Origin of the sequence: Agrobacterium salinitolerans, assembly GCF_027498475.1 — a bacterium.
Lineage (GTDB): Bacteria > Pseudomonadota > Alphaproteobacteria > Rhizobiales > Rhizobiaceae > Agrobacterium > Agrobacterium salinitolerans.
In genome coordinates, this window is record NZ_JAPZLN010000001.1 from 1 (window position 1) to 57,671 (window position 57,671).

General features: G+C 58.9%; 48 protein-coding genes and 2 tRNA genes (1 of these 50 running past the window's edge). 20 read left to right on the forward strand and 30 right to left on the reverse strand.

Annotation, left to right across the window (positions count from 1 at the left end; genetic code table 11):
• Window positions 1–291 precede the first annotated feature (291 nt).
• The 4 genes from O9X91_RS00005 to O9X91_RS00020 form a co-directional block, all read right to left on the reverse strand.
• Window positions 292–1,503 carry a site-specific integrase gene (locus tag O9X91_RS00005; RefSeq protein ID WP_269834231.1) on the reverse strand — a complete coding sequence of 404 codons (1,212 nt, stop codon included), beginning with the start codon at window positions 1,501–1,503 and terminating at the stop codon, window positions 292–294.
• A gap of 410 nt (window positions 1,504–1,913) precedes the next feature.
• Window positions 1,914–2,150: a hypothetical protein gene (locus O9X91_RS00010; RefSeq protein ID WP_269834232.1), complete on the reverse strand. Its 237-nt coding sequence runs from the start codon at window positions 2,148–2,150 to the stop codon at window positions 1,914–1,916.
• 424 nt (window positions 2,151–2,574) lie between these two features.
• On the reverse strand, window positions 2,575–3,141 hold the full coding sequence (locus O9X91_RS00015) for a T4SS efffector SepA family protein (protein ID WP_269834233.1): 567 nt from the start codon (window positions 3,139–3,141) through the stop codon (window positions 2,575–2,577).
• Between the two features lie 143 nt (window positions 3,142–3,284).
• Window positions 3,285–3,833: a recombinase family protein gene (locus O9X91_RS00020; protein WP_269834234.1), complete on the reverse strand. Its 549-nt coding sequence runs from the start codon at window positions 3,831–3,833 to the stop codon at window positions 3,285–3,287.
• Window positions 3,834–4,103: 270 nt separating this feature from the next.
• Here O9X91_RS00020 and O9X91_RS00025 point away from each other — a divergent pair, with 270 nt between their 5' ends.
• Both O9X91_RS00025 and O9X91_RS00030 read left to right on the forward strand, forming a co-directional pair.
• A complete protein-coding gene (locus O9X91_RS00025; RefSeq protein ID WP_269834260.1) occupies window positions 4,104–5,966 on the forward strand; it encodes a hypothetical protein in 1,863 nt (620 codons plus the stop codon).
• A 213-nt stretch (window positions 5,967–6,179) separates the two neighbouring features.
• Window positions 6,180–7,421 (forward strand): plasmid recombination protein, encoded by a 1,242-nt coding sequence (locus O9X91_RS00030; protein WP_269834236.1) that lies wholly within the window; start codon window positions 6,180–6,182, stop codon window positions 7,419–7,421.
• Window positions 7,422–7,485: 64 nt separating this feature from the next.
• Here O9X91_RS00030 and O9X91_RS00035 read toward each other — a convergent pair whose 3' ends face one another.
• From O9X91_RS00035 to O9X91_RS00055, 5 genes are all read right to left on the reverse strand, one after another.
• Window positions 7,486–8,250, reverse strand: a complete 765-nt coding sequence (locus O9X91_RS00035; protein ID WP_269834237.1) for a hypothetical protein — start codon at window positions 8,248–8,250, stop codon at window positions 7,486–7,488.
• A 62-nt stretch (window positions 8,251–8,312) separates the two neighbouring features.
• Window positions 8,313–9,137, reverse strand: a complete 825-nt coding sequence (locus tag O9X91_RS00040; protein WP_269834238.1) for a hypothetical protein — start codon at window positions 9,135–9,137, stop codon at window positions 8,313–8,315.
• Window positions 9,137–10,057, reverse strand: coding sequence for a restriction endonuclease subunit S domain-containing protein (locus O9X91_RS00045; RefSeq protein WP_269834239.1), 921 nt, complete (start codon window positions 10,055–10,057; stop codon window positions 9,137–9,139). Before O9X91_RS00045 ends, O9X91_RS00040 begins: the two co-directional genes overlap by 1 nt.
• A 530-nt stretch (window positions 10,058–10,587) precedes the next feature.
• Window positions 10,588–12,600 (reverse strand): type I restriction-modification system subunit M, encoded by a 2,013-nt coding sequence (locus tag O9X91_RS00050; RefSeq protein ID WP_269834261.1) that lies wholly within the window; start codon window positions 12,598–12,600, stop codon window positions 10,588–10,590.
• Between the two features lie 273 nt (window positions 12,601–12,873).
• Window positions 12,874–12,950 (reverse strand) — tRNA-Pro (locus tag O9X91_RS00055).
• 264 nt (window positions 12,951–13,214) lie between these two features.
• Between O9X91_RS00055 and O9X91_RS00060 the strand changes: the two genes are divergently transcribed.
• The gene (locus tag O9X91_RS00060; protein WP_077982775.1) at window positions 13,215–13,637 is read left to right on the forward strand and encodes a hypothetical protein; all 423 of its coding nucleotides are present in this window, start codon (window positions 13,215–13,217) and stop codon (window positions 13,635–13,637) included.
• A gap of 385 nt (window positions 13,638–14,022) precedes the next feature.
• A complete protein-coding gene (gene mqo, locus O9X91_RS00065) occupies window positions 14,023–15,738 on the forward strand; it encodes a malate dehydrogenase (quinone) (RefSeq protein WP_269834262.1) in 1,716 nt (571 codons plus the stop codon).
• A 350-nt stretch (window positions 15,739–16,088) separates the two neighbouring features.
• On the opposite strand, the gene O9X91_RS00070 is transcribed toward mqo, so the two are convergent.
• On the reverse strand, window positions 16,089–16,466 hold the full coding sequence (locus O9X91_RS00070) for a putative periplasmic lipoprotein (protein WP_269834241.1): 378 nt from the start codon (window positions 16,464–16,466) through the stop codon (window positions 16,089–16,091).
• Between the two features lie 411 nt (window positions 16,467–16,877).
• Here O9X91_RS00070 and O9X91_RS00075 point away from each other — a divergent pair, with 411 nt between their 5' ends.
• Window positions 16,878–18,068 carry an IS481 family transposase gene (locus O9X91_RS00075; RefSeq protein ID WP_269834263.1) on the forward strand — a complete coding sequence of 397 codons (1,191 nt, stop codon included), beginning with the start codon at window positions 16,878–16,880 and terminating at the stop codon, window positions 18,066–18,068.
• A 44-nt stretch (window positions 18,069–18,112) separates the two neighbouring features.
• On the opposite strand, the gene O9X91_RS00080 is transcribed toward O9X91_RS00075, so the two are convergent.
• Window positions 18,113–18,187, reverse strand: a tRNA-Gln gene (locus O9X91_RS00080).
• 203 nt (window positions 18,188–18,390) lie between these two features.
• Here O9X91_RS00080 and O9X91_RS00085 point away from each other — a divergent pair.
• Window positions 18,391–19,299, forward strand: a complete 909-nt coding sequence (locus tag O9X91_RS00085) for an MBL fold metallo-hydrolase (protein WP_142914160.1) — start codon at window positions 18,391–18,393, stop codon at window positions 19,297–19,299.
• A 249-nt stretch (window positions 19,300–19,548) separates the two neighbouring features.
• Here O9X91_RS00085 and O9X91_RS00090 read toward each other — a convergent pair whose 3' ends face one another.
• Window positions 19,549–20,472, reverse strand: coding sequence for a DUF1499 domain-containing protein (locus O9X91_RS00090; protein WP_142914159.1), 924 nt, complete (start codon window positions 20,470–20,472; stop codon window positions 19,549–19,551).
• A 321-nt stretch (window positions 20,473–20,793) separates the two neighbouring features.
• On the opposite strand from O9X91_RS00090, the gene O9X91_RS00095 reads away from it, so the two are divergent.
• Window positions 20,794–22,158, forward strand: coding sequence for a dicarboxylate/amino acid:cation symporter (locus O9X91_RS00095; RefSeq protein WP_077982780.1), 1,365 nt, complete (start codon window positions 20,794–20,796; stop codon window positions 22,156–22,158).
• Between the two features lie 150 nt (window positions 22,159–22,308).
• A complete protein-coding gene (locus O9X91_RS00100) occupies window positions 22,309–22,581 on the forward strand; it encodes a hypothetical protein (protein ID WP_077982781.1) in 273 nt (90 codons plus the stop codon).
• On the opposite strand, the gene ppdK is transcribed toward O9X91_RS00100, so the two are convergent.
• On the reverse strand, window positions 22,559–25,285 hold the full coding sequence (gene ppdK / locus O9X91_RS00105; protein ID WP_142914158.1) for a pyruvate, phosphate dikinase: 2,727 nt from the start codon (window positions 25,283–25,285) through the stop codon (window positions 22,559–22,561). The two genes, O9X91_RS00100 and ppdK, sit on opposite strands and share 23 nt — an antisense overlap.
• Window positions 25,286–25,511: 226 nt before the next feature.
• Here ppdK and O9X91_RS00110 point away from each other — a divergent pair, with 226 nt between their 5' ends.
• Window positions 25,512–26,483 carry a VOC family protein gene (locus tag O9X91_RS00110; protein WP_269834137.1) on the forward strand — a complete coding sequence of 324 codons (972 nt, stop codon included), beginning with the start codon at window positions 25,512–25,514 and terminating at the stop codon, window positions 26,481–26,483.
• 435 nt (window positions 26,484–26,918) lie between these two features.
• On the opposite strand, the gene O9X91_RS00115 is transcribed toward O9X91_RS00110, so the two are convergent.
• From O9X91_RS00115 to O9X91_RS00125, 3 genes are all read right to left on the reverse strand, one after another.
• Window positions 26,919–30,386: a chromosome segregation SMC family protein gene (locus O9X91_RS00115; RefSeq protein WP_269834136.1), complete on the reverse strand. Its 3,468-nt coding sequence runs from the start codon at window positions 30,384–30,386 to the stop codon at window positions 26,919–26,921.
• 84 nt (window positions 30,387–30,470) lie between these two features.
• Entirely contained in the window at window positions 30,471–31,151 is a 681-nt protein-coding gene (locus tag O9X91_RS00120; RefSeq protein ID WP_269834135.1) for a DsbA family protein, read from the reverse strand.
• Window positions 31,152–31,279: 128 nt separating this feature from the next.
• Complete coding sequence (locus O9X91_RS00125) at window positions 31,280–31,807, reverse strand: DUF721 domain-containing protein (protein WP_137409897.1); 528 nt, start codon at window positions 31,805–31,807, stop codon at window positions 31,280–31,282.
• A gap of 98 nt (window positions 31,808–31,905) precedes the next feature.
• On the opposite strand from O9X91_RS00125, the gene mutY reads away from it, so the two are divergent.
• Together mutY and O9X91_RS00135 are read left to right on the forward strand one after the other, a co-directional pair.
• Window positions 31,906–33,042 carry an A/G-specific adenine glycosylase gene (mutY, locus tag O9X91_RS00130; RefSeq protein WP_269834134.1) on the forward strand — a complete coding sequence of 379 codons (1,137 nt, stop codon included), beginning with the start codon at window positions 31,906–31,908 and terminating at the stop codon, window positions 33,040–33,042.
• Window positions 33,043–33,088: 46 nt separating this feature from the next.
• Entirely contained in the window at window positions 33,089–33,700 is a 612-nt protein-coding gene (locus O9X91_RS00135; protein ID WP_269834133.1) for an HAD family hydrolase, read from the forward strand.
• Between the two features lie 333 nt (window positions 33,701–34,033).
• On the opposite strand, the gene O9X91_RS00140 is transcribed toward O9X91_RS00135, so the two are convergent.
• Window positions 34,034–35,179, reverse strand: a complete 1,146-nt coding sequence (locus tag O9X91_RS00140) for a site-specific DNA-methyltransferase (protein ID WP_077982790.1) — start codon at window positions 35,177–35,179, stop codon at window positions 34,034–34,036.
• A gap of 236 nt (window positions 35,180–35,415) precedes the next feature.
• Here O9X91_RS00140 and O9X91_RS00145 point away from each other — a divergent pair, with 236 nt between their 5' ends.
• Window positions 35,416–36,516 carry a hypothetical protein gene (locus O9X91_RS00145; protein ID WP_142914150.1) on the forward strand — a complete coding sequence of 367 codons (1,101 nt, stop codon included), beginning with the start codon at window positions 35,416–35,418 and terminating at the stop codon, window positions 36,514–36,516.
• A gap of 84 nt (window positions 36,517–36,600) precedes the next feature.
• Here O9X91_RS00145 and O9X91_RS00150 read toward each other — a convergent pair whose 3' ends face one another.
• Together O9X91_RS00150 and O9X91_RS00155 are read right to left on the reverse strand one after the other, a co-directional pair.
• Window positions 36,601–37,074, reverse strand: a complete 474-nt coding sequence (locus O9X91_RS00150) for a DUF1284 domain-containing protein (RefSeq protein WP_269834139.1) — start codon at window positions 37,072–37,074, stop codon at window positions 36,601–36,603.
• A 45-nt stretch (window positions 37,075–37,119) separates the two neighbouring features.
• Window positions 37,120–37,800 carry a GntR family transcriptional regulator gene (locus O9X91_RS00155; RefSeq protein WP_269834132.1) on the reverse strand — a complete coding sequence of 227 codons (681 nt, stop codon included), beginning with the start codon at window positions 37,798–37,800 and terminating at the stop codon, window positions 37,120–37,122.
• A 214-nt stretch (window positions 37,801–38,014) separates the two neighbouring features.
• Here O9X91_RS00155 and O9X91_RS00160 point away from each other — a divergent pair, with 214 nt between their 5' ends.
• The gene (locus O9X91_RS00160) at window positions 38,015–38,704 is read left to right on the forward strand and encodes an HAD family hydrolase (protein ID WP_269834131.1); all 690 of its coding nucleotides are present in this window, start codon (window positions 38,015–38,017) and stop codon (window positions 38,702–38,704) included.
• Between the two features lie 194 nt (window positions 38,705–38,898).
• On the opposite strand, the gene O9X91_RS00165 is transcribed toward O9X91_RS00160, so the two are convergent.
• Window positions 38,899–39,438: a PilZ domain-containing protein gene (locus O9X91_RS00165; RefSeq protein ID WP_162520618.1), complete on the reverse strand. Its 540-nt coding sequence runs from the start codon at window positions 39,436–39,438 to the stop codon at window positions 38,899–38,901.
• Window positions 39,439–39,713: 275 nt separating this feature from the next.
• Between O9X91_RS00165 and thrC the strand changes: the two genes are divergently transcribed.
• The 4 genes from thrC (at window position 39,714) to O9X91_RS00185 (ending at window position 46,036) form a co-directional block, all read left to right on the forward strand.
• The gene (gene thrC / locus O9X91_RS00170) at window positions 39,714–41,111 is read left to right on the forward strand and encodes a threonine synthase (RefSeq protein WP_269834130.1); all 1,398 of its coding nucleotides are present in this window, start codon (window positions 39,714–39,716) and stop codon (window positions 41,109–41,111) included.
• A gap of 21 nt (window positions 41,112–41,132) precedes the next feature.
• Window positions 41,133–42,431: a M16 family metallopeptidase gene (locus O9X91_RS00175; protein WP_142914162.1), complete on the forward strand. Its 1,299-nt coding sequence runs from the start codon at window positions 41,133–41,135 to the stop codon at window positions 42,429–42,431.
• A gap of 93 nt (window positions 42,432–42,524) precedes the next feature.
• On the forward strand, window positions 42,525–43,124 hold the full coding sequence (locus O9X91_RS00180) for a GNAT family N-acetyltransferase (RefSeq protein ID WP_142914148.1): 600 nt from the start codon (window positions 42,525–42,527) through the stop codon (window positions 43,122–43,124).
• Window positions 43,121–46,036, forward strand: coding sequence for a sensor domain-containing phosphodiesterase (locus O9X91_RS00185; protein WP_137409890.1), 2,916 nt, complete (start codon window positions 43,121–43,123; stop codon window positions 46,034–46,036). The genes O9X91_RS00180 and O9X91_RS00185 overlap by 4 nt, the downstream gene beginning before the upstream one ends.
• A 143-nt stretch (window positions 46,037–46,179) precedes the next feature.
• Here the strand turns inward: O9X91_RS00185 and O9X91_RS00190 are convergent, their stop codons facing one another.
• From O9X91_RS00190 to O9X91_RS00200, 3 genes are all read right to left on the reverse strand, one after another.
• On the reverse strand, window positions 46,180–47,274 hold the full coding sequence (locus O9X91_RS00190; RefSeq protein ID WP_142914147.1) for a zinc-binding metallopeptidase family protein: 1,095 nt from the start codon (window positions 47,272–47,274) through the stop codon (window positions 46,180–46,182).
• Between the two features lie 157 nt (window positions 47,275–47,431).
• Entirely contained in the window at window positions 47,432–47,623 is a 192-nt protein-coding gene (locus tag O9X91_RS00195) for a CsbD family protein (RefSeq protein ID WP_269834129.1), read from the reverse strand.
• 106 nt (window positions 47,624–47,729) lie between these two features.
• Window positions 47,730–48,335: a YqgE/AlgH family protein gene (locus O9X91_RS00200; RefSeq protein WP_077983033.1), complete on the reverse strand. Its 606-nt coding sequence runs from the start codon at window positions 48,333–48,335 to the stop codon at window positions 47,730–47,732.
• Between the two features lie 161 nt (window positions 48,336–48,496).
• Here O9X91_RS00200 and O9X91_RS00205 point away from each other — a divergent pair, with 161 nt between their 5' ends.
• The 3 genes from O9X91_RS00205 to O9X91_RS00215 all read left to right on the forward strand — a co-directional run bounded on the left by O9X91_RS00205 (window position 48,497) and on the right by O9X91_RS00215 (window position 52,950).
• The gene (locus tag O9X91_RS00205; protein WP_142914145.1) at window positions 48,497–49,348 is read left to right on the forward strand and encodes a protein-disulfide reductase DsbD domain-containing protein; all 852 of its coding nucleotides are present in this window, start codon (window positions 48,497–48,499) and stop codon (window positions 49,346–49,348) included.
• 100 nt (window positions 49,349–49,448) lie between these two features.
• On the forward strand, window positions 49,449–49,934 hold the full coding sequence (locus O9X91_RS00210) for a peroxiredoxin (RefSeq protein WP_077982802.1): 486 nt from the start codon (window positions 49,449–49,451) through the stop codon (window positions 49,932–49,934).
• A gap of 493 nt (window positions 49,935–50,427) precedes the next feature.
• Window positions 50,428–52,950: an autotransporter domain-containing protein gene (locus O9X91_RS00215; RefSeq protein ID WP_269834128.1), complete on the forward strand. Its 2,523-nt coding sequence runs from the start codon at window positions 50,428–50,430 to the stop codon at window positions 52,948–52,950.
• A 14-nt stretch (window positions 52,951–52,964) separates the two neighbouring features.
• Here O9X91_RS00215 and O9X91_RS00220 read toward each other — a convergent pair whose 3' ends face one another.
• From O9X91_RS00220 to O9X91_RS00250, 7 genes are all read right to left on the reverse strand, one after another.
• Window positions 52,965–53,273, reverse strand: a complete 309-nt coding sequence (locus O9X91_RS00220) for a Dabb family protein (RefSeq protein WP_077982804.1) — start codon at window positions 53,271–53,273, stop codon at window positions 52,965–52,967.
• A 135-nt stretch (window positions 53,274–53,408) separates the two neighbouring features.
• The gene (rnhA, locus tag O9X91_RS00225) at window positions 53,409–53,849 is read right to left on the reverse strand and encodes a ribonuclease HI (RefSeq protein WP_060723001.1); all 441 of its coding nucleotides are present in this window, start codon (window positions 53,847–53,849) and stop codon (window positions 53,409–53,411) included.
• Window positions 53,846–54,814 (reverse strand): homoserine kinase, encoded by a 969-nt coding sequence (locus O9X91_RS00230; RefSeq protein ID WP_077982805.1) that lies wholly within the window; start codon window positions 54,812–54,814, stop codon window positions 53,846–53,848. The genes rnhA and O9X91_RS00230 overlap by 4 nt, the downstream gene beginning before the upstream one ends.
• Before the next feature lie 92 nt (window positions 54,815–54,906).
• Window positions 54,907–55,953, reverse strand: coding sequence for a 4-hydroxy-3-methylbut-2-enyl diphosphate reductase (gene ispH, locus O9X91_RS00235; RefSeq protein WP_269823258.1), 1,047 nt, complete (start codon window positions 55,951–55,953; stop codon window positions 54,907–54,909).
• Window positions 55,954–56,030: 77 nt separating this feature from the next.
• A complete protein-coding gene (locus O9X91_RS00240) occupies window positions 56,031–56,765 on the reverse strand; it encodes an SURF1 family protein (protein WP_142914161.1) in 735 nt (244 codons plus the stop codon).
• A gap of 10 nt (window positions 56,766–56,775) precedes the next feature.
• Complete coding sequence (locus O9X91_RS00245; protein WP_077982807.1) at window positions 56,776–57,162, reverse strand: DUF983 domain-containing protein; 387 nt, start codon at window positions 57,160–57,162, stop codon at window positions 56,776–56,778.
• Between the two features lie 292 nt (window positions 57,163–57,454).
• Window positions 57,455–57,671 carry the final stretch of a cytochrome c oxidase subunit 3 gene (locus O9X91_RS00250; protein ID WP_077982808.1) on the reverse strand. The gene runs 659 nt beyond the window's last position, so only the last 217 of its 876 coding nucleotides appear in the window; its start codon lies beyond the right edge, outside the window; it ends in the stop codon at window positions 57,455–57,457.

Here is a 57,671-nt window from a genome sequence, read left to right on the forward strand (position 1 = left end):
CCGTTCGGCACGAGATTGTCACCTATGTCTTAGGTACAAACTGTTACCTATGTCTCCGGTCTGGACAGGCTTCAAGCTGGTCGGAGTGAGAGGATTCGAACCTCCGACCCCCACGTCCCGAACTACGGGGACTTGACCGAATTCCCCGGTTTCTCAGGCTTTGTCAACATTGTTGATGCCCGTTCGTTCCCCCTATTTTCCGTTGTTCCGTTAGATATCGTTAGGGGCACTGCTATGACCGGGCGTAAAAAAACCCGCTCACACAAAGTGGTGTCAAGCGGGTTTTCACAGTCATGCAGCCTTTTCAATTTCCTCTTTGGCGTGCTGTTGGGGTTTCGCCTGCTTCGGCTTGATCTTCCACGCCTCATTAACTTCCATATGGAAATCCGGTGCGAAGTGCCCGTAGTGTTTCTTCACGATCTCCGGCGACGTGGAGATGTAATGGGCTACGATATCGACGTGAACACCACGGGCCATAAGCCATGACGCACAGGTGTGTTTGAAGGTATGGCGATTTACCAGTTTAGCTCGGTCCTTAGAGAAAACACGGTTCTTAAGGCTGTAGAAGCCTCGCCGAAGCTTTCCGACTTCGCCGTTAAATTCGATGACGTTGTCAGACTCCAATGCCCACCGGCGCATCATTGACAGGAGTTTGTCCGGGATACGCACAGGGTCTGCCTTCTTGTTGTTTGGTACGCGCCGCCCTTTCCACGCTCGATAAAAGATTCCATTCTCAAGGTCGATCCATGGCCTATCCGGCAGTTGCACATAGCTCGCCCGCTCAACAACCTCAGCCCGAGACCCCGTGTAAAGAGCGATGAGAATGAAGCGTGCGATGTGAACTGAAGTTTTGTGTCCTTTAGGGCCGCCGATGTGACGATTCCGGGCACGATAAGCTGCACGCACAAGCGCAGCTGCTTCCTGTACCGAATAGAACTCAATTCTGGCAGGGGGTGGCGGTGGAAGCTCCCAGTCGATTATGTGCCCCTTGAGTTCGCACTGGCCTTTTTTTACACCAAACAGGACCATCGCTTTAAGGTCCTGAAGCTCACGGCGAGCCGTATTGTCAGCCAGGGGTTTGCCGGGTCGCGCCTTCTGCTGATATGCAGCGCAATTTTTTTCGTGAATGTCGTAGACTGTCTTGCCTGTCCAAAAGGTAATCAGGCGCTCAACAGAATTCAGGTAATCACGCTTACGCTCTTTCGATTTTTTGGCGATCTTTTTCTGGTGACGCTCGATGTAGAAGCGGATGAGGTCGACAACGAGGACTTCGCGAACATCCTTGCCGTGATCGGCCATCGGTGTTTGCGCGTATAGCGCTGCCTCATATTCGTGGCGCTTTATTTCAGCGTCCGCACGAAATTCAAAGCCGAATCCCGTGCTAACAAGCTTCGGTCCATGCTTGATTGCCCAGTATCCCCGCGATTTGAGCTTCTTCTCGGGGCCGGGTTGATACTTAGGTTTGATCCAGACGAGATGCGGCGGTTTTGCTGGTCTTGGCATGATGCGATCCACTCCTGTACTTGTCGTCGCGTGATATGAATATTTTTTGTGTTAAGGCGGGTCGTCGCCAACTCGCGACGTTCAATTGCGAGGCGCAACGTCTTCACCGTGATCGTTGTTGAAGGTTCGGATTCTGTCCACCGGTACAGCACGCCTCCAAGTTCTGGCAGACAGACTGCTTCAGCAAGGGTGAGTGGTGCGTCGGGGGCCGGGTCGAAAATCTGAAGAGAGGTCATCGCGGAAGCTAGGTCGGCGATTATCGCGTCCATACTTGCTTCAAATGCGATGCGATCCGCATTGATCATTTCGATGACATCATCGAAATCACTGGGCTCCGCCCGCTCGTGGTGTTCATTCATCCGTCGCCCTCTAGTTGCGACGGCCCATATAGAGAACGGCCTTCGGTGGCTTCAAGTGGCCAAATTGCGAAAAGTTTGCAGGCCGTCCTTTTGGATCGCGTTCCGCAGTTCTGCCGCAGCACCGGGCAACCGAGACTTGCGAACCAGCTGCTTTTCCGCGCTTCCATGGGCCTGTACGTAGATCGCCGCGACGTAGCAAAGGATGACGCCGGTTTTGTCCCTCTGAGACATTTCCACGATCTCGACGTTAACCGTCAATCCCCGGATTTTCGTGATGGTTTGCTGCATTGAATGCTCCACTTCATAATTGAATTTATTGAGAAATTTATATCATGAAGAGAGATTCCTGAGAATCCATCGGGCGGGAAAGATGGCGTGGATAGGATAGCGTTTGTTAATTAGAAGGATCGGATTTTAGTGATCTTTGAAAGTCCCCGTTTACGTCCCTTGCGGGTGCCGAACGGAGCGGTAGGGCTGTCAAGCGGAAGCTGACGGGGTGGTGCGGCCCGCAGACGAAGGCGAGGACACGGCCCGGCTGGTTGGGCTTGACAGATCGGAGCGACCAAATGCTACCGCAACCGGTGCAGGAACATAAGGGAAAGGCCAAGGGCCGCCCCTTCTGCCCCTGCCCGGACTAGGCCCGCGCCAATGAGCGTAGGGGCAGGCAAGCGGAGCGCGCCAGGGGGGCTGAAGCCCCCGCGAGTGCACGATTTCAGTTGTTTCCAGACCGCACTTGGCCCGTCTTACCGGGATGCTGTGCCTTCGGGTTTTGCCGCCACGAGAATTCGACTGAAACTGGTATGCGCCACTTCCTGGCCAGTCGATCCACTTCTTTCCAGCAGTCCGATGCCGATTGTCCCTGAACCGAAATGCCAAGTTCAGGATGATACTTAAATCCTTCTTCAGTATATTCAGCAGTCTTAGCCGGGATCGCCAATTCGCGGACGAGTTTCTCACCCTCGAAACCCTTTGCCTTCACCTGCCCAATCATTGCGAGTAGAATTCCCGACCAGCGAGGGCTCTGTATTGCCTTGCCATTGATCGATGCCGAGAGCGGCTTTGTGAAAGCGAGCCCCGGCGCGGCGTCAAACTGCATCGCGCCGTCTTGCGTCGTAATCGAGGCCTCTTCAGGATCATCGTCCCGCTCGATCCCGAGCTGCTCCATCGCCTCGCGTACGAGGCGGTCAATCGTCTCGCTCGGCGTTTTGGTGCTGAACCAGGTCTTGAGGGTACTTAAGTCGGCAAAGGTGGCGTCATTGATTCTCACTACGGGCATCATGGTTATCTCCATCAATGTTGATAGAGGATATGTAACATAAATCCCGTCTCGCCACAACAGAATATGTTACATATTTCGTACGCGAGGACGATGCGTCCCTTCGGTGGAAGGCAGCGCGTCACCGATATCAAAGTTCAGTCTGCTCAGGTTCCGATGACGCGATAGACGCTTGCCCTACCGATCCCGAGCGTCCTCGCGATCTCGGATGCGCCCCTTCCTTCAGCCCTCAGTTCACGGATGCGGTTCATATCGATGGAAGGCTTGCGCCCCTTGTACACCCCTTCTGCCTTGGCCTTCGCAATGCCTTCAAGCTGGCGTTCCTTTCGGATGGCGGTTTCAAACTCCGCGAAAACACCCAGCATCTGCAAAAATGCTCTCCCTGATGCGGAGGATGTATCAATCGGTTGCTCGATGGCCCTCAGGCTGACGCCGCGAGACTCTAGCTCCTTGACTAACAAGGCAAGGTCCGCCAGGGAGCGCGCCAGCCTGTCGATGCGCGTCACCATGATGGTATCGCCTTTTCGCGTGAAATCGATCAACGTTCGCAACTCGTCACGTCCATCTGTCGTCGTGGCGGATTTCTTCTCGGCCCGAATGATCGTGCATCCTGCCGCCTTGAGAGCCGCCTCCTGAATCGCAAGGTCTTGGTCGTTTGTCGAAACGCGGGCGTATCCGTAAAGCTGTCCTGTCATGTTTATGTCTCAATAGGCTGTAGATGCATAAATTGTGTCGTCTTATAATTCGGAAGTAAACCCTATTGAGACGCGAAAGGTGTCTCACGCAATTGCATCGTTGCGGTATACCCAAATGATACGCACAGATTGCCTTGACGACAGACCCTATTGCGCGGACCATAAAAAAAGCCGTGGTCGTAGGGCTGGAACCCTGCACGGCTTCTTTTGGGATTGTTCAATGATTGTGAACGACGACGTCGATATTGTAAAGCTCCGCTTCATACCTGAGTGAGCGGCAGGTTGGGACATAACCCAACCGAAAAGACCTCCCCGCCTCGTTTTTCAAATTCAAATGTTGACATTAAAGCTGCGTCGCCCGGTGGCGGTCGTGGACTTATGCAAAATTCGAAGCTGGCGACGCAGATCGCGGCCTCATCAGGCACCGCGTATATTGATGCGTTTGCAGACGATGAGGTGCTGGTTCGTACAGGAGGGACTACGGTTCCGACGCCCCTGTTACCAAGACAAGAAAATATCAAATTCAAGGGCTCTCGTTTCGCCGAAAGCTGGTCACTTCTTGAAAAAATCCAGCGCTTATGTCGTCCTGACAATAAGGACGAAAGAGGTCCTGCCGTATGTGGCTGTGGTCGACCGCCGAAAAACGCAAAGCATGTGAATATCCACCTTCGACGAGACCCTGGTGAGGGTGGGGTTCAAGCCAGTGTTTCCGGAGTCCTGCGGTGCGATAGCCCATGGCTTTGCCCGCCCTGTTCGATGCGTTTGGCGCGGGAACGAATCGAAAAAGTCCTGGAGGTTACACGAGCCGCTTATGATCAAGGTGGGGCGGTCGCCATGGTCGCGCTCACGGCACGCCACACAAAAGCGACGGCGCTGATAGACATCATGGCTTTGATAAAGGAGGCGTCGAGTGCGGCGAGAAATGGACGCGCATGGATTGATGCAAGCGAAGGTTACGGCATCCTTGGCGTGATCGTAGGCCAGGAGGTCGAGTTAAGCGAAAAACACGGATGGCATTATCACCAACATCTCGCCGTTGTCGTGGGCGGCCCAACTGACGATGAGTTGGAGGCCTCCGGGTATGACGATGACCGGTTGGCCGAGATTGTCCACGAACGCGCGCTGGCAGCAGGCAGATGGGTGGAAGACGCATATAGGAAAGAAATCCTCGCATCCGGCTACAGAGTGCATAAGCGCAAAGGTTGTCGAACGCATGTTGCAGACGATGCGCAAAAAGCAGCCAGATATACGGCAAAGGGAAGTGCCGCATGGAGTGTTGACGGCCAAGAAGGAGCTACAAAGCCAGGCGTTCTAACGCCTTGGGACCTTGCTTTGGAAGCTGCGGACGGTGAACCGGGGACGAAACGCAAAGCATGGGCATTTGCGAAATGGAAGGAATATGAGGCGGCGATATCGGGCGCAAGATCGTGCGTTGTGTCTGCTAAACTTAGGAAGAATCTTGGTCTAGGGGCACCTAAAAAAGTTGACGACGCAGATGGAGACGGCAATGCAGATGCACCCGAACCACAGGAACAACAGCATCATGAGCGCTCCGGCGTGGTCGGCACGGTAGAAGCTCCGATATGGTCGCGCTGGATGAACTACGGCCTTGCTTCAACTTTCCTTCGGCGTGTCGAATACGGTGGAACGGCTGGGTTCGCGGAAGCGCGTCGCGAGACCGAACAAGACAGTGACATCATCGCTGCAAGTAGAGGTGACGAATCCATCGCTGAATTGAGAGAACGCATCAGGACCGAAGAAGCTGAGAGATGGCAGCAACTGGTCGAGCAAAACGAGCGGGAAAAGCTTGAGCGACAGCAGGAGATCGCTCGATACGAGAGGGCCGTTGCGGACACTCACCATAGGTGGGATATCAAAAAAGACGACCTATCGAGTGCCCTGTTGATCGCCGGGGAACGGTTGCGCCATTTCGAGGAAGCATTTGGTCAACGCAAATGCATTCGACCGATTGTAGAAGACATAGCGGCGTCGTACGGGGTGCAATTGACAGAAGCTGACGTGCTGAAAGCGGCAAATGCGGCCACCGACTTTGAGCGGGAATTTGAACAGCTCTGCGAAGGGCGGTGGCTATCGGCCGCTGAGGTAGCAGCGATCCGACCCGCCGCTCCGTAGCCTGCGCCCAAGGGCCCAATGCTGCACCGTTGGTTCATGGAATAATCGCCTCCCTGGCGAAAGAAGGGGTCGCCGAAAGGCTCTCCATGAAATGGTCCCACGGAAATGGCTCCCGGTAGGGCAGAATGATTTGACGGCAGGGAAAAGCTGTATTCTGTCCATACAGCTTACTTTCTGTTTCCATCTTGCTCCGCCGTTAGCGATCATTCCGGCATGGGTTACCAGTTTGTGCGTCTCGAACTCTTCAGCAGAAAAGGAAAGGCCGGTCGGGGCACCGATTTCGTCTTTGATGAGGTTTCTCGCAGACCACAGGCCTCCTTGCATGTCCGTGAACCGAAAACGCCGGATGTCGTGTTCGGTATGGAAATCGACGACCTACGGGCATTGCATGATGAACGGGCATCGCTCGCAAAGGTGACCGTCAAGGACAAAGCCAAAGCCATTCGAAAAGACCAGAACACTTTGGGTACTGTGATCATCAGCCATCCGGCTACCATGGAAGAATTTCATTCCAATCCGGCAATCCAGCGCGATGTGGTTGATTGGGAGCGTCGATCTATTCAATGGCTTAAATCTCTATACGGCGATGAACTGGTCACGGTCGTTCGTCACCTCGATGAAAGTCACCCACATCTCCATGCGTATCTCGTGCCGAAAGACAGCGAGATGCGCGCCGTAAAATTCCATCCCGGCTTCCTGGCTAAAAACGGGGTCAAGGCAGCAGGACCGGCCCACGGCGAGGATGACAAAACTCTCGGTAAACGGGCAGACCGGGCCTATATCGAGGCGATGCGTGACCTCCAAAATGACTTCCATGAGAAAGTCGCCATACCGTCAGGGTTGACCCGCATAGGCCCGCAGAAGCGCCGACTGACACGCGCTGAATGGCAGCGCGAACAACTACAAGCGCAATCTCTCAAAAAGACCATCGAAAAGGCAATGACTGTTAAAGCCTCTGGCGAGAGGTTCATTTCGAAGACCAAAGCGGAGGCGGAGAAGATTACCGCAGATGCTGGGCACCAACAGGAAGTGGCACAGAAGGCGATTGCCGCCGCGCGACAGGAGCAGGAGAAGGCGCGTGCGGCGATGGAGAATGCCATCAGATATGGCGGCTGGGCCGGTCGCCTGCGTGCTGTGTGGGACAACCTCGGTCGATCACGAATCGCGGAAAGAATTCGCCGCGAGTTGAAAGGCGAGATCGACCGTTGGCGTCAAAGGGCAACTGATGCTGAGCGCAGGCAATTGGAGGCCGAGCGCTTGCGTCACCAGGCAGAAAAGCAGGCTCGCGAGGCGAAGGATGAGGCTTTCAAGTCTAGCGTTGAGCGGGAACGTCTGCGCTCCATTCTTTCGTCTATTACAGGTCAGTCCCCGCCGGAACTGACACCAACGCCGAAACTGATATTGAAGCCAAATTTCGGCGACCTCAAATCATCGCCCGCCCGGCGTCAAAGCTGACGGCGCTCGATCCGGCGGGTTGCGCAGCAATTGCGTGCGTACCGATACGGCCCATCCGCGACAATCACGCTCCCGGAGCTAGCCCGTTGCTGTCGTCTTCCGGTTTGTTGACGTTTTTTGCCTTCCGCGCCTGTTCGGCCTCCTGCTGCTTGCGCTGCTCCCACAGGACTGCACGGTTCTGGAACGCTCTGATAATATCAGCATCACGATCCCCGAAGCATTGGCGAAGCTCGCCGAGGTCAACGGCATAGGCTTCGTCTAGATACACGTGGACTTCACGGGGTGTCAGTAGCTTGAGCGCAGCTAGGGCGTCTTGTTGCCAATATGGCGCTGTCAATTCATGCATAATCTGACCGATGTATGGTCGATGCCCCCACTCCCGATATCGAAGAGGGAACAGATGATAATCCGGTTCAGATTGCCAGGCCTTTTGACGTTCCGCTTTCCTGCTGCGGGAAACTCCGCGCTCCTTCAAGATTCTGCTCCACTGGGCATATGAGTAGCCGTCACAATACTCATTATGATGATCGTGCGGAGCGAAATCGTTATCTGGATCAGGTGCCCAATCCGTGGGCTCTGGCGTCGGATTGAGTCGATATGTGATCGAGTAGCTAATCGCTGTTAGAATTGACTGTTTCATGGCGAGGATAGCCAACAGAAGAAGCATCAACATGCGCTGGCGACGTCTGCGAGCATCCGCAATCTGGCGACGTAAGCGTTCCCTATGGCGACGCAGCTCCTCGGCGCGCGACGCCGCTTTTTCGCGGCGGCGTTCCTTCCGTCGCGCTAATCTCGATCTTTGTTCAGGCGTCAAATGCTGGTTTTGCATGGCGATCCTCCTCAACCGGAGGATCGGGCTTCACCCTGCAAGGAACTAACGACTTGCCGATGTCAAAGAGTACATTTCACGAGCCGCATCGCAATGAGATACGCCGGTTTGTAAATCCTGTTGTGCATGTCGTTGGGCGTGATCGATCCATGAAACAATGCATTGCGCAGCCCGTACAGCACGTCGATCAAGGCAGAGAAATTCTTCGCAGGATCGTCGATGAAATGAACGTCGCCGTAAGTCAGCTTTCTTTGCGCCCCGTGCTCGGCGAGAACGTTCATGATCATTCTGGGAGCGACCGCTTCGAATAAGCTCAGCAGCAATGCCCGCTGCTCATCCTTCAGCGCCCGAAAGCTGGCGTCATCTTCTAGGCTCCGTCTATCATGCGACGGAAGCGTAAGAGCATAGGCCGCAACGGTCCTTGAGGCCGAAATCTCAACGTGCACTTCCCCCCTATTGGGATGGTCGCGCCGACACCGGAATGTGCGGGTCCACTTGACCTGCTGTTCATCCTTCTTCGCATTCGCGCCTATATCGACCGTTTCGAAGCAAACACGCCCCTTGCGACCCTCGACAATGCACTCCTGTAGGCGACGGTGCAGTTCGCTAATATGTAGCCGGAACTCTTGGGCATCGACGCTATCGTCCTGCCAATTAGCTTCGGCATCTCGCGCAACGCGGAGGTTCCTCGATATCATAGGCAACGTTTTGTTTTTCACGACGTTGCCGGTACCTTTCACCCTATCCAGCAATTCCCGGTCGGATAGGTCGCCGAATGTGTCTGTCATCCACGCGTTGAACGGTATCCATGCTTTGATGAACTGGCTGAACCAATCGACCTCGGCTTGGTCGCGCCACCGTTTGAGATTGTCGCCCAAGCCCGGCATCACAGAGCCTCCAACTCGTCTAGATAGACCAATGCTGATGCTTCGCTGTCTTCGATAGCGATCTCCACCGCTCTCTTGGCGGCGTCTAGCAGGGCGCGAGCTGTGCGACGGGCTTCGAAGCCCTCTTGGACAATGGCGGCTATCTCAGCGGAGGCGGCTTCAACGGCGTCTGGGAGTTGAATCGCGAGCAGGTCGCCTTCGCTAAAGCGCGGGTGCTGAGACCCATCTTGGCACCACTTCAAAATGGTCTGAACAGGAGCTGACCGAAGAAAGGTTAAGAGGGTCTCGGGTGCAATTGCCTTATCAGCCTTAGTCTTGGGCCGAAGGACGATGAATTCCGAGGAACCGACCAAAGGTATTTTTCCGTCGGTGCGTACAACTGCGATTTCTCGCAGGTAGGCTCGAAGCCGGGAAATTACCACGTCACCGTTCTTGAAGACCTTCTTCGTGCTGCCAACATCTTCAATTGCGACCGGGTCCATCTCGTCGTCCAAGATTGGTTGCAACGCATCCGTGAGGTCGTAGTTGCGGACCATCAACGGTGCAGCATCGTTCTTTGGGTCCATCATTTCCCGGATGGAGGCGAAGCGTTCGCCAAGCGGTTTGCCGGGCAGCTTGCAAAGCGCTTCCTTCATTTGTGATTTGGCGGGCATGAAGTATTGCGCGTCCAGCCGCCCCGAAGCAAAGGCATCAGCAGACGAGGCGGTGTAGGCCAGAGGTTCCGGTGGTGCCCAATTGGCGAGGCCAAGCATATCTGCCATGGTAGACGCGGACAGTTCATACTTGGTGTCGGCTAGCTCCCGATGAAACGACGCTCGCGCGAGAAGAGTCTTGATCCCGGCATTCAAACCATCACCAAATATAGGAACTTCAATTTCGTCGAATTCTACTAATTTTATTTCCGGGCGGGTTGCCTTCATGCCCCGCCTCCGAAGTTGAGAATATCCAAAACCCGAATTTAAGAACGTTGATACGTATGTCGGGTCGTACGAATTTTTGAGCCGTACGATTCCAACGTGAGCAATAGTATTTGCTTCTCCGAATCCCTGGGGAACGACTGCACTGTTTCCGAAATACACACCCGTTTTGGTTACAAGCACATCGCCCGGCCTTAAGCTTGAACGACCCAAATTCGCGTGGTGTCTTTCGGAGATTGAGCGCATATCGCTCGTATCTATCCAGCCTTCTTTTACGTTGGCGCTGAGAACGAACTTCACGCCGTCATCCACGTACTCGGCTATTCCATGGTCTCCGTCAGTGATCAGCGTTGATATGTCGGCTAAGGACTCCACACGCGCTCCGCAAGAACGAATCCTGTCCTGCTTAGCGACGTAATCGGGCAGATAGTATTCCGAACCTATAGTTTGGAGGTTTTCGAGTTCAGACAAGGGCATTATGGTGATCGCCAGCCCCCCCAACAACGCGCTCAACTTCGCGTTATCGTGAGGGCCTAGCGAAAAAAACTTAGCCCCTCTTTCTTCGCGAATTCGATGAAGGCCTCAGCCACGCCGTCCTGTGTTCGGCCATCATGATTGAACAGATCATGGGCGACGATGAAATGCCCGTGGCTATCTCGTTCATTGGTGCCGTCGGGCTTCTTGACGTAGACCTTTTCGCCGCGATTGTTGACGCTTTCGACCTGCTGAGTGGCGAAGAAGATGTTGTAGTCTTCGACTTTCGGGCAAAGGGGTCCGGCGTTCTCATCATCGTTCCATTTCTGGACGAATAGAACGCTCGTCTTGGTTCCCGTGTGGGGCTTGAACGTATTCGGATGCAGCCCAACGACCGCAAGAATGCGGCACTGTTCCATGATGAACTTGCGCACCCGCTGGTCGCTGGAATTGTTGAAGCGGCCTTGAGGTAGTACGACCGCCATCCGCCCACCAGGCTTCAGGAAATCCAGATTGCGTTCGATGAAAAGAAGGTCGCGACCGACTGCGCTTTCATACTTGCCATTTTCCTTCTGGGCGATGGTGTAGGGCGCGAGCATATCTGTCTGTTTGATATCACCAGCGAAGGGAGGGTTCGCCATGACAATGTCGAAATTGAAATTGCGGAAGTCACCCTGCTTCTTGCTTACACGCAACCTTTTCAGCTTCGTCCAGCCCGGGCCATAGGTCTCCTGCCACTCGTCTTGTTTGGTCGCTTCATCCCATTTCTGCCAATCCAGGGTATTCATGTGGAGAACGTTCGTCTGCCCGTCTCCAGCGATCAGGTTGAGGCACCGGGAAACGCGGACACTCTTTTCATCGAAATCCAGCGCGAAAACCTTGTTCGATACATAGTCAAGGCAGCGCTGGGGCTTCCGCTCGGCGGTAAAAAGATTTGACCGGGGAAGGCCCAAGTCCTCAAGAATATTGCCCCACACATGGAACATTGAGTGGACTGTGAAACCTGCTGATCCGCATGCTGTGTCGACGACAGTTTCCGTTTCCTGAGGATTCAGCATCTTGACGCACATGTCGATCACCCACCTGGGGGTGAAGTATTGGCCCTTCTCCCCTTTGGCGGATTTGGAGACCAGGTATTCGAAGGCGTCATCCACCACGTCAAGGTTCGAGTTAAACAGCTTCCATTCTTCAAGAGACGCAACGCAAACCTGGAGGTGGTCTTGCGATAGCTTGATGCGCTCATCGTCCGAGAAGACCCCCGGCCACTCTGCCTTTGCTGCGTCGAACAGGTTTTGGATATTTTCCTTGAGCTTCGAAGCCGTGTTCGTGTTTCGGAAACGGAGGTACGGATAGCGCCCCTGGTGACAGGACATCTCATCGTACAGCTTGGTGAACACAAGCTTGAAGACCTCCTCGAATACATCCACGCCAGCGTTAGCCAGCACTTCGTCTTCCAGATCAACGATCTTTTCCCGCAACGCCTTGTTGCCTGCGGACGTCAAGGCGCGTTCATTTTCCTTGTCTTCAAGCGTCTTCAGCGTCCAAGGTTCATTGATGATATCTTCAATGTCCTGGGCCGCCGTTGGCAGGTGCGGGATTTCTTGAAGGTAGTTTGGGTTCTTGCGGTTCCAGACCTTGCTATCCGGTCCATTGCTCCACATGGCCAGCGGCGCACCCGTGGCGTGCGTGTACGAACGAAGCTGCTCCTTGCCGTCCTTCGCCTTGCCCTGCTTCACTTCGATGATGATGTAAGGGACCGTTGGACGATCTGCATCGAACACCACAATATCAGCACGCTTGGATGTATCGCGCCCGAAGGTGATAGGATATTCGACCGCGAGACGGCTGACCGGGTAAACGTACTGAGCTTGAAGCTTGTAGAGCCAATATTGGCGCACGCATTCTTCCGGCTTTGCCAATATTTCTTTCTTGCGGACTGGGCACTGGAAGTAGGAGCGATCACCCTTCTCAATCAGAAGCGCATCTAATGCGGCGATCTCTACGGCGGAAAGAGAGCTGATCCAAGGACCAATATCGTGACCAGCAAACAATTGAACTACGCCTATCGGCATAAGTCGCCCCCATTTCAAGATTCGTTTTGGGGCACTGTTACCACGTTTGCCCGCCTCGAAAAGCCTTCATCTTCGAGTTGATCGAACGAAAAAGGACGCGGATTGGTTTTGACGAAAATCGATGGGACAATGGTCGAATACCCGCCGGATCGGACCGATATCACAAGACCCAGACCAGGGGCCGCGCTCAACCATTAGGTATTTCGTTAGGTGAAAAATTTCGGGAAACATTAGCAACCCTGATTTTCGGCAACAATTACCTAGGGTTCCAGCTGGTCGGAGTGGCAAGATTCGAACTTGCGACCCCCACGTCCCGAACGTGGTGCGCTACCAGACTGCGCTACACTCCGTGACCAGCAGCGCGTCTATAGACCAGCCTCCGGCATTCGACAAGCGGCTTATTGCATTTTTTGTGACAAGTTTTTCCCATCCGTTGAAGCAACCCCGCCAAGCGCCTGCGCCGCCGGCTGGAAGGCCTCAAAACGTTACAAAAAAGCAATTGTGGCAGGAAATTTTCATCGAACCGCACACCTCCCCTGCCCGCCGCCGCCAAATCTGCTAGGGGAACGGAATGACCGGCGGGAAGCCGGACACGGTACAAAGGACATTTCACCATGCTATCTCGCAGCGTAACGCTTGCAGCGTTTGCCATTGCGCTCTCGGCCTGCACCACCTCCACGGGCGGTTCCACTCCCTCCTTCACCCAGAAGAGCCCCGTTGAGACCCGCTGGGTCGGCCAGTCCGCAGGCGTTTTCTTTGCAAAATTCGGCCCGCCGCAAAGCGATACGGAAACTGGCAGCTCCACCGTGTATAACTGGCGCGGCGGCTACAGAAAGGCCACCATTCCGGCCAGGTTCGAAGAAGGCAAGGATGGCAAGAAGGGGCGCCAGATCTCGCCCGCCCGCACCGCCTCGCTCTCCTGCACGGTGCAGCTCGTCGTTTCCAGCGACTACAAGATCACCGCCGTGCGCACGGTCTCCGACCGCCCCGGCATTAACGGCCCGAGCTATTGCGCGGAATTCCTCGCCGCAGATTGATCTTCGGCCATAAACCGAATGCCCAAAGCCCGCCCGAACTGGCGGGCTTTTTCATTTTTTCGGGATTATTGCCACTTTTCTGCAAAATTTTTGCCTGTAGCCGCACCCTGCGACCCGCAACGCGCCGGAAACAGCGTCATATGCGCCTTTCCGCGACACCTCGCGTTCAGAACCCTTTCAACCGTTTGAAAGCACCGGCTAATCTTCGCCGTCACAAAAATGACGATCGGCAGGACTGCAAAATTGGCCGTTGCGACCATATTTCCTGCAAAATCCCCGCAAAACTGCTTGTGCCGGAGTGCAGAAGGTCGGGTTGTGCCGCTTTGCGCTTTGCTATAACGGGGCGCTCGGGAGGAATGTTTTTAACACAAAACAAGAATCAGGTATGGCCGTGACTCCCATCGATCAAGACAAATCCCAGCTCACTGATCTCGCCCATGCATTTCCGCTGAACCGCCGACAGGTTCTGGGCGGTGCGCTCGCCGGAATTGCCGCAGCGGCGCTGCCCTCTTCCCCACTCCTCGCCAATACGGCCGCCAAGAAGGTGGACGTCCTTCTCATCGGCGGCGGCATCATGAGCGCGACGCTCGGTGTGTGGCTGCGCGAACTCGAACCGACCTGGTCGATGCAGATGCTGGAGCGGCTGGATGGCGTGGCGCTGGAAAGCTCCAACAGCTGGAACAATGCCGGCACCGGCCATTCCGCGCTTGCCGAGCTGAACTACACGCCGGAAGACGCCAACGGCAACATCAAGATCGCCCAAGCCATCAACATCAACGAATCCTTCCAGATTTCCCGGCAGTTCTGGGCATGGCAGGTGAAGAACGGCGTCTTGAAGAACCCGCGCTCCTTCATCAACCACACGCCGCATATGAGCTTCGTCTGGGGTGACGAGAACGTCGCCTATCTGGAAAAGCGTTATCAGGCGCTGAGGACCAGCCCGCTTTTTGCCGGCATGGAGTTCTCCACCGATCCCGAGCAGATCAAGAAGTGGGTGCCGCTGATGATGGAAGGCCGCGACCCTTCCCAGAAGATCGGCGCCACCTGGTCGCCGCTCGGCACCGACATGGAATTTGGCGAAATCACCCGCCAGTTCGTGTCGCATCTGCAGAGCGACCAGAATTTCGACCTGCAGGTCAATAGCGAGGTTTCCGACATCCAGCGCAATGCCGATGGCAGCTGGCGCGTGACCTATACCAACACCAAAACCGATGCCGAACAGGTGGTGGATGCGAAATTCGTGTTCATCGGCGCCGGCGGCGGCGCGCTGCATCTGTTGCAGATGTCCGGCATTCCCGAAGCCGATGATTATGCCGGTTTCCCGGTGGGCGGCTCGTTCCTCATCAACGAGAACCCTGATGTGACGATGCAGCATCTCGCCAAGGCCTATGGCAAGGCCTCGGTCGGCTCGCCGCCCATGTCGGTGCCGCATCTCGATACCCGCGTGCTGGGCGGCAAGCGCGTCATCCTGTTCGGACCTTTCGCCACCTTCTCCACCAAGTTCCTGAAGGAAGGCTCCTATTTCGATCTCGTCTCCTCCGTTACGACAAGCAATGCCTGGCCGATGGTGCGCGTGGGCATCGATGAATATCCGCTGGTGGAATATCTCGCCGGCCAGCTGATGATGTCGGACGACGACCGTTTTGCCGCGCTGAAAGAATATTTCCCCAATGCCAAGCAGGGCGAATGGCGCCTGTGGCAGGCCGGCCAGCGCGTGCAGATCATCAAGCGCGACGAAGAAAAGGGCGGCGTGCTCAGGCTCGGCACCGAAGTCGTCTCCGCCAAGGATGGCAGCATCGCCGGTCTGCTCGGCGCGTCTCCGGGCGCCTCGACGGCGGCACCGATCATGCTCAGCGTTCTGGAAAAGGTCTTCAAGGACAAGGTCGCGACGCCGGAATGGCAAACGAAGCTGCGCCAGATCGTGCCGAGCTATGGCACGAAGCTCCATGACGACCCGGAAAAGGTGCGGCAGGAATGGGCCTATACCGCCGAACACCTGCAGCTGCCCACCCCGCCGCAGATCGACCTTGAGGCACTGAAGGGCGCCGGCGCGGCGCCTGCGGGTGCGCCAGTGAAGAAGGTGCCGGATATCGCGCTTTAAGGCTTGGTTGCGATTTTTAGGATTGAACGCCGCGCGTCTCCGGATGCGCGGCGTTTTTGTTGATGCACGCCTTTCCCGCACTCACCCTTGGGCTTGACCCGAGAATGACGGAGGACAGGTTTTCGCGCTCAACGGTATCCTGGGTTATAGCGTGGCGTGGTAAGCCGACCATCATCGGATGACGGTCAGGTCACCTTCAGATGCCGTTGGAGCGTTACGAGGGGACGCCTGTGGCTTTTTCTGTCTTTCGCTGAGCCCCCGAACTTCTCCTGAAGTGTCCTTGCATGGTCTCAAGCACGGGAGTGAAGATGGGCGGCGCGGAAGACGAGCTTAGCGCCGCGCAATCGCAATCAGGACTTCATGTTCAGCAACTCCGGAAATTTATAGTAACGCAATCGCTTGTCGCGGCAACGGTAGTCATTCTTTGAGGCGTCCACGCTCACATTCTGGTACAAGGCTATGCCAATATACGACCAATTGGGATTGGAACGTTCTGCTGTCCGCGTGCAAAAAGCGTAAATCTGCTTTGCGGGATCGAGCAACACTACGCTCGAAATCTCGGCTTTCGTGAAATCCCCGGGTTTAATGGTTCCGCGCAGGACGCCCACATAGTCCCGTTTAATCGATCTGGAAGGAGGACGCTGCGAATCCAAAACAGATTGTGGTGCCGGTGTCTGGCAGCCAGCCAGCGTCATCACTGCTGCACAGAATAGTAAAGTCGTCTTCATTCAATTAAATCCCCAAAAGGCAAGGCGCAAGACGCACACTATATCCTACGAATATTGCGATAATATTCGTAACGCACCGGTATCCACAGCCGATAGTATCAAGGTCACTCTTCGATAGTCCGGGCAATAACCATTTATCAATGAGGTTGCGGCGCGCTCTTCCAGCTTCCTCATCTCCGATAATGACGCCGCTAGCTGCTTGGCAGAAAGTGGGCGACTATAACTCACGCAACATAGGTGGTCGAAAGAGTTCAAATCTTGCGGCAAACGGGGTACATAGTGAGGTACTCACTGAGGTACGCATCTACGTCTAAGTCTTTTATTTAACTGCGGTAAGTGTCCGACTTGAGAAATAGGTGACGTTTTGTACCGGAGACATGGGTAACACTTTTCGCTTTGCGGGAGGTGTTGATGCCGTGGAGAGAGACTTCGGTTATGGAAGAACGTCTACGCTTTGTCGCCCGTTTGCTGGAGGGCGAAGGAATGAGCGAGGTGTGCCGGGACTTCGGCATATCGCGCAAGACCGGCTACAAGATATTCTATCGCTACAAGGACGACGGGCTTGAAGCTCTGACGGACCGCTCCCGGCGTCCGGTGCGCTACGCCAACCAACTCCCCGATCCCGTCGAGGCAATGATCGTGCGCCTCAAAAAGGAGAAGCCTCATTGGGGTGCGCGCAAGATCCGCGAACTGCTGGTGAAAAAGCTCGCTGGCGACGTCCGTATTCCGGCGAGCAGCACCGTACATGCGGTGCTCGACCGCCATGGCCTTGTGCGCCAGGCCCGCAAGAGGAACCGGGCAAACAAGGCCATGGGCACCACGCTGTCGCAAGCCGTCAATGCCAACGATCTGTGGTGCGCCGACTTCAAGGGCGAGTTCAAACTTGGGGATGGCCGTTATTGTTACCCTTTGACCGTAACCGATCAGGCATCCCGCTATCTATTGGCTTGCGAAGCCTTCGAATCGACACGAGAGCAAGCCGTGATCGAAGCCTTCCGCCGCCTGTTTGCCGAACATGGCCTGCCTCAGGCGATACGCTCGGACAACGGGCTACCTTTTGCCTCACCAAACGGGCTGTACAATCTGTCGAAGCTGTCGGTTTTCTGGTTGAGGCTTGGGATAGCGATCGAGCGCATCAAACCGGGCCATCCACAGCAGAACGGCCGGCATGAGCGTATGCATCTGACATTGAAGAAGGAGGCAACTCGCCCACCCGAACGTAGCCTTCTCCAGCAACAGGTACGCTTTGATGCATTCGTCAGCGAATTCAATGGCGAGAGGCCGCATGAGGCGATCAGCATGAAAGTGCCTGCTGATCTCTATACCGCCTCTTTGCGCCCCTACCTTGGCCTGCCGGAGATCGATTATCCCTTCCATGATCGAGACATCATCGTCACCAATTGCGGACGCGCCTGCCTCTTTCGCAAGAAGATCAATATATCGACCGTACTGGCCGGACAGAAACTGGGATTAAAGGAGGTGGAAGACGGCATTTGGCTCGTCAGCTTCATGCATTACGATCTAGGATATATCGACCTGGAACAGAGAACGCTGCAAACAATCGACAATCCGTTCGGCACGAGATTGTCACCTATGTCTTAGGTACAAACTGTTACCTATGTCTCCGGTCTGGACAAAAGAAAGTTTGGCTGGGGCGCCAGGATTCGAACCTGGGAATGCCGGTACCAAAAACCGGTGCCTTACCGCTTGGCGACGCCCCAACAGGGCAGCGAGAGAGAAACGCCGCTGCCTGAACCGCGCCTGATTAGCAAAGCCTGCCCGGCCCGGCAATGACCCGGCGACCAATTTTTTCACAAAATACAAGCTTTTTGGGTGCCGGGCCGCGGGCGGCATGATAGGGCTTGGCGATTGTGCGGCGGGTGCCGCCGGCACTTTCGGCATGGCATTCACTGAGGAGGTCTCGATGGCGGACCCGGCATTCGATCTCGACTTCAAGCCGGCCTATGGCGAGGCGGTTCCTGTTGCACCGCTGATCCAGCGCCTCACCGTCAATAACCCTTCCGCCTTCACCTTTCATGGCACCAATTCCTATATCGTCGGCGACCGCTCCGTTGCCGTCATCGATCCGGGCCCGGAGGATGAGGCGCATTTTCAGGCTTTGATGGCGGCGCTCGAAGGCCGCGAGGTGACCCATATCTTCGTCAGCCACACGCACCGCGATCACTCGCCGCTGGCCCGCAGGCTGGCGCAGGCGACCGGGGCGGTGACCGTGGCGGAAGGCCCGCACCGTGCCGCGCGACCATTACACACGGGCGAGACAAACCCCTTTGCCGAGAGTTCCGATACGGCTTTCGTGCCCGATATCGCACTTGGCGACGGGCAGAGCCTTTCCGGCGATGGCTGGACATTGACGGCGCTACATACGCCGGGCCACACCGCCAATCACGCCGCCTTTGCGCTTGAGGGCAGCGGCATCGTCTTTTCGGCCGATCACGTCATGGCCTGGGCCACCACCATCGTGGCACCTCCGGATGGGGCGATGAGCGATTACATGGCCTCGCTGGACCGGCTGCTCACCCGCGACGACCGGCTGTTCCTGCCTGGCCATGGCGGCCCGGTCACCGATCCCGCCGCCTTCATGCGGGGCTTGCGCGCCCACCGCCGCATGCGGGAAAAGGCGGTTCTGAAGCGCATCCGGGACGGCGACAGGCGGATCGCCGATATGGTGAAGGTGATCTATGCCAGCACCGACAAGCGCCTGCATGGCGCGGCCGCACTTTCCGTGCTGGCGCATATCGAGGATCTGATCGAAAAGGGCGAGGTGCAGACGGATGGTGCGCCTTCGCTCACGGGTGAATATTTTCCGGCGTGACGGGTTTTGACAGGCAGCATTTCAAATCTTGCTATCGGCTCAGCCATCGCTCTCCCATTGATGGCGCGGGCGAGTGCCACTCGTTTCTTCTCCCCGTCGGGGAGAAGTCCGCGGCAGACGGATGAGGGGGCGACGGTAGAGATATTCGGAGAGCTAGCTCCCTCATCCGACCCTTCGGGCCACCTTCTCCCCCTCGGGGAGAAGAAACCAAGCCGCAGCGCCATGCGCTACCTCACATCAAAAAATGTATCAATTATCGTTCAGACCCTGCATCTCCGCATCCAGCGCATCGAGATAGGCCTCGGCAATCGCCGCACCCATGCCGAGATCATGCGGGCCGTAGCGGGAGGCGACGCGCACGTCGACGATGGTGGTTTCCGCCTCTTCCTTCAGGCGGATGAGGATATCGAAACGCAGGCCCCAGATGCGGGTGCGGGTTTCACCCTGCATCAGCACCACGCCGCTGCCGTTGAAGAAGGTGGGTAACGGCGCATCAGTCGGGCGGGCCATGGGCACCGGCACGATGGAGGGCAGGTCTTCCACCGGTGCATCTTCCGTGGGCTGCTGCTGCCTGTCCTGTGGCGGCACCCCGATGGAGGGGGCGTCTTCCACGCCGATCACACCCTTCGTATGGGTGATGCGGATGGACTGGGCAGCCGCCATTTTTTTGGCGGCGGCATAGATGCGGTCAATCGCGCCTTCATAACGGCGCCCGGCAAGGCTGGCATAGGCCTCCATCTGCGCATCGCGGTCGGCCCTGGTGATGACGGCGGGCCGCACCAGCCATTGCTGGTTGGCCGCTGGTGCCGCCAGCCACTCCGGCACGTCGCTCAGGTCCGTGGAAATGTCGTAAATCTTTGGCTGCTGCCAATAAAGAAAAGCGCCGTAACCGACCACGCCGAGCGGCAGGGCCGAGAGAAGCAGCGCCGCCAGCGCCGAAAGCCCGCCGCGCGCACCCCTGGTCCAAAGCCGCTCGAGGCCGATGAGCGCCAGAAGCACGGCGAGAAGAGCGATACCGGCGGCAATCAGGAGCAGCCCGACAAGATCTGGCGTCGTCAACGGTCCGAAACGGTGGATACCGGCGGCGATGAGAAAAAGCGCCAGCGCCGCAAGGCCCAGATACCGGGAAAGATAGGCTGCAACCGAAAAAGGCCGGACGAAACGCACAGTCATGGAAGCGGATATCCGTTAGATCGCATTGGCTAAAAAGCGTTGCACCCGAATTCTGACAGGGAATCACCTGCATATGATGTCATAGACCGGATTTGCGACGAGGAAAACAAAGGACAATGGCGATCTGCGCTACGACGGCGAGAGCCTGGAATAATTTTCCGCATCGCACATGTTCCAGGGAATAATTCCCCGACAATGAAACAAATACGCAAGTCCATCTCTTAATTGCTGAGGAAATCGGCGTATTGTCGGCGACCTCCCTCGAGAATGCGTGTAAAAAGTGCAACATTCTCGTTTTTTTGCACAATAAAGAGACATCTCATGTCACAGGCAACGACGTCCGCCGGCCCCTCCGGGCCTAAACCCTTTTACCGCAATTTCGGCTTTCAGGTTCTGATCGCCATGGTCATCGGCCTGCTGCTCGGGCTCGTTGCGCGCAACATCGGCCCCGATGCCGCCGGCAGCCCGAACTGGCTTTCGGTGACGCTGCAGACCATCGGCAGCATTTTCGTACAGCTGTTGCGCGCGCTTGTGCCGCCGCTGATCTTCACGGCCATCGTCGCTTCCATCGCCAATCTCAAGAACCTTTCCAATGCGGCAAAGCTCGTGTGGCAGACGCTTTTGTGGTTCGCCATCACGGCGCTTATCGCCGTCGTCATCGGGATCGTGCTCGGCCTCGTCATTCAGCCGGGTGTCAACACGGCGATTGCCAATACGGCAGCCGCCGCACCCTCCTCCACCGGCTCCTGGCTGGACTTCCTCAAGGGTCTGGTTCCTGCCAACGTCTTCGGCCTTGAAGCGTCCACCAAAATCAACAACGGCGCCGGCAGCACCTCGCTGAACTTCAACGTGTTGCAGTTGCTCGTCGTATCGATCGCCTTTGGTGTGGCGGCGCTAAAAGCCGGCAAGGCGGCGGAACCGTTCCTCGCCTTCAACCAGTCGCTGCTCGCCATCGTGCGCAAAATCCTGTGGTGGGTCATCCGCCTCACCCCCATCGGCACCATCGGCCTGCTCGGCCGCGCGGTTGACCAATATGGCTGGACGACGCTGTCGCAGCTCGGCTGGTATGCGGCGGCCGTGTATATCGGTCTGGCGTTGGTACTCTTCGTGGTCTATCCGGCGCTGCTTCTGGCGCATGGCCTGAAGCCGTCGCGGTTCTTTGCAGGCGCATGGCCAGCCATCCAGCTTGCCTTCGTCTCACGTTCCTCCATCGGTACGCTGCCCGTCACCGAAACCGTGACGGAAAAGAGCCTCGGCGTGCCGCGCGAATATGCCGCCTTCTCCGTGCCGCTCGGCGCCACCACCAAGATGGATGGCTGCGCCGCGATCTATCCGGCAATCTCGGCGATCTTCATCGCGCAGTTCTTCCAGGTGCCGCTCGGCATTCAGGAATATGTTCTGATCGTCTTCGTTTCCGTGCTCGGTTCCGCTGCAACGGCCGGCCTGACGGGTGCTGTGGTGATGCTGACGCTGACACTCTCCACCCTCGGCCTGCCGCTGGAGGGCGTGGGCCTGCTGCTCGCCATAGACCCGATCCTCGACATGGGCCGCACGGCTGTCAACGTCGCCGGCCAGGCGCTGGTGCCCACCATCGTCGCCAAGCGCGAAGGCATTCTCAATGAGGCCGTCTACAACAACGCCAAGGACATCGACGCGCTCGATGACCGGGAAGTGGCGGCGGCCTGAGTACTCTGCCGGCTGTGGCGGTCGCGACGTGCGGCCGCCCGGTTTGCAACGCAACTTTCCACCCCGATGCGGCTTTTCCCCAAATGCAAACAGGCGTATCAATCGCGGCAATAAAACTGCCGTACGGCTGTCATATCAGGGAGAAACAAAATGCGTGTTTCCATCGTCCTCGGTTCGCTTGCCGCCATGCTGGCGCTCACCGCCTGCCAGACGCTGACACCGGAAGAGCGGCGGGCGCGGGATGAGGCGACATGCCGGGGATATGGTTTCCGCCCCGGAACGGACCCGATGGCGGGTTGCCTTCTCGATCTGGAGATGGACCGCCGCGCCGATAACCGCGCCTGGCAGGCGCAGATGAACCGCGACATGTTCTACCGCCCCGTGGTGGTGGAGCGGCGCATCATCGTCCAACAGAACCCCTGACGGGAATGAAGGCGACATTGCTTGGCGTCTCGCCCTCTCTCGCCTTCGCAGCCAGCGTCGCCTGCGCCGCCGCAAGCCGGGCGATGGGCACGCGGAAAGGTGAGCAGGACACGTAATCGAGATCCGCATCTTCGCAGAAATGGATCGAGGCCGGATCGCCGCCATGTTCGCCGCAGATGCCGAGCTTCAGTTCCGGCCGCGTCTGGCGGCCGCGTTCGGCGGCGATGCGGATCAGTTCCCCCACACCGTCGAAATCGAGCGAGATGAACGGATCGCGTTCGATGATCCCCTTGCGCTGATAGGTATTGATGAACCGCGCCGCATCGTCACGCGAAATGCCGAAGGTCGTCTGTGTCAGGTCGTTGGTGCCGAAGGAGAAGAATTCCGCGGCTTCCGCAATGACATGGGCGCGTAGTGCCGCACGCGGCAGTTCGATCATGGTGCCGGTGAGATATTCGATCTCCATGCCGGTTTCCTGCGCCACAGCTGCGGCAACACCATCGATGACCGCAGTCACGTAATCCAGCTCGGAGCGGAGGCCGACCAGCGGCACCATGATTTCGGGCACGACGGGTGCGCCGGTAATGCGCGCCGCAGCGACAGCCGCTTCAAAAATGGCGCGTGCCTGCATTTCGGCGATTTCCGGATAGGAAATGGCCAGCCGGCAGCCGCGATGGCCGAGCATGGGGTTGAATTCGTGCAACGCATCCAGCCGCTGGCGGAACACCGTCTGCGGCATGCCCATGGCGGCAGCGACCTCGACGATCTCACCATCGGTCTTCGGCAGGAATTCGTGCAGCGGCGGGTCGAGCAGGCGGATCGTTACCGGCAGGCCGTGCATGATCTGGAACAGCTCGGTAAAATCCGATCGCTGCATGGGCAGAAGCTCGTCAAGCGCTGCCCGCCTGCCCTTTTCGCTTTCGGCGAGGATCATTTCGCGCATCACATGGATGCGGTCGCCCTCGAAGAACATGTGCTCGGTGCGGCAGAGGCCGATACCCTCGGCACCGAAGGCGCGGGCGGCACGGGCGTCGGCAGGCGTATCGGCATTGGTGCGCACCGTCATGCGGCGCAGGCTATCAGCCCATTCCATCAGCTTGCCGAAATCACCCGAAAGTTCCGGCTGTGTCATCGGCACTTCGCCCTTCAGCACCCGGCCGGAAGAACCGTCGATGGTGATGATGTCGCCGCGTTTCAGCATGCAGCCGACGCCGATCAGCACCTTGTTGCGCATATCGACGCGCATGGAGCCGGCGCCGGTGACGCAGGGAATGCCCATGCCGCGCGCCACCACGGCGGCGTGGCTTGTCATGCCGCCACGCGTCGTCAGAATGCCTTCGGCGGCATGCATGCCGTGAATATCTTCCGGGCTGGTTTCGATGCGCACTAGAATGACGCGGCGGCCTTCGGCCTCCGCCGCAACCGCCTCTTCCGCCGTAAAAACGATCTCGCCGGTTGCCGCACCCGGTGAAGCCGGCAGGCCGGAGCCGATGATGGGGCGGGAAATACCGGGATCGATGGTGGGGTGCAGCAGCTGGTCGAGCGATGAGGGCTCGATGCGGCAGACGGCTTCCTCCTGCGAGATCAGCCCCTCCTCCACCATATCGACAGCGATCTTCATGGCGGCGCGGGTGGTGCGCTTGCCGGAACGGGTCTGCAACATCCAGAGCTTGCCGCGCTCGATGGTGAACTCCAGATCCTGCATGTCACGATAGTGGGTTTCCAGCCGCTTGCAGATCGCCAGAAATTCGGAAAAAGCCTCCGGCATCAGCTTTTCCATGGAAGGCTTGTCGGAACCCGATACCAGCCGCGCGGCCTCGGTGATGGATTGCGGCGTGCGGATGCCTGCAACCACGTCTTCCCCTTGCGCATTGACGAGGAATTCGCCGTAAAGCTCCGCCTCGCCGGTCGAGGGATTACGGGTGAAAGCGACGCCGGTTGCCGAGGACGAGCCGAGATTGCCGAAGACCATGGCCTGAACGTTGACCGCCGTGCCCCAGTCGCCCGGAATATTATGCAGGTGCCGGTAGGTCACGGCGCGGTGGTTGGTCCAGCTGGCGAAAACTGCGCCGATGGCACCCCAGAGCTGGACATGACAGTCCTGCGGGAAGGCTTCGCCAAGCTCGTCCTCGATCAGCTTCTTGTAGAGCGAAACGACGTGCTGCCATTCGACAGCCGACATGTCGGTATCGTATTCATGGCCAAGCCGGCCTTTTTCGTCCTCCAGGATTTCCTCGAACATTTCATGATCGAGGCCCATGACGACGTCGCCATACATCTGGATGAAACGGCGGTAGCTGTCCCAGGCGAAACGGGCGTCGCCCGCATCGTGGCCAAGCGCCTCGACCGTGCGGTCGTTGAGCCCGAGGTTGAGGACGGTGTCCATCATGCCGGGCATGGAGGCGCGGGCGCCGGATCGAACAGAGAGAAGCAGCGGCGACTGGCTGCCGCCGAAGGTTTTGCCGGTGACGATCTCCATGCCATGCAGCCCGGCCATGACCTGCAGCTTCAGCTCTTCGGGAAGATCGCGGCCGTTCTTGTGATAAAGCGCGCAGGCATCGGCGATAATCGTGAGGCCGGGGGGAACGGGTAGGCCGAGACTTGCCATTTCGGCAAGGTTCGCGCCCTTGCCGCCCAATATAGCAACGTCACCTGCCCTGCCTTCGGCAGCACCATTGCCGAAGGTATAAACCCATTTTTTCATTCCACGCTCTCCACCCAGAAGCGTTGTCATTTTTCTATCATCTACAGCATTGCCAGCATGTTGGGAACGCCGCAACGTGCAGTTTACATCGCAGTGCAGCATAATTGCGGCGAATTGCGCGCAAGAATTGCCGCAAAGGCCAAATACGGCATGATTGACGCATTCGTGTAGTGCGCTGAAACGGAGTGTTGCCTAAGCCATTCAAATCGCTGCAAAGAGATTATTCATGCAATTTACCCGCCGCCATACGTTGAAATTTGCCGGAATTTCCTGTGCCGCCACCGCTCTTGCCGGGGCGCTCAAAGCGGAAGGGGGTGCAACCCCCGCTAATGCCGCCCTGCCCTTCGCCTTAACGACACCGATGCATGTGGGTCAGGCGGCGCTGCGTGTGCGCGATCTCGATCAGATGATCGAGTACTACCGTTCGGTGCTCGGCATGAACGAGGTGGAAGGCACGGCAAGGGGTGTGACGCTCGGCATCGGCAATGTGCCGCTGCTCGATCTCGTGCACAAGCCGGCAGCGGATTTCGAGAGCCCCACTTCCGCCGGCCTGTTCCACATCGCCTATCTGATGCCCTCCCGCAAGGATCTGGCCCGCTGGCTAGTGCATGCAGCGCTGAAGCAGGTGCCGCTAACGGGTTTTGCCGACCACAATGTCAGCGAGGCGATCTATCTCAACGATCCCGAGGGCAACGGCATCGAGGTTTACAGCGACCGGCCGAAGGACACATGGGTCTGGAACGGTAACGTGGTGAAGATGGGCACCGAACAACTCGATGTCGATGATCTCGTGACGCTGACCGATACCAGAAAAAGCGATTATGAGGCTGCCCCGGCGGGGATGCGTATCGGGCATGTTCACCTACGGGTCGGCGAAATCGCCGCCGCCCGCGCCTTTTACGAAGAGGCCATCGGCCTGCGACCGACGCAGGATGCGCGCTCGGACGCGTCTTTCCTTTCTTCCGGCGGTTATCACCATCATCTGGCGGTGAATACATGGAACAGCAGGGGTGCGAAGGCACGCAACGCTTCCGAAACCGGCCTCGACTGGTTTTCAATTACCGTTCGCAATTCCGCCGATCTGGAAGCGCAGAAGACGCGGCTGCGGGCCGCCGGTTGCGTGCTGGTGGAGATGGAGAATAACGTCGTGGAAGCGATCGACCCCTGGGGCACGCGGCTGCGGCTGGTGCCGGGTTGAGGTTTGAGGCTTTAATTTTGCGGCGAGGAGATGCCGAGAACGCCTGCGCCATATCGTTCGAATTCCGCAAAGCACAGCATCCGCATTCCCTCATTCCTGCGCTCGTCACAGGAATCTAGCCAGCCCAAGTCCTTAGGCTGGAAGAGCTCCTGTCGCCGCGCAGACGCGCGCCGGCTGGATTCCTGTGACGAGCACAGGAATGAGCGAAAAAGGGGCGTGTGCCCCCTAGGAAGAAAGCCTTGCGAGGCCACGGCAGCGGCCTCGCAAGGCATTCCATCCGGTACAGGAAACCGGATGGTGGGGTCTGGAGAGAGCCCTAAGCTTGTGACCAATACATAGCAAAATGCCGCGCGAAGTCGCTCACCCGAATGGGTGAGACAGCGCGATAAATTCCCATTGAGCAAAAGTCGGGAACGTATCCCCCAACAAGCCGCCTCAGACGGCTTCGCGTAACTGTTCGGCGGTCTGCAAATCCACGGAGACGAGTTGCGACACTCCCTGCTCTGCCATGGTGACGCCGAACAGGCGGTTCATGCGCGCCATGGTGATGGGATTGTGGGTGATGATGACGAAGCGGGTTTCCGTAGAAGCCACCATTTCATCCATCAGGTTGCAGTATCGCTCGACATTGTGGTCGTCCAACGGCGCGTCCACCTCGTCCAGCACGCAGATTGGTGCGGGGTTGGTCAGGAAGACCGCGAAGATCAGCGCCATGGCCGTCAGCGCCTGCTCGCCGCCCGAAAGCAATGTCATGGTCTGCGGCTTCTTGCCGGGCGGGCGGGCGAGGATTTCGAGGCCGGCTTCCAGCGGATCGTCGGATTCGATCAGCTGCAATTCCGCTGTGCCGCCGCCGAAGAGATGGGTGAACAGTCGCTGGAACTGCGAATTGACCACGTCGAAGGCGGCGATCAGCCGTTCGCGGCCCTCGCGGTTGAGGTTCTGGATACCGGCGCGCAACTTGCGCACGGCGTCGATGATGTCGTCCCGCTCCTTGATGAGCGCCTCGAGCTTGGCGGAAAGCTCAGCCTGTTCTTCCTCGGCGCGCAGATTGACGGCGCCAAGCCTTTCGCGCTCGATCTTCAGCCGGTCGAGATCACGCTCGACATCGCGTATATCCGGCTTCGGCTGATCCGGGCCAAGGCCGGTCAGGCGAAATGCCATATGTGGCTCGGTATTCAGCGTTTCGCGGATGCGATGTTCCGCCTCCTGCCGTTTTTCGCGGGCGGAGACCAGCCGCTCTTCGGCACGGCCGCGCTTCTCGCGGGCTTCGGCGAGTTCCGAAAGCGCCGTTGCCGCCACCCGGTCGGCGGCGCGCTGCAGGTTTTCCGCCTCGGCCAGCCGGTCGGCGGCAGAGCGGCGGGCGTCTTCGGTCTTTTGCAATTCACTGAGGAGGTTGCGGCGTTTCTCGTCGAACTCCTCGGGTGCAATGTCCAGCTCGGCGATTTCCTCGCGCGCCTCTTCCTCGCGTTCGCGCAGCGTGGCGATATGATCGGCAGCACTTGCCGCCCGCGATTGCCAAGTGGAACGCTCTTGCCCTATCGCCTGGATTCTGCGCTGGCGGCTTTCCGCCTCGCGGCTCACGCCCTCATGGCGGGCGCGCGCTTCCGCCAAGAGCCCGCGGTCGGTGGCGACTTCGAGCTGGCTTTCGCGCAGCTTGAGATCAAGCACGGAAAGATCCGGCGCATCCTCCATTTCGATACGGGCATTTTCTTCCTGAACGGCGATCTCGTCGATTTGGGCGCCGATCTGGTTCAGCGCTTCGGAAACGACATCCCGGCGGCGCAGCAGATCGCCCGAAGCCCGTTCGGCTGAAGTCAGCGCCTCACGCGCCTCGGCAAGCTGTCGGGTCGCAAGCCGGCTCCGGTCACGCACGTCCGAAAGCCGCAATTCGCTGCTTCTGATGTCCTCGGTTTTCGCGGCAAGCTGGTCTTCGGCCTCTTCCAGAATGGAGCGGGCCTCATCCAGTTCTGTCTCGATTTCAACGAGGCGGTTCTTCTGCGACAGGCGAAGTGCTGCTGCACCCGGTGCATCGGCGCTGGCGATATGCCCGTCCCAGCGGAACAGTGCGCCCTCGCGTGTGACCAGTCGCTGGCCAGCTTTCAGCAAAGGCAGAAGGCGACGGGCCTCCGAAACGTCTGCGACGACGCCGATCTGTGCAAGGGCACGTCTAAGCGCATCCGGCGCCTGCGCATAATTCAGAAGCGGTTCGGCACCCTGCGGCAGGGCGGGATCGCCAGCGCCGTCGCCATTTCCGCCCCAATAGGCGGGGGCGCTCGCATCGAGCGGGCTTTCGAGATCGTCGCCCAGCGCCGCGCCCAATGCGGCCTCATAACCGCGCTCCACCGTCATTTCTTCCGCCACCGGCGTGAAACTGCCATTGGCAGCAGCGCTGGAGGCGAGGATTTTGGTGATGGTGCGCGCTTCTGTATCCAGTGCGTTCAGCCGGTTTTTCGCGGCTTCCAGCGGCCCACGCGCCAGTGCTTCGGCGGAACGCGCCTCGGCAACGGCGGCCTCGGCCTCTTCCACGACAATCAAAGCGTCCTCGACCGCGATCTCAGCCGCCTCTACAGCTTCGCGCCGCTCCGCAGGATCGGGAAGGCCGGAGAGCTTTTCGTCGACGGCGTCAACCTCGGCGGATGCTTCCTGCGATTGCCGCTCGAGCCTCAGCTTGCGATCGGAAAGCTCGCGGATCGCCCGCTCCAACTGCTGGCGGCCGGCAGCGGCTTCCGCGCGCTCGGCGGTGATTGATGTGAAGATGGCTTCGCTTTCCGACAGCTTGACGGCCGCAGCCTCGAAGGCCTCGCGCATCTCGTCCGCGTGGCGACCGGAATCGGAGAGGATTTCGAGGAGTTCGGCCTCTTCTTCATCAAGCCGCGCGAGTATCTGGGCATTATCGGCGACCAGCCGTTCCTCGCGGACGATATCTTCGCCAAGCTGCGAGAGACGGCGGGCCAGCTCGTCGCGGCGGCGCAGCAGGCGGTTCGCCTCGTCATCCAGCTGGGTGCGGGCGATCTGCAGGCGTTGCAGGGCGGCGGCGACGCGGGCCTCGTCCTCGCGCAGCTCCGGCAGCTTCAGGCTGGCGATGGCCTGCTGCTTGGCCGCCTCCATCTGGGCTTGCGCCTTTTCGGCGACGATGTTGGTCGCCTGATTAAGCGCGCTTTCCGCCTCGCCTTCCGCTTCCTTCGCCTCCACCCAGCGGATGTGCAGAAGGGTCGCCTCGCGGGCGCGGATATCCGCCGACAGCATCTTGAAGCGGTTGGCCTGGCGCGCCTGACGCTTCAGGCTTTCGATCTGGCTTTCGAGCTGGGCCGTCACGTCTTCCAGCCGCTCCAGATTGGTTTCGGCGGCGCGCAGGCGAAGCTCGGCCTCGTGGCGGCGGGAATGCAGGCCGGAAATGCCGGCCGCCTCTTCCAGCAGCTGGCGACGAGCCTGCGGCTTGGCGTTGATAAGTTCGCCGATGCGGCCCTGCCCCACCATGGAGGGCGAGCGTGCGCCGGTGGAGGCATCGGCAAACAGCAGTTGCACATCCTTGGCACGCGCTTCCTTGCCGTTGATACGATAAACGGAGCCGTTTTCACGTTCGATGCGGCGCGTCACCTGAATTTCATCGGCATCGTTGAAGGCGGCGGGCGCGGTGCGGTCGGAATTGTCGAGATAAAGGCCGACTTCGGCGGTGTTTCTGGCCGGGCGATTGCCGGAGCCGGAGAAGATGACGTCATCCATGCCGGATGCGCGCATGTTCTTGTAGGAGTTTTCGCCCATCACCCAGCGCAGCGCTTCGACCAGATTGGACTTGCCGCAGCCATTCGGACCGACAACGCCGGTCAGACCGGGCTCGATGATGAATTCCGATGGTTCAACGAAGGACTTGAAACCGACGACGCGGAGCTTGTTGAACTTCATGCCGCCATGCTCCGGATATAAAAACGGCAATAAAAAACGGGCGTGCGGACATGTCCGCCGCCCGTTTTATGAAGGCTTCGGTGATCAGAGCAGCTTGTCGATGACAGCCGACATGGTTTCAACCGACATGTCTCCTGCGTATTTTTTGCCGTTGATGATGAAAGTCGGCGTGGAGTTGACGCCGAATTCCGTCGCACCGCGTTGCATGGTTGCGTTCACATCATCCAGAAGTTTCTGGTTCGTCAAGCAGGCCTCGAAAGACTCCTGTGAGAAACCGGCCATTTTCGACATTTGCAGCAGGGCGGCACGTGCATCCTGGGCGGTTGCCCAGCTCTGCTGCTGCTTGAACAGCATGGAAACGAAGGGGAAATACTGTCCTTCCGGTGCGCAGCGCGCCAGCATGAAGGCGGCAGCGGCGCGCGGATCGAACGGGAATTCGCGCAGCACGAAATAGACCTTGCCGGTATCGATGTACTTCTTCTTGATTTCTTCGAAGGTCTTGTTGTGGAAGTTAGCGCAGTGCGGGCAGGTCATCGACATATATTCGACGATCTTGACGGGTGCGTTGGCATCACCGAGCGCTGCTTCCGGCAGCGGGCCGGGCTTCATGACAGCAGCCATATCCACATCACCGGTGGATTCAGGCAATTCCTGCGCCTGGGCAATACCGGGCGTGAAGGCAAACGGCAGAGCCGTGGCAACGGCGGCAAGGGCAACACCGCCGAGAAGGCTGCGACGGGAAATGGTCAGTTCGGGAAAATGCATGAAAGCACCTGTTGGTAATAGACTCTATTGTCCGTTGATTCCGATATAGCGACGGCCTGTTCATCACAAGCGGGGTTTTGGACTCTTCTTGTCAAAGAATTGTGACCAGTCAAGGACAACCGCATCGATCAAATGCTTCGGCCGCGCGGCTTCTTCTGCAAGACCGCCGTGCCGAGCCGTTCCACCGCCTTGCGCAATGCCTCGCTCTCGATGCCTTCCATCATGTCATCGAGACGTTTTGCCGCATCGCCGCGCAGGGGCTGTGGTTTGCGCCGGCGGGTGATGGCCTGCGACACCGGCTTCTGCACGATCCTGATCTGGCGCACCGCCGGGAAGCCGAAAAAGCCGTTGATGCGGGCAATCAGTTCGCCCTGCGCATGGGTGAGAAACAGGGCACGCGCGCCTTCGCAGGCGATCGTCAGCACGCCGGGCTGATAACCACCGCGATCCGGGCCTTCGTCGCGGCGTGGCCAGGTGATCTTTTCGGGCCGTGTGCAATCGGCAAAATCGTCGCCGGCAATCTCGTCCCAGGAGCCGAGCAGCGCGGTGTTGATGCCGGCGCGTTTCGACAGGACCGGGTCCATGATGCCATTGGCAACTTCGGCGATCTGGACGACGCCTTTCCTCTGTTGAACGCCCTTCTGGGGATAACGCATGTTTCACTCACGTTTTGGGAGCCGGCGAATCCGCATGTTCTTGATCGCCCGCTTCTTATGTCCCAACTATAGGCCAAATCGAACAGAAACGGCAAACCATGCTTCAAAAAACCGCCTCGTCGTCTTATGCGCAGATGCTGCTCGCATGGTACGACCGGCATCATCGCGAATTGCCCTGGCGCACCTCCCCGGCCATGGCGGCGCAGGGAAAACGTTCCGATCCCTATCACGTCTGGCTTTCCGAAGTGATGCTGCAGCAGACGACGGTGCAGGCGGTCAAACCCTATTTCCTGAAGTTTCTCGCCGCCTGGCCGCGTGTTGGCGATCTGGCGGCGGCACCGGTCGAGGATGTCATGGCCGCATGGGCGGGGCTGGGTTATTACGCCCGCGCCCGCAACCTGAAGAAATGCGCGGAAGCCGTCGCGCGCGAACATGGCGGCGTCTTTCCGGATACGGAAGAGGGCCTGAAGCAATTGCCCGGCATCGGCGATTATACGTCCGCCGCGGTGGCGGCCATCGCCTTCAACCGGCAGGCTGCTGTCATGGACGGCAATGTGGAGCGCGTCATCTCGCGCCTCTTTGTCATCGATGCGCCCCTGCCCGGCTCCAAGCCAGCGATGAAAATGAAGGTCGCCGAACTGACGCCCGCAGACCGACCCGGCGATTTTGCCCAGGCGATGATGGACCTCGGCGCAACGATCTGCACGCCGAAGCGGCCGGCCTGCGCGCTCTGTCCGTTCAATGGCGTCTGTCTGGCGCTTGCGGAAGACGAGCCGGAACGGTTTCCGGTGAAAGCCGCGAAAAAGGCAAAGCCGGTGCGGCTCGGGGCTGCTTTTGTGGCCGTCAATACAGAAGGTGAAATCCTGTTGCGACGGCGCATCGACAGCGGGCTTCTGGGCGGCATGACCGAGGTGCCGACAACGGCATGGACCGCCCGTCTGGATGGCGGCACGGAGGTGAGCCACGCGCCCTTTGCCGCCGACTGGCAGGCGGCGGGCGTCATCGTGCATGTCTTCACCCATTTCGAACTGCGGCTGACAGTCTATCGCGCGCAGGTGCCGGACAGGCTTCAGACCGGCCCGGATGACGGATGGTGGGAGCCGGTTACAAATCTTGACGCGCAGGCGCTGCCAACGGTGATGAAGAAAGTCATCGCGCAGGCTATTCCATCCACGCATCGGCCCGAAAATCGGAATCGATTTTCGACAGGAACGATGCGCAACTCAAAGTTTTAGAGCGTTTTTCAGACGCTCTAATATCCGATGAAAGCAGGAAATTTCGATGACCCAGATTGAGCATATCGTATTCGACATCGGCAAGGTGCTGATCCACTACGATCCGCATATTCCCTATAGCCGCCTTATCCCCGATGCCGACGAGCGCCAATGGTTCTTCGACAATGTCTGCACCCATAACTGGAACCTCGAGCAGGATCGCGGCCGCCGCTGGGAGGACGCCGAGGCCTTGTTGGTTGAGAAATTCCCGGACCGGGAAGAGCACATCCGCTCCTTCCGCAAGTTCTGGCATGAGATGGTCTCGCATTCCTACGACGACAGCGTCGCAATCATGGTCGGGCTGATCAACAGCGGCCATGACGTGACGATGCTCACCAACTTCGCCTCCGACACTTTTCGCGAGGCGCAGAAGATGTTTCCCTTCCTCACCTTGCCGCGCGGCGTCACCGTCTCTGGCGATGTGAAGCTGCTGAAGCCTGACGTGGCGATCTATGAGCTGCACGCCAGGGAATTCGGCCTTAACCCCGCCGCTAGCATCTTCATTGACGATACGCTCGCAAATGTCGAAGGCGCAAAAGAAGCCGGCTGGCAGGCGGTGCATTTTACCGGCGCCGAGAAACTGAAGCAGGATTTGCATGCTTTTGGGGTGGAGGTTTAATCATGCACAGATCAGGAAAAGAAATTGGCGCAGGCGGAAATGGCGGTCTCCGGCCTGCGCCAGTCCTGCCGCAAGCGGCATCGGACGCAATGTTTTTGTGAGCTTTCCGAACCGGATTTTCACAACCATTGCTCTGATTTGAGACAGTATTGTTCGTCTCTTGCGCGAAACTTGCCTGACTAAAATAATATATTCGAAAATACCAACGCCCGACACCGAGGTGCCGGGCGTTGGTCGTTCTCCATCCGGGACTGAAGGTACTAAACCGGACGGAGACGTATGCTGGCAAGGGCGGGCGGTGGATCGTCCGTCTTCAGCCTTTTGGACTTTCGACTATTCGGCCTTTGCCATTTCACTGCGGATGATGGCTCTGAGATCGTCGATCGGCTTCAGGTCGTCGCCGTCTTCGAAGTGCCAGAACGTCCATCCGTTGCATGCGTCGAGACCCTGCACCTTCGCGCCGAGGCGGTGGATGGAGCCGGCGGTTCCGGCGGATGCAAGCGTACCATCCGCACGAATAATGGCGCTATAACGGCGCTTCGCATCCGTCAGCACCTGGCCGGGGCGGACGAGGCCGCTTTCCAGCAAGGTGTTGAAGGCAACGCGGGGCTCGGCCTTCTTGCCGGTCATGACGGTCAGTTCCGCCTTGCCGAGCGGCTCGACGGCGGCGATGCGGGCGGACGCCGCGTCGATATAATCCTGCTCGCGCTCAATGCCGACAAAGTGACGGCCGAGACGTTTTGCAACAGCACCCGTGGTGCCGGAGCCGAAGAACGGATCGAGCACGACATCGCCCGGCTTGGTGGACGCCATGATGATGCGCGCCAGCAAGGCTTCCGGCTTCTGGGTGGGATGCACCTTCTTGCCGTCCTCGCCCTTCAGCCGCTCATTGCCGCTGCAGATCGGGAACAGCCAGTCCGAGCGCATCTGCACATCGTCGTTGGAAGCCTTCAGCGCATCGTAATTAAAGGTATAGCTCTTGGCTTTCGGATCGCGGCTCGCCCAGATCATCGTCTCATGGGCGTTCTGGAAACGGCGGCCCTTGAAATTGGGCATGGGGTTGGTCTTGCGCCAGACGATATCGTTGAGGATCCAGAAATCGAGGTTCTGGAGCATGGCGCCAACGCGGAAAATATTGTGATAGGAGCCGATGACCCAGATGGTGCCATTGGGCTTCAGCACACGGCGGCAGGCGAGCAGCCAGGCGCGGGTGAAGGCATCATAGGCCTCGAAGGAGGCGAACTGGTCCCACTCGTCATCGACGGCGTCGACCAGCGACTGGTCGGGCCGGTGCAGCGTGCCGCCAAGCTGGAGATTATAGGGCGGATCGGCGAAAATCGCATCCACCGACTGGCTCGGTAGGGCATCCAAGGCAGCGACACAATCACCTTTGATGATGCTGTCTTTCCAGGCGTCACTCTCACCCGCACGATCAAAACCGGCACGCCGAAAATCGGCCAGCGGAAAAACTGCTGCCATTGGTACTCGCTCCATACGCTTACTCTCTACTGATGCTTATGGTTACCGAAGATGGTTATCAAAGCCTGAACAAGTCACGGAAAATGCGAAATAAATCGCTGTCGCGGCACGCAGGCGCGATTTGCGGCGGCCGGCGGGGAACCCGAAGCCGGGCAAAAACGTTGTGCACAATGGGTTCTCCTGTCCCCGCATATCGGCGCGGCGGGAGGAGCCATGATGGCAGGGGGTAATCCGCAATGGGGTCCGTGATGAAAATGGCTTCTTTTTCCATGAGTGTCGCCTGCGCCGCACTTTTCGCAACGGCGCTGCCGGCGGCCTCGCAGGCGCAGCAACCGGCCCCGCAATATAACGTCGTCACCGATGCGGTCCTGTTCGATGGCGGCCCCTCGCTCGGCAACAGCGACAGGGTGCGTTGGGATTTCTACAAGGCAGACCGCTCCGGCGGCCGCACCGACGACAATGCCGGCGGGTCCTATGACGCCACCTTCGAGGCGAAACTGCCGGCGGGCAAATATGTCGGGGTCGCGGCGCTCGGCAATGTGACCCGCGAAGTGTCGTTCGAGGTCAAGGACGGAAGCGTCGCGAGGCCGAAAGTAAATTTCGATGCGGCCGAATTAACCGTCGTGCCGAAGCGCAGCGCCGGCGGCGATGTGGAGACGCAGGCGAAAACCGAAATCACCAAGGGCGACTTCAAGGACAGTGTCTATGGGCAGAATACTGTCTTCGTGCCGGCCGGCGAAATCACCCTCACCGGCAGCATCGGCCCGGCGCGGGCTGAGGAGACGCTTGCCATCAAGGCCGGCGATAAGATCAGCCACGAGCTGGTGATTCCAAGCGGCGTTGTCGTTGCCAAGGCGGTTTATGCGGAAGGCGGCAGGGCCGTCGAAACGGATGATATCCGCTTCGAGGCCATGTCGGCCAAGGAAACACTCGATGGCACGCGCCAGACCATCAACGGCACTTACGGCACCGGCAAGATGATGGAAATGCCGGCCGGGGATTTCGTCATGCGCGCCCGTCTCGGCAAGGTGACGGTGGAACAGCCCTTCACCATGACTGCCGGACAACGCACGGAAATTACCCTCAATCTCGATGCCGGCGTTCTCGCCATCACCGCCCCTGGTGCTGAACGGATCGATATCGTCGAAACGACCAAGGATCTTCAGGGCACGCAGAAGGAGATTTCCGGTCGTTACGGCACGAAACATCAGGAAACCCTGCATCCGGGCGATTATTCGGTGAAGGTAAGCTACGACAAGAAATCCGGTCGCGAGCCGAAGGAAATCAAGGCGACGGTCAAGGCGGCGGAGCGGACCGAGACGACGGTGGCGGAGTAATTGCGGCGGGGCGCTTGTTCCCTGCTCCCTCTCACCTCATCCCTGTGACAAGCACAGGGATGAGGGCCGGCGGAATTTAGAACATCAGAATTTCCGGCCGGAAGGCCCATATTTGGGCCTGAGCATCGGATGGCTGGAAAGACCCGCCTCATCCTTCGGCACCACCTGCAACGGCGCGCCGATTTTCACGCCGGCAAATCCCGAGGCCGCGATGCGGTCGCACAGCCTGATCCACTGGCAGCCGCGACAGGCCTGCCGGATGTCTCCAGCGACAAAAGCCAAGCGCATCTTGGTGAGAAAATCCGGCGTCACCCGCAGCCTTTTACCGGCGGCCAGTGCCTCGCCCAGAAGCGCCGACACCGACAGACGGGCCGTCTCGTCCCGCTGCACAATGCCTTCGTTGAAACAGTGGGCGTGGCTTTCGCAGAGCAGACCTTCGCAGATATCGTCCGCCCCTTCCACCAGTTCGATATCCTCGCCCGCATTCAGCCGGGCGGCGACACGGTCATAATTTTCGACGAAGCCGGACGTATATCCCTTGCCCACATAGGTCAGCATACAGAGAAGATGGTGGGGGCGGAGACGGACGGTCACGGGCCCGTCCTATCCGACGATGGCGAAGGCGTCGCGCACCGAGCCGGACGAGGTGCGGATCGCCTTGCGGCCGATCCATTGCACATGCCCGTCGAGGATACGCACCGCCTCTTCGGCGCGGCCGCCGCGCAGCGCGTCGATGATCGCGCGGTGATCGGTATCGGTACGACGCTCCCAGCCGGCGCGCCAGGCGGAAAACAGGAAGCGGGCGCTCGCCGCATGCAATCCGTCGATCGCCTCCATCAAACGTGGCATGTTGCAGGGCGCGGTGATGAGGCGATGGAAACGACGATTGGCCTCCTCCCAATGCTGCACATCGACGGCGCTGTCGCCTTCGAGCGTTGCGGCCTCCGCCTGGTCGAGAATGGCTGAAGTCATGTTGGGAATGGCGTGGCGCAGCGCCAGAACTTCAAGGGCGGCGCGCATTTCCGCCACCTCGCGCACATCGTCAAGGCCGAAATCCGCCACCCGGACACCCCGGCGCGGAATGCTGGCCGCCAGTCCCTGCGCTTCCAGCCGCCGGAATGCCTCGCGCACCGGCACATGCGAGGCGCCGAATTCGGCGGCAATGTGGTCCTGCCGCAACCTTTCGCCCGGTGACAGCTCACCGCGAACGATACGCTCGGCAAGCGTGCGGCTGATGCGCGCGGCAATGGTGTCTTCGGGCGTGGTTTTTTCTGGCTTGGGCATACTATCCCTTAACGCATATGGCCCGGCCCTGTGTAGCGGTTTTTAGGGACCTCAAACCTAATATTCAAAGCCCGGCAGCCGCTTACCCGTTCCTCGCCAAGCTATGAGCCCGGCGGGACCGACCCTTGCGGGTGAACCGGTTGAGCTTGGCGCGGACATGGTCTAAAAGCCCGGCATCATTTTCTTCCGAACAAATCCGAAAAAGGGAGCGCCCATGAGCGGCTTCGACCTCATTATTTTCGACTGCGACGGCGTTCTGGTCGATTCCGAAATCATCGCGGCGCAGGTGGAGTCCCGGCTTTTGACGGAGGCCGGATATCCGATCTCCGTCGAGGAAATGGGCGAGCGTTTCGCCGGCATGACCTGGAAGAACATTCTGCTGCAAGTGGAAAGCGAAGCCAGCATTCCGCTCTCCGCCTCGCTGCTCGACAAGTCTGAAAAGCTGCTCGACATGCGATTGGAGCGCGACGTGAAGATCATCGACGGTGTGAAGTTCGCGCTATCGCGCCTGACGACACCGCGCTGCATCTGCTCGAACTCATCGAGCCACCGCCTCGACATGATGCTGACGAAGGTGGGGCTGAAGCCCTATTTCGCGCCGCATATCTATTCCGCCAAGGACCTTGGGGCCGACCGCGTGAAGCCCAAGCCCGACATCTTCCTGCACGGTGCGGCGCAATTCGGCGTTTCCCCCGACCGCGTGGTCGTGGTCGAGGATTCCGTGCACGGCATCCACGGCGCTAAGGCCGCCGGCATGCGCGTCATCGGCTTTACCGGCGCATCCCACACCTATCCGAGCCACGCCGACCGGCTGACGGATGCGGGTGCGGAAACGGTGATTTCGCGCATGCAGGACCTGCCGGCCGTGATCGCGGCGATGGCGGAGTGGGAAGGCGCTTTTTAGTTGCTGGCTTTCGCCCAAACGCCACTTCGTCATGCTAGGGCTTGTCCCGAGCATCTGCAAAGGTTTGAATTTACGTGAGGTGTCTGGATCCTCGGGACAAGCCCGAGGATGACGTCGCGTATGAGGAATATTCCTCCGTAGTCCAACCGGAGCCCGCAAAAGCAGCCCCGGTTTTTCACATCTAGCCCGTAAAATCACCGGCGCTTGGTCTTGGCCTTCGCACCCTGCTCGGCAAATCCGATATAGACGCTGACAGACCGCGGCGCGCCGCCCGGTCCGTTGGGGATGGCGACGTGGTCGTTGTTGAAGATGAACTGCGTGCCAGCACCGCCTGCGGGGAGATCTATGGCGAAGTTGGTCGTTTCGCCGAAAATCTCGCCGTCGCCGTCCTTCACCGTCACGCGGATCGGCACGGTCACGCGGCCGGGCTTGCCCATCGGGCCGGGAACGAGGCGGCCCTGCGCCAAGACGTTCACAGTCAGTGTCGTTTCATTGGCGGTGCAGGAGCGTGTCGTGTCTGACAGCGACACCTGATAGGCGAGTTTCTGCGGATCGTCCTTGGCGCCACCGGCGTAAACGCGATGGACGGCATTGGCGTCGAGAACCGTCACCGTCGGGCAGTTGGCCTGCACAACCGGGGTCACGGCATTGGCCTGCGCGGCTGGAGGATTGACGGCAAGCGAGTCCGACGGGTTGGATGAATTGCATCCTGCAACGACGGCCAGAAGCGACATCGCGGCGGACAAACGCAAGAAATTCCCTGACACTCTTCTAATTCCCTCTCCATTGTCCCGGAACCGAACCGGAGACGCTGTTTATTGACCTTTCACGCAGGTTGGCGATGGTCTATAGCAGCGACGCCGGAAAAAATCGATTGGCATGTTCGGTTTTGCTTGAATTTTCAAAAAAGCCCTTCATTACCTCGCCAATCGCCTCATTCCGGCGGGATGCTGCTGATAAAGAGCCGGCAACGGCACGGACAGACCGGTAAACGACAAGGGACTATCTCGTGAAATATGTATCGACCAGGGGTGCGGCCCCTTCGCTTGGTTTCTGCGACGCGCTGCTGGCAGGCCTTGGCCGTGATGGCGGGCTTTACGTGCCGCGCGAATGGCCCTCCATGTCGAAAAAGGAAATCCGCAACCTGCGCGGAAAATCCTATCAGGACGTCGCCTTCGAGGTTCTCTACCGTTTCACCGGCGGCGAAATTCCGGCCGACAAGTTCAAGGCAATGATCGCCGACGCCTATGCGACGTTCCGCCATCCGGCCGTGGCACCCCTGACGCAGACCGGGCCGAACACCTTCGTGCTGGAGCTTTTCCACGGCACCACGCTTGCCTTCAAGGACGTGGCGATGCAGCTTCTCGCCCGCCTGATGGATTATACGCTGGCTGAGCGCGGCGAGCGCGCCACCATCGTCGGCGCCACCTCCGGCGACACGGGCGGCGCAGCCATCGACGCCTTTGCCGGGCGCGAGCGCACCGATATCTTCATCCTTTTCCCCAATGGCAAGGTTTCGCCGGTGCAGCAGCGCCAGATGACGACGTCGACCGCCTCCAACGTGCATGCGCTGGCGATCAATGGCAATTTCGACGATTGCCAGACGCTGGTGAAGGAAATGTTCAACGACGTGAAGTTCCGCGACGGCGTGAAGCTTTCCGGCGTCAACTCCATCAACTGGGCGCGCATCATGGCGCAGGTGGTCTATTATTTCACCGCGTCTCTCTCGCTCGGCGGTCCCGACCGGAAGATTTCCTTCACGGTTCCAACAGGCAATTTCGGCGATATCTTCGCCGGTTACGTCGCCAAGAAGATGGGTCTGCCGATCGACAAGCTTGTCATCGCCACCAATGACAACGATATTCTGGCGCGCACGCTGAAGACCGGCCGTTACGAGATGCGCGGCGTCAAGCCGACCACCTCACCTTCGATGGACATCCAGATTTCGTCCAACTTCGAGCGCCTGCTGTTTGAAGCCTATGGCCGTGATTCCGCTGCGGTAAAGGCGTCTATGGACGGCCTTAAGCAGTCGGGAGCCTTTGAAATTCCGCCGCATGCGCTGAAATTCATCAAGAAGGATTTCCGCGCCGGCCGCGCCACCGAAAAGCAGGTGGCGGCGACCATTCGCGACACGCTCGAGAAAACCGGTTACCTCATCGATCCGCATACGGCGACAGGCGTTTTCGTGGCTGAGAAACACGAAAAAGCGTCAAGCCCGATGGTGGTTCTGTCTACCGCCCACCCGGCAAAATTCCCGGCCGCTGTAAAATCCGCTTGCGCAATCGAGCCTGCGCTTCCAGTATGGCTAGCCGATATTATGAACCGGGAGGAGCGTTTCGACATTCTGGACGCAGAGCTGAAAGCCGTGGAAACCTTCATTGGCCAACATGCACGCGCCGGCAAATAGAGACGCGGAAAGACGTTGAGTATGAAAGTTAATGTGACCCGGCTTTCGTCCGGGTTGACCGTTGTTACGGAAAGAATGCCACATCTCGAAAGCGTTGCTCTTGGGGTGTGGATCAAATCCGGCTCCCGCAACGAGACGACTGCCGAACACGGCATCGCCCATCTTCTCGAACATATGGCGTTCAAGGGCACGGCGCGCCGCACCGCCCGGCAGATCGCCGAAGAGATCGAAAATGTCGGCGGCGAAGTCAACGCCGCGACATCGACGGAAACGACCTCCTACTACGCCCGCGTCCTGAAAGACCACGTCCCCCTCGCCGTCGATATCCTTGCCGACATTCTGACGGAATCGCTGTTCGACGAAGACGAACTCGAGCGTGAGAAAAACGTCATTCTGCAGGAAATCGGTGCCGCCACCGATACGCCCGACGACGTGATCTTCGACAATTTCTCCGGTATCGCCTATCGCGACCAGACCATCGGCCGCCCGATCCTCGGCACGCCGGACACCGTCCAATCCTTCACCACCGGCCAGATCAGGCACTATCTCGCCCGCAACTACACGACGGACCGCATCTTTGTCGTGGCGGCCGGCGCAGTCGATCACGAAAGCTTCGTGAAGCAGGTCGAAGAGCGTTTCGCCTCGCTGCCGCTCGTGCCAGCGGCAACGCCTGTCATGGAAAAGGCGATCTATACCGGCGGCGAAATCCGCGAGACGCGCGACCTCATGGATGCGCAGGTGCTGCTGGGTTTCGAGGGCAAGGCCTATCACGCCCGCGACTTCTACTGTTCGCAAATCCTCGCCAATATTCTCGGCGGCGGCATGTCATCGCGCCTGTTCCAGGAAGTGCGTGAGTCCCGCGGCCTGTGTTACTCCGTTTACGCCTTTCATTGGGGCTTTTCCGATACCGGCATTTTCGGCGTTCATGCGGCGACCGGAGGCAACGACCTGCCGGAACTGATGCCCGTCATCATCGACGAATTGCGCAAGTCTTCGGAGATCATCCATCAGGACGAAATCAACCGCGCCCGTGCGCAGATCCGTGCGCAATTGCTGATGGGACAGGAAAGCCCGGCAGCCCGCGCCGGCCAGATTGCCCGGCAGATGATGCTTTATGGCCGCCCCATCCCCAATGAGGAGATGATGACGCGCCTGGAGGACATTACCCGTGAACGCCTGACCGATCTTGCAGGACGGCTGTTTTTCGAGACAGTACCGACACTCTCCGCCATTGGTCCGCTCGAACATCTGCCCCCTCTCTCAGACATGACTGCCGCGCTTTCCGCGCAGCAGCCTGCAAGGATAAAGGCGAACGGATAAACCACTATGAGAGCGGGACTTAAAGGCGGAGACCGCTCACATCATTCGCCACCCCGCCCGCGGGTGGCGAAATCTGCCGAACAGGGATCGTGAATGCTGCGTTTTCTTTCCCGACATAGCGACACGCCCGAACTGCGCAGCGCCAATCACCTTCTCAGACTGCCGCGTTATGGCGATTTCAAGCAGTGGCATGTGCTGCGCTCGGAAAGCCGCCACTTTCTGCAGCCATGGGAGCCGACCTGGCGGCCGGACGAGCTGACGGAAAGCGCTTTCCGCACGCGCGTGGTGCGCAACGGCCAGGAATTTTCCTCCGGCACCGCCGTTTCCTTTTTGCTGTTCGAGAAAGAGACGCTGCTGGTCGGCGGCATCACCATCGGTTACATCCGCCGGGGTGCGGCGCAAAGCTGCATGATCGGATACTGGATCGGCGAGCGGCACGCCGCCCAAGGCCATATGTCTGCCGCATTAAAATTGGTAATACCATACATCTTTACCGGACTTCAGTTGCACCGTATCGAGGCAGCCTGTATTCCGGAAAACTTCAAAAGCATCCGGCTTCTCGAAAAAGCCGGGTTCCAGCGGGAAGGCCTCTTGCGGGAATATCTGAAAATCAATGGCCAATGGCGGGATCATATGATGTTTTCCCTTCTTGCCGACAAGCAAAGCTCCGGCGGAACGAAGTACGATACATGACCTACAATCACACTGCGCCTCGCCTTGCGAAACGTCTGGCGGCAATCGTGCTGGCTGCGCCGATTTTCCTGCTTTTCCTGCTTTTCTCCTCCTATTCCTACGCCTTCGAACCGGTGAAGATTTCCCGTGACGACACGGCGCTCGATCTCACCGCAACGACCGATATCTATGCCAATCAGGGCGAAGCCTTTCAGGTCTCGACCGCACCCGGCCCTGACGGTATCCGCCGCCGTATCGAAGTGCGCGCCAGTTCCGAAGACCATCAGGGTGACTGGGCGGTTTTTGCGCTCGCCAACGTTTCCGAAGAGCAGCTGGAGCGCGTGATCGTCGCGCCGCATTTCCGCCTCGTCAATTCCAAGCTGTTCTGGCCCGATCTCGGCTCGCAGCGCATCATCGCGATCACGCCGAGCGAGGGCTTTGCGCTCGACCGGCAGCCCAGCCCGGATGCTGACGTCTTCCGCATCACGCTCAATCCCGGCTCCGTCATCACCTTCGTCGCCGAGCTTTCGACGCCGCAGTTGCCGCAGATTTATCTTTGGGAACCGGAAGCCTACAAGGACACGATCAACGCGTTTACGCTCTATCGCGGCATCGTGCTCGGCATCGCCGGCCTACTGGCCGTGCTGCTCACCATCCTGTTCGTGGTCAAGGGTACTTCGGTTCTGCCAGCCTCGGCAGCGCTCGCCTGGGCGGTTCTGGCCTATATCTGCGTCGATTTCGGCTTCCTTGAAAAACTCATCACGGTCACCTCAAGCGATCAACGAATATGGAGGGCGGGCGCCGAAGTGGCGCTCGCATCCAGCTTCGTCGTCTTCCTCTTTACCTACCTCAACCTCAACCGATGGCACGCGCATCTGGGTTATGCGACCTTTGCCTGGGTGGTGGGACTGGCGCTGCTGTTCGGCGTGGCGATCTACGATCCATCGGTTGCGTCGGGTATTGCGCGCGTTTCCTTCGCGCTGACGGCAACTGCGGGCATCGCGCTCATCATCTATCTCGGTTTCAACAAATACGACCGGGCAATCCTGCTCGTCCCATCCTGGGCGTTGATCCTCGTCTGGCTGTTCGGCAGCTGGCTGACGGTGACCGGGCAGCTCGACAATGACATCGTGCAGCCCGCGCTTGGCGGCGGGCTGGTGCTGATCGTGCTTCTCATCGGCTTCACCGTCATTCAGCACGCCTTTGCCGGCAGCGCCTATCAGCAGGGGCTGTTCTCCGATCTCGAACGCCAGTCACTGGCGCTGACGGGCAGCGGCGACACGGTCTGGGACTGGGATGTGACGCGCGACCGCATCGTCACCACACCTGACATTTCCAACCGGCTTGGGCTGGAGCCGGGCACCATGCACGGTGCCGCGCGCAACTGGCTGCCGCGTCTGCACCCTGATGACCGCGACCGGTTCAAGGCGACGCTCGACGTGCTGCTCGACCATCGCAAGGGCCGTCTGAACCACGAATTCCGCATTCGCGCCGAAGACGGGCATTTCCACTGGCTGCAAATCCGCGCCCGTCCGGTTCTTGGCTCCAACGGCGAAATCATTCGCTGCGTCGGCACCATCACCGATATCACCGAACAGAAAAATTCGGTGGAACGGCTGTTGCAGGATGCGATGAACGATAATCTGACCGGGCTTCCGAACCGGCAGGTCTTTCTCGACCGGCTGCAATCTATCCTCAACCTCTCCCCCGACAGCGAGGGCGTGCGCCCGACCGTGATGGCGATCGATATCGACCGCTACAAGCTGGTCAATGACACGCTCGGCATCGCTGCCGGCGACAATATTCTGATTGCGTTGACCCGACGTCTGCGCCGTCTGCTCAAACCGCAGGATACGCTGGCGCGTCTCGGCGGCGATGAATTCGGCCTGATCCTGACTTCCGAGCGTGACCCGCAGCGTGTCGCGGATTTTGCCGATGCGGTGAACAAGGCGATCATGGTGCCGATCAACTTCGCCAACCGCGAAATCATCCTCACCGCCTCCATCGGTCTCGTCTCGTGGATCGACCAGCAGGAAAGTGCGGCCGGATTGCTCAGCGATGCGGAACTGGCCATGTATCGCGCCAAGCGCGCCGGCGGCAACCGCGTCGAGCCGTTCCGCCCCGCTTTCCGCACGTCCGGCACCGACCGCCTGCAGATGGAAAGCGACCTTCGCCGGGCTATCGAGCGCAAGGAACTGTCGCTCGCCTATCAGCCGATCGTCAAGCTTGACGATGGCGAACTGGCCGGTTTCGAGGCGTTGATGCGCTGGGAGCATCCCAAGCGCGGCAATATTCCGCCAAGCGAGTTCATTCCGATTGCCGAGGCGTCCGGACTGATCGAGCCGCTCGGCATGTTTGCGCTGGAGCGCGCCGCGACCGACCTGATGGACTGGCAGCATGCCATCGACAAGATGCCGATCTTCATTTCCGTCAATATTTCCAGCGCGCAGCTGCTGAACAATGAATTGTACAATGACGTGCGCGGCATGCTGACCCGCACCCGTTGCAATCCGCAGCAGCTGAAACTGGAACTGACGGAATCCGTCGTGATGGAAAACCCGGAGCAGGCGCGGTTGGTGCTCTCCAAGCTCAAGGAAACGGGCATCAGCCTCGCCATGGACGATTTCGGCACCGGCTATTCGTCGCTCGCCTATCTCACCCGCTTCCCCTTCGACACGATCAAGCTCGACAAGGCGCTGGTGGCCAATACCAGCGACAAGCGCAATGTGCTGTTACGCTCCGTCATCGCCATGGCGCGGGCGCTCGACATGCAGGTGGTGGCGGAAGGCATTGAAACGCCTGAGGATGCGGCGGAACTGGCACGCATGAACTGCCATTTCGGCCAGAGCTTCCTGTTCGGCACGCCTGTCTCCGGCGACGCGGCGCTGAAGCTTCTGCGGGAGCGGTTCCAGCCGACGAAGCGGGCTTCCTGAGCGAAGGGGGCGGTGATGTGTCTACCCTGGACGAGTGCGACGTCATCCTCGGGCTCGTCCCGAGGATCTAATCACGCATCCTAAAATGACCATTGGAGAGATTATTCCTTCTCTTCAAAAGTCTTGGATCTCACGCCAAACGGTCACTGACCCATCGCCATCTGCGACGCATCCGCCGCCACCTTCCCATGCAGGAGGTCGTGAACGAACTCCATTTTCGCCACCACAGGCGGTGTCAGCACGAAGGGATAGAGGTCCGCCTCCCCCATGCTGCGCTGGATGGAATTGATGGCGACGCTGAGCGGTATCCAGGCCTTGACCAGCTGCGTGGCACTGCGGGCATTGTAGGGATCGAAGGTGACCTCCGCCGCCATTTCCTCGTGTCCGTCGGGGTCTATCGCCACACCGAAAGCGCGTGCGGTCTCCAGCGTATCGACGATATGCAGATAATGGGCGAAACATTCGGCGAAATCTTCCCACGGATGGACCGAGGCATAGGAACTGATGAAATTCTCCCGCCAGTCGGGACGCGGTCCCTGTTCGTAATTGCGTTGCAGGGCGGCGGCGTAATCCTCGCGGTCGTCACCGAAGACCGCGCGGCAGGCTTCCAGCCGGTTTGCGTCGCGCACCAGCTTGTTCCAGATGAAGTGACCGACCTCGTGACGGAAATGGCCGAGCATGGTGCGATAGGGCTCATTCATATTGGCGCGCACCTGTTCGCGCGTCGCATCATCCGCTTCTGCGGCGCGGATGGCGATCAGGCCTTCGTCGTGACCGGTCATGGCGGGAATGATGGAGCCATCGGGCGCCACCTCATCTACCAGAAAGTCGAAAACGAGACCGCCGGCGGGATCAGCATCGCGGTTGGGATGTGGCAGGCCAAGTTTCAGGATCGAATAAAACAGATGCCGCTGGGCCTGGCTGATGCGTCGCCATTGTTCAATTCCCTGCTCCGTCGCGATATCAGGCACCAGGCGATTATGGCTGCAGGCCGGGCAAAAGACGCTTTCGCTTTCCGCCGGCACCGACCAGTTGCAGATATCGTTCACCTCATTGGCGCAGAACCGCACCAGCTTTTGTGGCTCCGCAATAATCTGCCAGTTCGGTTCACCCGCAGGTGAGAGCGCCTCCATGGACAGCCGTTCCGGCACAAAAGCCAGACGATGACCGCAGGAAACGCAAAAACGATTGTCGAAATGAACAGGCTGGCCGCAGGACGCGCAGGAGAAAAGCTTCACGGGTGACACCCTTGCAATGGTCGGAGGAGGAAGGCAGACATAAATACCGGCGTGACGAACGAGTCAGCCTTGGCCCACGCACGACAAGAGCGCATGTGCGGAAACACATGCGCTCCACGCGCCCGGTTGTGGGAGGGGCGCATCATTTCATGCAATATTACATGCGGTCGACAGCGCCCTTGACAGCGTCTTTCGCCTTGCCAACGGAGGACTGAACCTTGCCCTTGGTTTCCTGGGCGGCACCCTTGGCACGCAATTCATCGTTGCCCGTGGCTTCGCCGACGCTCTTCTTCACCTTGCCAGCAACTTCATTGGCTTTACCGGAGATCTTGTCAGATGTGCTACCCATATTACTTCTCCCTAGTTAAGCCGTACTTTCTGTTCGGCTTTTCGGGTGAGTAACGTTGGGGATCAGGATTTGGTTCCAGTAAAAAACTATCGAGAACAAAGTGGGCTCAGGCGTGCCCGGCATCCGTGGAAAGCATACGGGGATCAACACCCATGAGCGCCAGCGCCCGCTCGTATTTATCGTCCAGGCCACGGTCGAAGATCAGCTCTTCCGCAGCGGGGCAATTCAGCCAGCCATTATTGGCGATCTCGTTTTCCAGCTGGCCCGGCCCCCAGCCGGCATAACCGAGCATCATGGTCGCCTTTTGCGGGCCGCGGCCGTTGGAGATGGCACGGACGATATCGAGCGTCGCCGTCAGCGAAATATCATCGCTGACCGGAATGGACGATTCGCTTAAGTAATCGTCCGAATGAAGCACGAAACCCCGACCGGATTCGACCGGGCCGCCGCACTGGATCGGAAATTCGCGGGTGCGGTTGGGCAGCATGATGGCATCGTTGCTGTCAACCAGCTTCAGATGCAGCAGGATATCCGTGAAGGTGATCTGCTGCGGGCGATTGATGATGAAACCCATGGCGCCGGCATCCGAATGGGCGCAGATATAGATCACCGAACGGGCAAAATTGCCGTCCTCCAGTCCCGGCATCGCCATGAGGAACTGACCATCGAGAAAGCCACGTTCGCGTTTGTCCATCAGGGTAGAAAAGCTCACAGGTGCCTCCAGCAGACCGCATTTCGTCATTGAACGAAAAACGGTATTCGCACTTCGACAAGGGATAGGATGCGACATAGTATCCGATCAATCAACCGAAAATGATGAACCGCACGAATTCGTAACTGGTCCGGAGTGCCATGTTGGGTTAGACGGGAAGCATGAGCCTCAGCCTATTCTTTCGATTTTCACATCTTCGCATTGCGGCCGCATTCGCCGCCTTCCTCGGCGGCGCGCAAGCCGCCCGGGCCGAAATTACCGACTGGGCGCGAAGCGAGGGCGGCCAGATGCGCGTGGCAAGCCTCGCCATGGATGCGGACGGCGTGGTGCGCGGCGTGCTGCAAATCGAGCCGAAGGACGGCTGGATTACCTATTGGCGCGAACCGGGCGAAGCCGGCATACCGCCGCAGATCACGCCCGACCAAGCAAGCGGCGTCAGCTTGACAACGATGGCCTATCCTGTCCCGAAACTGATCGAAAACGGCGGTATCACCGATATCGGTTATGACCACGCCGTCAGCCTGCCCTTTCAGCTGAAGGCCACGGACCCGGCGGCGAGCGGAACGATCAACCTGACCGCCTTCATCGGCGTGTGTCAGAATATCTGTATTCCGTTCGAGGCGAAATTTTCAATCGACCGCGGCAATGCTTCTGCTGATGATGACAGCGAGGAACGTCGTCTTCTCGAAGAGGCACGCGAGACCCTGCCCGAAGCGGCCTCCGACGATTTCAAGGTCATTGATTTTCACATCACGCCCGACAAGACCATGCTCGGTGTGCAGCTGCAGCTCCCGGAAAATGCACCCAAGGAGACCGAGATTTTCATCGCCGGCCCTTCCGGTTTTGCCTATTACGAGCCGCAGAACCTAGTGCGCGACAAGCGCAAGCTCTCTTTCTACATGAACATAAAGGGCCTGCCGAAAACCTATCAGGTGCCGGGCAACAGCTGGCCAATCCTGGTCAAATCCGGCGACCGGGCAATGGAAACGATACTGAATTTTCCCAAGCCCTGAGCGGATGTCCGACAGTCGACATTTCAATTGAAAACCGCATGACAGATTTCATGTCCCTGCTCTATAGTCGCGCAAACCGAACGGCCACAGGAGCACGGACATGACGATCAAGATCGGCGATAAACTGCCTTCCGCAACCTTCAAGGAAAAGACGGCCGATGGCCCGGTGGAAACCACCACTGACGCGCTTTTCGGCGGCAAGAAGGTGGTTCTCTTTGCCGTTCCCGGCGCTTTCACCCCCACCTGCTCGCTGAACCATCTGCCGGGCTATCTCGAAAACCGCGACGCCATTCTCTCCAAGGGCGTGGACGATATCGCCGTCGTCGCCGTCAATGACTGGCACGTCATGGGCGCCTGGGCGCAAGCGTCGGGCGGCCAGGGCAAGATCCACTTCCTCGCCGACTGGGACGCTTCCTTCACCAAGGCGCTCGGCCTCGATGCCGACCTTTCCGGCGGCGGTCTCGGCGTTCGCTCCAAGCGATATTCCATGCTCGTAGACGACGGCGTGGTGAAGTCGCTGAACGTCGAAGAAAACCCCGGCCAGGCGACTGTATCGGCCGCCGCTGCAATGATCGAGCAGCTTTAAGAAGCTTATTCTTAAATACACAAATTCATACATCAAATATTAAGCAGGCCCGCGAACTTATCTTTCGCGGGCCTTGACGAATCATGCGCCAATAATGAAAATTATACTTGGAAAAAAGCAAATATTTACATGTTGAATTTTAGTTCACAAGAATATTTTGCTTTTATTATATTCATATATCTGAACGGATGCGCATTATACTTACTTTAATATCCACCCGCATCACGTAGATAAAAATCTTCAGGGGTATTGATGCGACGGATTACAGCACCGGTGGCGCGGAGCAACCATGTCTGAGAAACGCCCCGGATCGGCCCCTTTTTTCAGCGGTAGACTTGGCGATCTGACCCGGAGAAATCGTTTTTCTGCACATCGACGCATATTTGCGCGCAAAAATCGCGGTCGCTTTGCTGCCCACTGGAGGGCATTTGCACAAAGTGGGGCTCGATCCTGTCCGACCAGCGCAATCGATCTTTCGCGATATCTTTCCGGTATGATCGCAATACTGATCGCAGCCGGATGGAGCCAGACGGCAAATGCCGGCGATCCCGAAGATTATCCCTATGTACGCCGGCTGGGAGAGAGCGGAAGTTTCACGGTCAGCGACATCAGCGCCAATGGGTCTATCGCGGTTGGATACTCCAGTACCAGCAGCGGACCACGGTCTTTCCGCTGGGATACCGCGAGCGGCGGCCTGTTCTATGTCAACGACATGACCGGTACAAGCCGAGGCCGCGCCGAGAAGGTGAATGCCGATGGTTCGGTCTTTATCGGCACCCTGAGCAGCGGCCAGGCTTTTCGCTGGAGCGCGTCAACGGGAGCGTGGAACCTCGGCGCACTCGGTGGGGACCGCCAATCCACCGCAAGAGACGTCAGTGACGATGGTTCCGTTGTTGTCGGCGGGTCGGGGGCAAACGAGACGCAGAAAGCGTTCCGCTGGTCGGCGGCGACAGGCGCCATGACCGCGCTCGACATGCCCCCTTATACGGTTTCATCCGTTGCCCATGCCGTCAATGCTGACGGTTCAGTCATCGTCGGCCAGTATTATACGGCGATCGGCACCCATGCTTTCCGCTGGACTGCGGCAACCGGCGTCGCACACGACATGGGAACCCTGCCTGGCTCATTCGACGCCCGTGCCGTCGCCGTCAGCGCCGATGGTTCTCTTGTCGCAGGAGAGTCGCGATTCGTCGTTGATACCCCTTTCGATGAATTGGAAGACAGGATGAGCGACGGCTATACCTCATCGTCTTTCCCATTTTCCCGGGACGATTTTTCGTTCGGAAGCGATATAATTTCCGTGGACGAATGGCGCGGCTTCCGCTGGAACGCAACCACCGGCGTCATGCAGCCCCTCGGCGCGATTGGCAGCAGCGGCGGTTCCAGCCCCTATGCCATGAACGCCGACGGCTCCGTCATCGTCGGCGCTTCGCAGGCCGGCAGCCGGCAGCGTGGCTTCCGCTGGACGGAGGCGACAGGCATGGTTTCCGTCGAGGACTGGCTGCGCGGCAACGGCGTCACCGTCGTTGCCGATTTCACCCACAATGCCACCGGCGTCAGCGCCGACGGCAATATCATTGTCGGCCAGACGAAAAACAACACGCCTTACATCGCCCGTATCGTGCTTGCGGACACCGGCACGATGGAACCGCGCACCAATCTGAGTGACGTGGATACGGTAACATCTACAGATTCAGGGAGTAGCGGCAGACAACCGCGGGGAATCAATCTCACCGGCGAGTCGGGCACCTCGACTACTCCTTCGACATCGTCCGGCGCCTCCTCTCCATCGTCTACGTCATCTACGTCATCTACGTCACCTACGTCACCTACGTCATCTATGTCACCTACGTCGTCAACGCCATCTACGCCATCTACGTCGTCAACGTCCGCCCAGCCCTCCGGCTCTTCCAATGCGTCCACATCTCCCACAACCGCGACATCTTTGGCAGCGCCTGCATCTACTGCATCTACTGCATCTGCTGCACCTTCTGCATCTGCTGCATCTGCTGCACCTTCTGCATCTTCTGTTTCCCCACCCGATTCCGCCGCCAAGACTGGCCATTCCGTCCTTCCCGCGCGTTCCGGTATCATCGATCTCGATCAATATGCCCGGACGCTGGCAGCCAGGCCGAATGCCGGTATTGGCCTCGACATTGCCAATACCGTTCTCGACGGTGCTCATGGTGCGCCGATGTGCAGCCTTCTGGAGCCGGGCCGGCAATCTTTTTCCATCGTCAGCGATGTTGGGCACAACGACGGTCGCGACACGGCTGGCGGTTTCGGTGTTGCCGATATCGGCTATGGCATCGGGCTTGAAGGTGATGCAACCGCGCGCATCGCCTTCAGCGGCCTCTACGACCAGCGCGATATAAACACCGGCGGTGACTTCATTCACAGGGGCTTCTACATCGCACCCGAAATCAGCATGCCGCTCGCTGGCGGCCTCTACGCCACCGTTGGCGGCTATTATGCACCCGGCAGGATGTCGATCGAACGCGGCTACCTCAATGGCGGCGCGATGGATTATTCGCGGGGCGAAACCGATCTCAATGTCTGGGCGGCGAAACTACGCTTCGACTGGCTGGATGCGTTCTCAATCGGCGGATGGAAGCTGACGCCTTATGCAGGGGCGACCTATGCCAAAGCCGAGATGGGCGCCTATGCGGAAACCGGTGGCGCGTTCCCAGCGCTTTTTGATGCGAGCGGCGAGCAATCCACCATCATTCGCGCCGGTCTCGATGGGGTAACTGATCTCAGCGACTCAATCCGCATCATGGCACGCGCCGAGGCGGTCTATCGGCTGGAAAAGAAGACGGCAACGACCACGGGCGCCATTGACGGGCTGATGGGGTTTTCCTTTTCCGGACGAGATATCGACCGCTTCTGGCTACGCGGCGGCATTGGCGCGGAATTCGATGTGGCGGGCGGCACAGCGTCGCTGAACCTCAACGTCACCAGCGAGGGCGGCGATCCAGACCTGTGGGTTCGCACCGGTTGGAAAATAACTTTCTGACGGGCCGCCTGGCTTTAGACATTCATGTCGAACACCAGAAGCCCGGCAAGGCCACCATCGGTCAGCGACACCAAGCGTTCCCCCACTTCGAGATGCTGCGGATGGGCGAGATAGTCGTCGCGGGCCTCGGGGCTTTCCAGGGTGACGATAAAGCCATCGACGAAACCGCCATTCAAGCCTTCGGGCGAGACATTCTGGCCGTATTTCACATCGATGATGCCGGGTATCACATCCTTCAGGGCGGCAATCGCCTCGAATATCGCCTGTTTCTCAGAAGAGGCCGTTGCAGCCTTGAAGCGTAGAAATACACAATGCAGGATCATCCGGATTTCTCTCCTCCGTTTGGCGCTAACGGAGCGCCCCTTGACGACAAGATAGGTCGGGTTTCGGTTTTCACAACCCCCGATAAAAGAGCCGCTGGCGCGGATTTACCCGGCCCGAAATAGAGCAGGCCTGCGTTACCGGCGTTTGAAGGGCTCCATGCCCTTTCGCGCCAACTCGTCGGCGCGCTCGTTTTCCGGGTGGCCGGCATGGCCCTTTACCCAATGCAGGGTGACCTTGTGACGTTCCTGCGCCGCCTCCAGCGCCTGCCATAGCTCGACATTCTTGACCGGCTTGTTATCGGCGGTTTTCCAGCCCTTTTTTTTCCAGCCGAAAATCCACTTGGTGATGCCATCTTTCACATAGGCACTGTCGGTATAAAGATCGACCTCGCAGGGGCTTTTCAGCGCATTGAGCGCCGAAATCGCCGCCATCAGCTCCATGCGGTTGTTGGTGGTTTCCGCCTCGCCGCCAGAGAGTTCCTTCTCTACCTCGCCGTAGCGCAGCACCGCACCCCAGCCGCCCGGACCGGGATTGCCGGAGCAGGCGCCATCGGTGAAAATATCGACGTGCTTCATTCGCCCGCCAGCCCATATTCGGCGACAGTGACGATGGAACGGTGGAACCGCAGCTTGCGCAGATATTCCAGCGGGTCTTTCTTGACCACCAGCGCGCCCTCCGGCGTCGTCAGCCAGTCATAAAGGCGGGTGAGGAAGAAACGCAGCGCCGAACCGCGCGCCAGAAGCGGCAGCGCCTCCAGCTCTGCTTCGCTGAGCGGCCGCACCGACCGGTAACCTTCCAGCAACGCCTTGCCTTTGGTGACGTTGTAAGCGCCATCCTTTTCGAAGCACCAGGCGTTGAGGCAGATCGACACATCATAAGCGAGCAGGTCGTTGCAGGCGAAATAAAAGTCGATCAGGCCGGAGAGTTCGTCACCGAGGAAAAACACATTGTCCTGGAACAGATCCGCATGGATGACGCCAGCCGGCAAATCTTTCGGCCAATGGGCCGCGAGATAATCGATCTCAGGACGGATCTCATCCTTCAGGCCCTTCTCCACCTCGTCGGCGCGCGCTTCGGACTTGTCCCACAGCACCTTCCAGCCTTCGACGGAGAGCGCGTTCGGCCGCTTGATCTCGAACCCCTCGCCGGCCAGATGCATGGCGGCCAGCGCCTTGCCGACTTCGCGGCAATGTTTCGCTTCCGGCTTTCTCAGCCACATGCCTTCGAGAAAGGAAATGAGCGCCGCCGGCCGGCCCGACAATTCTCCCAGCAACTCGCCATCCTTGCGCGGCAGCGGCAGGGGGCAGGACAGGCCCTTGGCGGCCAGATGCTGCATGAGGCCAAGGAAGAAGGGCAAATCGGATTTCTCCACGCGCTTTTCATAAAGCGTGAGGATAAGCGGGTCCTTGGTGGTATGCAGCAGGAAATTGGAGTTTTCGACGCCTTCGGCAATGCCCTTGTAGGAGGTGAGGCTGCCGACGTCATATTGCGTGAGGAAATTCCTCAGATCATCTTCGGTGATGTCCGTATAAACTGCCAATTTCAAATCTCTTGATGAAGGATGGAGTGGAAATCTCGAGAGGAGATGACGCAGGTGAGACGGAAACCGCCCGCATTCCGCGCCATCCCGCTTCAGATACCGGCGGCGGTTTTCGGCGGCAGCGCATCATTGGCGTTGCCGTTCACGAAAGCCATGTCGTCCGTCGTCAGCTCAATGCTGCGCAGCTCGCGATTGACGAGGAAATGTTCCGTTTCCTCAACCGTCACGGCGAGATCGAGCGTCGTATCGAAGCGCGCCTTGAAGGCTTCGATGATCTCATCGACGATGACCTCCGGTGCGGATGCGCCGGCCGAAAGGCCGACGGTGCGGATATCGCCGATTTCATTCCAGTCGATTTCCGAGGCCCGCTGCACCAGCACGGAGCGCTGTGCACCGGCCCGCAGCGCCACTTCCACAAGCCGCTTGGAATTGGAGGAATTGGGCGCGCCGACGACGATGAAGAGATCGCAGCCGGGGGCCGCCTGTTTCACCGCGTCCTGACGGTTGGTGGTTGCGTAACAGATGCTGTCGGCGGCGGGTGCCTGCATGGCCGGGAAACGTTCCTGCAGCCTGGCGATGACGCCGGCCGTGTCATCGACCGAAAGTGTCGTCTGGGTGACGAAGCCGAGATTTTCGCGGTCCAGTGGCTCGTAGCGGTCCGCATCTTCCACCGTCTCGATGAGCGAGACAGCGCCTTCGGGAAGCTGGCCCATGGTGCCGATGACCTCGGGGTGGCCGGCATGGCCGATCAGCACCACATGGCGGCCAAGCCGCTGGTGGCGCATGGCCTGCTTGTGGACCTTGGAGACCAGCGGGCATGTCGCATCGAGATAAAACAGGTTGCGCGCCTGCGCATCTTCCGGCACGGATTTCGGCACGCCATGGGCAGAGAAAACCACCGGCTGCTCGCGATGCTCGGCGGGAATTTCATGCAGTTCCTCGACGAAAACCGCGCCCTTGGCTTCCAGCCCTTCCACCACATAGCGGTTATGCACGATTTCGTGGCGGACATAGACGGGTGCGCCATAGGCCTTCAGCGCCAGCACGACGATCTGGATCGCCCGGTCCACGCCCGCGCAAAAGCCGCGCGGTCCGCACAGCCTTATCGTCAAAGGGGGTTTGGAAACGGCGATGTTCATTCCAGCTCCTTGGCCTGTTCCTTGGGCCGTACGTCATGGCCTTGCCCGACAAGCTGCCTTACCGGGCGGGCTGCGCTTTATTCACCCTGCGCCTTGCCGTTCCGGAAATAGGCAAAACCGGCGACGATGACAAGGGCCGCCGCCAACCCATACCACGTTATCGCATATTGCAGGTGATTGTTGGGCAAATCTATCAGCGTCACGCCGCCCTGCGGCCAACCGCCCGGATTAGGCGCGCTGTCAGCATCCACGAAGAGGTTGACCAGCCGCTCGGGCGGGATATCGGCGCTGGAGGCCATGGCCGCCAGATCCTTCCAGTAGAAAATGTTCTTGGCGATATCGTTATCAGGCAGCATCGAGGACGGTTTTGCAACCAGCGGTGCGCGCGCCAGCCCGGTGATCGTCACCTCACCGGTAACCTGCCCGTCGGGCCGTTTTGACGGTTCCTTCATCTCAAAGGGCACGAAGCCGCGATTGACAAAGAGAATGCGGCCATCGGCAAGCGTCAGCGGCGTATAGATGTAATAGCCGGTTCGCCCCTGATGGGTGGCGAAGAAATGTCGCTCGCGGGCGTGATCGAAGGTGCCGGAAAGTCTGACCGTGCGGTATTCGATATCGCCGCCGCTTTTCGCGATCGCCTCTATGTCGGAGAGCGGCACCGGGCTCGCGCTCCGCCGCTCCTCGATATCGGCAATCAGCGCCTCTTTCCAGTAGAGACGCTTCACCTGCCACGTGCCGAGCCCGAGAAGAATGGCAAGCGCCAGCAGCACCAGCGGCGCAGCGAACCAGACCCGCCTTTCCGCCGCCTTCATGTGGGAAACGTCATTCACGATCAAGCCTGCCTTCGCTTGCATTGTTACGGTATTGCAGCGCGATCATGATGCCCTTGAGTTTGCGCAGCAGCACCAGGGAGACAATCACCGTAAACGGCAACCACAGCAGGATATGCACCCAAACGGGGGGCGAAAAACGCTGATCGAACCAGAGCGCCAGCCCAACGACCAGAAAACCGACGATCAGCATGACGAAAACCGCCGGGCCATCGCCCGCATCGGCAAAACCGTAATCCAGTCCGCAGGCGCTGCAGGCGGGTTTTAGGGTCAGAAAGCCATCGAACAGCCGGCCGTTTCCGCAACGCGGGCAGCAGCCCTTCAAGCCCACCTTGATAGGGTCCACCGGGGCGAAGTTGCCGTTTGATGGTTCAGACATGATGACCTCCTGCGAAGTTGGCCAAAGCCCGAGGGTGACGTCGATTCTCTTGGAAGCTTGCCTCAAAACCCGGGCACTTGTTTGTTACTCGACGGCGCCTCGTATTTCTTCTCCCCGCCGGGGAGAAGGTGGCCCGAAGGGTCGGATGAGGGGGCTAGCTATCGGTCAATCTCTACCCTTGCCCCCCTCGTCCCGCAGCTGCGGACTTCTCCCCGGCGGGGAGAAGAAACAAGTGAGACCCGCTCGCTCGACAAGCCATGCCCTGCCTGGGGCGAGGCTCTATCCGATCCAATCAGCCGTGCAGCGGCGCGCCCCAGCCACCCCAGATATAGATGGCGAAGAACAGGAACAGCCAGACGACGTCAACGAAGTGCCAGTACCAGGCAGCCGCTTCGAAGCCGAAATGCTGCTTGGGTGTGAAACCGCCGCCAATGGCGCGGAACAAGCAGACCAGCAGGAAAACCGTGCCGACGAAGACGTGGAAACCGTGGAAACCGGTGGCCATGAAG

What these genes read in the sequence shown, in the direction of transcription:
- O9X91_RS00005 (WP_269834231.1), bottom strand. Translation starts at nt 1,503, where the DNA reads ATGCCAAGACCAGCAAAACCGCCGCATCTCGTCTGGATCAAACCTAAG.
- O9X91_RS00010 (WP_269834232.1), bottom strand. Translation starts at nt 2,150, where the DNA reads ATGCAGCAAACCATCACGAAAATCCGGGGATTGACGGTTAACGTCGAG.
- O9X91_RS00015 (WP_269834233.1), bottom strand. Translation starts at nt 3,141, where the DNA reads ATGATGCCCGTAGTGAGAATCAATGACGCCACCTTTGCCGACTTAAGT.
- O9X91_RS00020 (WP_269834234.1), bottom strand. Translation starts at nt 3,833, where the DNA reads ATGACAGGACAGCTTTACGGATACGCCCGCGTTTCGACAAACGACCAA.
- O9X91_RS00030 (WP_269834236.1), top strand. Translation starts at nt 6,180, where the DNA reads ATGGGTTACCAGTTTGTGCGTCTCGAACTCTTCAGCAGAAAAGGAAAG.
- O9X91_RS00035 (WP_269834237.1), bottom strand. Translation starts at nt 8,250, where the DNA reads ATGCAAAACCAGCATTTGACGCCTGAACAAAGATCGAGATTAGCGCGA.
- O9X91_RS00040 (WP_269834238.1), bottom strand. Translation starts at nt 9,137, where the DNA reads ATGCCGGGCTTGGGCGACAATCTCAAACGGTGGCGCGACCAAGCCGAG.
- O9X91_RS00045 (WP_269834239.1), bottom strand. Translation starts at nt 10,057, where the DNA reads ATGAAGGCAACCCGCCCGGAAATAAAATTAGTAGAATTCGACGAAATT.
- O9X91_RS00050 (WP_269834261.1), bottom strand. Translation starts at nt 12,600, where the DNA reads ATGCCGATAGGCGTAGTTCAATTGTTTGCTGGTCACGATATTGGTCCT.
- O9X91_RS00060 (WP_077982775.1), top strand. Translation starts at nt 13,215, where the DNA reads ATGCTATCTCGCAGCGTAACGCTTGCAGCGTTTGCCATTGCGCTCTCG.
- mqo (WP_269834262.1), top strand. Translation starts at nt 14,023, where the DNA reads ATGGCCGTGACTCCCATCGATCAAGACAAATCCCAGCTCACTGATCTC.
- O9X91_RS00070 (WP_269834241.1), bottom strand. Translation starts at nt 16,466, where the DNA reads ATGAAGACGACTTTACTATTCTGTGCAGCAGTGATGACGCTGGCTGGC.
- O9X91_RS00075 (WP_269834263.1), top strand. Translation starts at nt 16,878, where the DNA reads ATGCCGTGGAGAGAGACTTCGGTTATGGAAGAACGTCTACGCTTTGTC.
- O9X91_RS00085 (WP_142914160.1), top strand. Translation starts at nt 18,391, where the DNA reads ATGGCGGACCCGGCATTCGATCTCGACTTCAAGCCGGCCTATGGCGAG.
- O9X91_RS00090 (WP_142914159.1), bottom strand. Translation starts at nt 20,472, where the DNA reads ATGACTGTGCGTTTCGTCCGGCCTTTTTCGGTTGCAGCCTATCTTTCC.
- O9X91_RS00095 (WP_077982780.1), top strand. Translation starts at nt 20,794, where the DNA reads ATGTCACAGGCAACGACGTCCGCCGGCCCCTCCGGGCCTAAACCCTTT.
- O9X91_RS00100 (WP_077982781.1), top strand. Translation starts at nt 22,309, where the DNA reads ATGCGTGTTTCCATCGTCCTCGGTTCGCTTGCCGCCATGCTGGCGCTC.
- ppdK (WP_142914158.1), bottom strand. Translation starts at nt 25,285, where the DNA reads ATGAAAAAATGGGTTTATACCTTCGGCAATGGTGCTGCCGAAGGCAGG.
- O9X91_RS00110 (WP_269834137.1), top strand. Translation starts at nt 25,512, where the DNA reads ATGCAATTTACCCGCCGCCATACGTTGAAATTTGCCGGAATTTCCTGT.
- O9X91_RS00115 (WP_269834136.1), bottom strand. Translation starts at nt 30,386, where the DNA reads ATGAAGTTCAACAAGCTCCGCGTCGTCGGTTTCAAGTCCTTCGTTGAA.
- O9X91_RS00120 (WP_269834135.1), bottom strand. Translation starts at nt 31,151, where the DNA reads ATGCATTTTCCCGAACTGACCATTTCCCGTCGCAGCCTTCTCGGCGGT.
- O9X91_RS00125 (WP_137409897.1), bottom strand. Translation starts at nt 31,807, where the DNA reads ATGCGTTATCCCCAGAAGGGCGTTCAACAGAGGAAAGGCGTCGTCCAG.
- mutY (WP_269834134.1), top strand. Translation starts at nt 31,906, where the DNA reads ATGCTTCAAAAAACCGCCTCGTCGTCTTATGCGCAGATGCTGCTCGCA.
- O9X91_RS00135 (WP_269834133.1), top strand. Translation starts at nt 33,089, where the DNA reads ATGACCCAGATTGAGCATATCGTATTCGACATCGGCAAGGTGCTGATC.
- O9X91_RS00140 (WP_077982790.1), bottom strand. Translation starts at nt 35,179, where the DNA reads ATGGCAGCAGTTTTTCCGCTGGCCGATTTTCGGCGTGCCGGTTTTGAT.
- O9X91_RS00145 (WP_142914150.1), top strand. Translation starts at nt 35,416, where the DNA reads ATGGGGTCCGTGATGAAAATGGCTTCTTTTTCCATGAGTGTCGCCTGC.
- O9X91_RS00150 (WP_269834139.1), bottom strand. Translation starts at nt 37,074, where the DNA reads ATGCTGACCTATGTGGGCAAGGGATATACGTCCGGCTTCGTCGAAAAT.
- O9X91_RS00155 (WP_269834132.1), bottom strand. Translation starts at nt 37,800, where the DNA reads ATGCCCAAGCCAGAAAAAACCACGCCCGAAGACACCATTGCCGCGCGC.
- O9X91_RS00160 (WP_269834131.1), top strand. Translation starts at nt 38,015, where the DNA reads ATGAGCGGCTTCGACCTCATTATTTTCGACTGCGACGGCGTTCTGGTC.
- O9X91_RS00165 (WP_162520618.1), bottom strand. Translation starts at nt 39,438, where the DNA reads ATGTCGCTTCTGGCCGTCGTTGCAGGATGCAATTCATCCAACCCGTCG.
- O9X91_RS00175 (WP_142914162.1), top strand. Translation starts at nt 41,133, where the DNA reads ATGAAAGTTAATGTGACCCGGCTTTCGTCCGGGTTGACCGTTGTTACG.
- O9X91_RS00180 (WP_142914148.1), top strand. Translation starts at nt 42,525, where the DNA reads ATGCTGCGTTTTCTTTCCCGACATAGCGACACGCCCGAACTGCGCAGC.
- O9X91_RS00185 (WP_137409890.1), top strand. Translation starts at nt 43,121, where the DNA reads ATGACCTACAATCACACTGCGCCTCGCCTTGCGAAACGTCTGGCGGCA.
- O9X91_RS00195 (WP_269834129.1), bottom strand. Translation starts at nt 47,623, where the DNA reads ATGGGTAGCACATCTGACAAGATCTCCGGTAAAGCCAATGAAGTTGCT.
- O9X91_RS00205 (WP_142914145.1), top strand. Translation starts at nt 48,497, where the DNA reads ATGAGCCTCAGCCTATTCTTTCGATTTTCACATCTTCGCATTGCGGCC.
- O9X91_RS00210 (WP_077982802.1), top strand. Translation starts at nt 49,449, where the DNA reads ATGACGATCAAGATCGGCGATAAACTGCCTTCCGCAACCTTCAAGGAA.
- O9X91_RS00215 (WP_269834128.1), top strand. Translation starts at nt 50,428, where the DNA reads ATGATCGCAATACTGATCGCAGCCGGATGGAGCCAGACGGCAAATGCC.
- O9X91_RS00220 (WP_077982804.1), bottom strand. Translation starts at nt 53,273, where the DNA reads ATGATCCTGCATTGTGTATTTCTACGCTTCAAGGCTGCAACGGCCTCT.
- rnhA (WP_060723001.1), bottom strand. Translation starts at nt 53,849, where the DNA reads ATGAAGCACGTCGATATTTTCACCGATGGCGCCTGCTCCGGCAATCCC.
- ispH (WP_269823258.1), bottom strand. Translation starts at nt 55,953, where the DNA reads ATGAACATCGCCGTTTCCAAACCCCCTTTGACGATAAGGCTGTGCGGA.
- O9X91_RS00240 (WP_142914161.1), bottom strand. Translation starts at nt 56,765, where the DNA reads ATGAAGGCGGCGGAAAGGCGGGTCTGGTTCGCTGCGCCGCTGGTGCTG.
- O9X91_RS00245 (WP_077982807.1), bottom strand. Translation starts at nt 57,162, where the DNA reads ATGTCTGAACCATCAAACGGCAACTTCGCCCCGGTGGACCCTATCAAG.